This window comes from Roseovarius nitratireducens, assembly GCF_002925845.1.
GTDB lineage: Bacteria > Pseudomonadota > Alphaproteobacteria > Rhodobacterales > Rhodobacteraceae > Roseovarius > Roseovarius nitratireducens.
Window position 1 is genome coordinate 114,370 of record NZ_PDNI01000028.1, and the last position, 56,058, is coordinate 170,427.

At 66.0% G+C, this 56,058-nt stretch carries 54 protein-coding genes (2 of these 54 cut by a window edge); 16 read left to right on the forward strand and 38 right to left on the reverse strand.

Annotated features, from left to right (window positions below; all coding sequences use genetic code 11):
- The 3 genes from CRJ03_RS05310 to argE form a co-directional block, all read right to left on the reverse strand.
- Positions 1-356, reverse strand: the 5' portion of a protein-coding gene (locus CRJ03_RS05310) for an aspartate aminotransferase family protein (protein ID WP_104017864.1). The gene continues 1,021 nt to the left of window position 1, outside the view; 356 of the gene's 1,377 nt are visible here — the first part of the coding sequence; its start codon is at positions 354-356; the stop codon falls past the left edge of the window.
- A 17-nt stretch (positions 357-373) separates the two neighbouring features.
- Positions 374-1,213 carry a GNAT family N-acetyltransferase gene (locus CRJ03_RS05315; RefSeq protein ID WP_104017941.1) on the reverse strand — a complete coding sequence of 280 codons (840 nt, stop codon included), beginning with the start codon at positions 1,211-1,213 and terminating at the stop codon, positions 374-376.
- A 125-nt stretch (positions 1,214-1,338) separates the two neighbouring features.
- Positions 1,339-2,463: an acetylornithine deacetylase gene (gene argE, locus CRJ03_RS05320; protein WP_104017865.1), complete on the reverse strand. Its 1,125-nt coding sequence runs from the start codon at positions 2,461-2,463 to the stop codon at positions 1,339-1,341.
- Between the two features lie 217 nt (positions 2,464-2,680).
- On the opposite strand from argE, the gene CRJ03_RS05325 reads away from it, so the two are divergent.
- Together CRJ03_RS05325 and CRJ03_RS05330 are read left to right on the forward strand one after the other, a co-directional pair.
- Positions 2,681-3,346 carry a haloacid dehalogenase type II gene (locus CRJ03_RS05325; RefSeq protein WP_206018307.1) on the forward strand — a complete coding sequence of 222 codons (666 nt, stop codon included), beginning with the start codon at positions 2,681-2,683 and terminating at the stop codon, positions 3,344-3,346.
- Between the two features lie 17 nt (positions 3,347-3,363).
- Positions 3,364-4,653 (forward strand): NAD(P)/FAD-dependent oxidoreductase, encoded by a 1,290-nt coding sequence (locus CRJ03_RS05330; RefSeq protein WP_104017866.1) that lies wholly within the window; start codon positions 3,364-3,366, stop codon positions 4,651-4,653.
- A gap of 12 nt (positions 4,654-4,665) precedes the next feature.
- Here CRJ03_RS05330 and CRJ03_RS05335 read toward each other — a convergent pair whose 3' ends face one another.
- Positions 4,666-5,520, reverse strand: coding sequence for a GNAT family N-acetyltransferase (locus tag CRJ03_RS05335; RefSeq protein ID WP_129590248.1), 855 nt, complete (start codon positions 5,518-5,520; stop codon positions 4,666-4,668).
- A gap of 310 nt (positions 5,521-5,830) precedes the next feature.
- Between CRJ03_RS05335 and CRJ03_RS05340 the strand changes: the two genes are divergently transcribed.
- Positions 5,831-7,867, forward strand: a complete 2,037-nt coding sequence (locus tag CRJ03_RS05340; RefSeq protein ID WP_104017868.1) for an NADH:flavin oxidoreductase — start codon at positions 5,831-5,833, stop codon at positions 7,865-7,867.
- A 129-nt stretch (positions 7,868-7,996) separates the two neighbouring features.
- Here CRJ03_RS05340 and CRJ03_RS05345 read toward each other — a convergent pair whose 3' ends face one another.
- The 7 genes from CRJ03_RS05345 to CRJ03_RS05375 all read right to left on the reverse strand — a co-directional run bounded on the left by CRJ03_RS05345 (position 7,997) and on the right by CRJ03_RS05375 (position 18,434).
- A complete protein-coding gene (locus tag CRJ03_RS05345; protein WP_104017869.1) occupies positions 7,997-8,791 on the reverse strand; it encodes a peptidylprolyl isomerase in 795 nt (264 codons plus the stop codon).
- A 5-nt stretch (positions 8,792-8,796) separates the two neighbouring features.
- Entirely contained in the window at positions 8,797-9,582 is a 786-nt protein-coding gene (gene narI / locus CRJ03_RS05350; RefSeq protein WP_104017870.1) for a respiratory nitrate reductase subunit gamma, read from the reverse strand.
- 1 nt (position 9,583) lies between these two features.
- On the reverse strand, positions 9,584-10,282 hold the full coding sequence (gene narJ, locus CRJ03_RS05355; protein ID WP_104017943.1) for a nitrate reductase molybdenum cofactor assembly chaperone: 699 nt from the start codon (positions 10,280-10,282) through the stop codon (positions 9,584-9,586).
- 2 nt (positions 10,283-10,284) lie between these two features.
- Positions 10,285-11,811 (reverse strand): nitrate reductase subunit beta, encoded by a 1,527-nt coding sequence (narH, locus tag CRJ03_RS05360; RefSeq protein ID WP_104017871.1) that lies wholly within the window; start codon positions 11,809-11,811, stop codon positions 10,285-10,287.
- The gene (locus tag CRJ03_RS05365) at positions 11,808-15,566 is read right to left on the reverse strand and encodes a nitrate reductase subunit alpha (RefSeq protein ID WP_104017872.1); all 3,759 of its coding nucleotides are present in this window, start codon (positions 15,564-15,566) and stop codon (positions 11,808-11,810) included. Before CRJ03_RS05365 ends, narH begins: the two co-directional genes overlap by 4 nt.
- 12 nt (positions 15,567-15,578) lie before the next feature.
- Positions 15,579-17,003, reverse strand: coding sequence for a NarK family nitrate/nitrite MFS transporter (locus CRJ03_RS05370; protein WP_104017873.1), 1,425 nt, complete (start codon positions 17,001-17,003; stop codon positions 15,579-15,581).
- A gap of 63 nt (positions 17,004-17,066) precedes the next feature.
- Positions 17,067-18,434: an MFS transporter gene (locus CRJ03_RS05375; RefSeq protein WP_104017874.1), complete on the reverse strand. Its 1,368-nt coding sequence runs from the start codon at positions 18,432-18,434 to the stop codon at positions 17,067-17,069.
- A 253-nt stretch (positions 18,435-18,687) separates the two neighbouring features.
- Here CRJ03_RS05375 and CRJ03_RS05380 point away from each other — a divergent pair, with 253 nt between their 5' ends.
- Positions 18,688-19,392, forward strand: a complete 705-nt coding sequence (locus tag CRJ03_RS05380) for a cyclic nucleotide-binding domain-containing protein (protein WP_104017875.1) — start codon at positions 18,688-18,690, stop codon at positions 19,390-19,392.
- A 71-nt stretch (positions 19,393-19,463) separates the two neighbouring features.
- Here the strand turns inward: CRJ03_RS05380 and CRJ03_RS05385 are convergent, their stop codons facing one another.
- The 5 genes from CRJ03_RS05385 to CRJ03_RS05405 are packed head-to-tail and all read right to left on the reverse strand — an operon-like array spanning position 19,464 to position 23,817.
- Entirely contained in the window at positions 19,464-20,666 is a 1,203-nt protein-coding gene (locus CRJ03_RS05385) for an NnrS family protein (protein WP_240611564.1), read from the reverse strand.
- Positions 20,667-20,687: 21 nt separating this feature from the next.
- The gene (ubiV, locus tag CRJ03_RS05390; RefSeq protein WP_240611565.1) at positions 20,688-21,602 is read right to left on the reverse strand and encodes a ubiquinone anaerobic biosynthesis protein UbiV; all 915 of its coding nucleotides are present in this window, start codon (positions 21,600-21,602) and stop codon (positions 20,688-20,690) included.
- A 5-nt stretch (positions 21,603-21,607) separates the two neighbouring features.
- On the reverse strand, positions 21,608-22,606 hold the full coding sequence (gene ubiU, locus CRJ03_RS05395) for a ubiquinone anaerobic biosynthesis protein UbiU (protein ID WP_104017877.1): 999 nt from the start codon (positions 22,604-22,606) through the stop codon (positions 21,608-21,610).
- A gap of 6 nt (positions 22,607-22,612) precedes the next feature.
- A complete protein-coding gene (ubiT, locus tag CRJ03_RS05400; protein ID WP_104017878.1) occupies positions 22,613-23,134 on the reverse strand; it encodes a ubiquinone anaerobic biosynthesis accessory factor UbiT in 522 nt (173 codons plus the stop codon).
- A complete protein-coding gene (locus CRJ03_RS05405; RefSeq protein WP_240611566.1) occupies positions 23,131-23,817 on the reverse strand; it encodes a 5-formyltetrahydrofolate cyclo-ligase in 687 nt (228 codons plus the stop codon). Before CRJ03_RS05405 ends, ubiT begins: the two co-directional genes overlap by 4 nt.
- 211 nt (positions 23,818-24,028) lie before the next feature.
- On the opposite strand from CRJ03_RS05405, the gene CRJ03_RS05410 reads away from it, so the two are divergent.
- Complete coding sequence (locus tag CRJ03_RS05410) at positions 24,029-24,442, forward strand: RrF2 family transcriptional regulator (RefSeq protein WP_104017879.1); 414 nt, start codon at positions 24,029-24,031, stop codon at positions 24,440-24,442.
- Positions 24,443-24,450: 8 nt separating this feature from the next.
- Here the strand turns inward: CRJ03_RS05410 and CRJ03_RS05415 are convergent, their stop codons facing one another.
- Positions 24,451-25,170 carry an SDR family oxidoreductase gene (locus tag CRJ03_RS05415; protein ID WP_104017880.1) on the reverse strand — a complete coding sequence of 240 codons (720 nt, stop codon included), beginning with the start codon at positions 25,168-25,170 and terminating at the stop codon, positions 24,451-24,453.
- The gene (locus tag CRJ03_RS05420; RefSeq protein ID WP_104017881.1) at positions 25,167-26,696 is read right to left on the reverse strand and encodes an ATP-dependent DNA helicase; all 1,530 of its coding nucleotides are present in this window, start codon (positions 26,694-26,696) and stop codon (positions 25,167-25,169) included. Before CRJ03_RS05420 ends, CRJ03_RS05415 begins: the two co-directional genes overlap by 4 nt.
- Positions 26,697-26,832: 136 nt before the next feature.
- On the opposite strand from CRJ03_RS05420, the gene CRJ03_RS05425 reads away from it, so the two are divergent.
- Complete coding sequence (locus CRJ03_RS05425; protein WP_104017882.1) at positions 26,833-27,642, forward strand: division plane positioning ATPase MipZ; 810 nt, start codon at positions 26,833-26,835, stop codon at positions 27,640-27,642.
- Here CRJ03_RS05425 and CRJ03_RS05430 read toward each other — a convergent pair.
- Positions 27,639-28,328, reverse strand: coding sequence for a winged helix-turn-helix transcriptional regulator (locus tag CRJ03_RS05430; RefSeq protein ID WP_104017883.1), 690 nt, complete (start codon positions 28,326-28,328; stop codon positions 27,639-27,641). The genes CRJ03_RS05425 and CRJ03_RS05430 overlap by 4 nt on opposite strands.
- Before the next feature lie 167 nt (positions 28,329-28,495).
- Between CRJ03_RS05430 and CRJ03_RS05435 the strand changes: the two genes are divergently transcribed.
- A complete protein-coding gene (locus CRJ03_RS05435; protein WP_104017884.1) occupies positions 28,496-29,428 on the forward strand; it encodes a carbon-nitrogen hydrolase family protein in 933 nt (310 codons plus the stop codon).
- A gap of 47 nt (positions 29,429-29,475) precedes the next feature.
- Here the strand turns inward: CRJ03_RS05435 and CRJ03_RS05440 are convergent, their stop codons facing one another.
- Both CRJ03_RS05440 and CRJ03_RS05445 read right to left on the reverse strand, forming a co-directional pair.
- A complete protein-coding gene (locus tag CRJ03_RS05440; protein ID WP_104017885.1) occupies positions 29,476-30,375 on the reverse strand; it encodes a DMT family transporter in 900 nt (299 codons plus the stop codon).
- Positions 30,372-30,788 (reverse strand): VOC family protein, encoded by a 417-nt coding sequence (locus tag CRJ03_RS05445; protein ID WP_104017886.1) that lies wholly within the window; start codon positions 30,786-30,788, stop codon positions 30,372-30,374. The genes CRJ03_RS05440 and CRJ03_RS05445 overlap by 4 nt, the downstream gene beginning before the upstream one ends.
- A 119-nt stretch (positions 30,789-30,907) precedes the next feature.
- Between CRJ03_RS05445 and CRJ03_RS05450 the strand changes: the two genes are divergently transcribed.
- Together CRJ03_RS05450 and CRJ03_RS05455 are read left to right on the forward strand one after the other, a co-directional pair.
- Positions 30,908-31,678, forward strand: coding sequence for an HpcH/HpaI aldolase family protein (locus CRJ03_RS05450; protein WP_104017887.1), 771 nt, complete (start codon positions 30,908-30,910; stop codon positions 31,676-31,678).
- A complete protein-coding gene (locus tag CRJ03_RS05455) occupies positions 31,671-32,591 on the forward strand; it encodes a glucokinase (protein ID WP_104017888.1) in 921 nt (306 codons plus the stop codon). Before CRJ03_RS05450 ends, CRJ03_RS05455 begins: the two co-directional genes overlap by 8 nt.
- 56 nt (positions 32,592-32,647) lie before the next feature.
- Here the strand turns inward: CRJ03_RS05455 and katG are convergent, their stop codons facing one another.
- From katG to rpe, 4 genes are all read right to left on the reverse strand, one after another.
- Complete coding sequence (katG, locus tag CRJ03_RS05460; RefSeq protein ID WP_104017889.1) at positions 32,648-34,813, reverse strand: catalase/peroxidase HPI; 2,166 nt, start codon at positions 34,811-34,813, stop codon at positions 32,648-32,650.
- A 124-nt stretch (positions 34,814-34,937) separates the two neighbouring features.
- On the reverse strand, positions 34,938-35,900 hold the full coding sequence (locus CRJ03_RS05465; protein ID WP_104017890.1) for an NAD(P)H-dependent flavin oxidoreductase: 963 nt from the start codon (positions 35,898-35,900) through the stop codon (positions 34,938-34,940).
- Positions 35,897-36,553, reverse strand: coding sequence for a phosphoglycolate phosphatase (gph, locus tag CRJ03_RS05470; RefSeq protein WP_104017891.1), 657 nt, complete (start codon positions 36,551-36,553; stop codon positions 35,897-35,899). Before gph ends, CRJ03_RS05465 begins: the two co-directional genes overlap by 4 nt.
- A complete protein-coding gene (gene rpe, locus CRJ03_RS05475) occupies positions 36,550-37,251 on the reverse strand; it encodes a ribulose-phosphate 3-epimerase (RefSeq protein ID WP_104017892.1) in 702 nt (233 codons plus the stop codon). The genes gph and rpe overlap by 4 nt, the downstream gene beginning before the upstream one ends.
- Before the next feature lie 130 nt (positions 37,252-37,381).
- On the opposite strand from rpe, the gene CRJ03_RS05480 reads away from it, so the two are divergent.
- The 4 genes from CRJ03_RS05480 (at position 37,382) to CRJ03_RS05495 (ending at position 41,265) form a co-directional block, all read left to right on the forward strand.
- Positions 37,382-39,025 carry a long-chain fatty acid--CoA ligase gene (locus tag CRJ03_RS05480; protein ID WP_104017893.1) on the forward strand — a complete coding sequence of 548 codons (1,644 nt, stop codon included), beginning with the start codon at positions 37,382-37,384 and terminating at the stop codon, positions 39,023-39,025.
- Positions 39,022-40,047, forward strand: coding sequence for a phosphotransferase family protein (locus CRJ03_RS05485; RefSeq protein ID WP_104017894.1), 1,026 nt, complete (start codon positions 39,022-39,024; stop codon positions 40,045-40,047). The genes CRJ03_RS05480 and CRJ03_RS05485 overlap by 4 nt, the downstream gene beginning before the upstream one ends.
- Positions 40,044-40,442 (forward strand): PaaI family thioesterase, encoded by a 399-nt coding sequence (locus CRJ03_RS05490; protein ID WP_104017895.1) that lies wholly within the window; start codon positions 40,044-40,046, stop codon positions 40,440-40,442. Before CRJ03_RS05485 ends, CRJ03_RS05490 begins: the two co-directional genes overlap by 4 nt.
- A gap of 220 nt (positions 40,443-40,662) precedes the next feature.
- Entirely contained in the window at positions 40,663-41,265 is a 603-nt protein-coding gene (locus tag CRJ03_RS05495) for an O-methyltransferase (protein WP_104017946.1), read from the forward strand.
- A gap of 3 nt (positions 41,266-41,268) precedes the next feature.
- On the opposite strand, the gene CRJ03_RS20255 is transcribed toward CRJ03_RS05495, so the two are convergent.
- The 13 genes from CRJ03_RS20255 to CRJ03_RS05555 all read right to left on the reverse strand — a co-directional run bounded on the left by CRJ03_RS20255 (position 41,269) and on the right by CRJ03_RS05555 (position 52,961).
- Positions 41,269-41,472 (reverse strand): hypothetical protein, encoded by a 204-nt coding sequence (locus tag CRJ03_RS20255; protein WP_240611567.1) that lies wholly within the window; start codon positions 41,470-41,472, stop codon positions 41,269-41,271.
- A gap of 3 nt (positions 41,473-41,475) precedes the next feature.
- Positions 41,476-42,237 (reverse strand): glycosyltransferase family 2 protein, encoded by a 762-nt coding sequence (locus CRJ03_RS05500; protein WP_240611568.1) that lies wholly within the window; start codon positions 42,235-42,237, stop codon positions 41,476-41,478.
- A 21-nt stretch (positions 42,238-42,258) separates the two neighbouring features.
- Complete coding sequence (locus CRJ03_RS05505; protein ID WP_104017896.1) at positions 42,259-43,062, reverse strand: hypothetical protein; 804 nt, start codon at positions 43,060-43,062, stop codon at positions 42,259-42,261.
- 247 nt (positions 43,063-43,309) lie between these two features.
- The gene (locus CRJ03_RS05510; RefSeq protein WP_104017897.1) at positions 43,310-44,083 is read right to left on the reverse strand and encodes a LamB/YcsF family protein; all 774 of its coding nucleotides are present in this window, start codon (positions 44,081-44,083) and stop codon (positions 43,310-43,312) included.
- Between the two features lie 3 nt (positions 44,084-44,086).
- A complete protein-coding gene (locus CRJ03_RS05515; protein WP_104017898.1) occupies positions 44,087-45,100 on the reverse strand; it encodes a 5-oxoprolinase subunit C family protein in 1,014 nt (337 codons plus the stop codon).
- Positions 45,097-45,855: a 5-oxoprolinase subunit B family protein gene (locus tag CRJ03_RS05520; RefSeq protein WP_206018308.1), complete on the reverse strand. Its 759-nt coding sequence runs from the start codon at positions 45,853-45,855 to the stop codon at positions 45,097-45,099. The genes CRJ03_RS05515 and CRJ03_RS05520 overlap by 4 nt, the downstream gene beginning before the upstream one ends.
- A gap of 33 nt (positions 45,856-45,888) precedes the next feature.
- Positions 45,889-47,172: a TRAP transporter large permease gene (locus CRJ03_RS05525; protein WP_104017899.1), complete on the reverse strand. Its 1,284-nt coding sequence runs from the start codon at positions 47,170-47,172 to the stop codon at positions 45,889-45,891.
- The gene (locus CRJ03_RS05530; RefSeq protein WP_104017900.1) at positions 47,169-47,735 is read right to left on the reverse strand and encodes a TRAP transporter small permease subunit; all 567 of its coding nucleotides are present in this window, start codon (positions 47,733-47,735) and stop codon (positions 47,169-47,171) included. The genes CRJ03_RS05525 and CRJ03_RS05530 overlap by 4 nt, the downstream gene beginning before the upstream one ends.
- A 2-nt stretch (positions 47,736-47,737) precedes the next feature.
- Positions 47,738-48,775 (reverse strand): TRAP transporter substrate-binding protein, encoded by a 1,038-nt coding sequence (locus CRJ03_RS05535; protein WP_104017901.1) that lies wholly within the window; start codon positions 48,773-48,775, stop codon positions 47,738-47,740.
- 61 nt (positions 48,776-48,836) lie between these two features.
- On the reverse strand, positions 48,837-49,658 hold the full coding sequence (locus tag CRJ03_RS05540) for a putative hydro-lyase (protein ID WP_104017902.1): 822 nt from the start codon (positions 49,656-49,658) through the stop codon (positions 48,837-48,839).
- Between the two features lie 86 nt (positions 49,659-49,744).
- On the reverse strand, positions 49,745-50,659 hold the full coding sequence (locus CRJ03_RS05545; RefSeq protein ID WP_104017903.1) for a LysR family transcriptional regulator: 915 nt from the start codon (positions 50,657-50,659) through the stop codon (positions 49,745-49,747).
- Between the two features lie 221 nt (positions 50,660-50,880).
- Positions 50,881-51,594 (reverse strand): histidine utilization transcriptional repressor HutC, encoded by a 714-nt coding sequence (hutC, locus tag CRJ03_RS05550; RefSeq protein WP_104017904.1) that lies wholly within the window; start codon positions 51,592-51,594, stop codon positions 50,881-50,883.
- Positions 51,591-52,961, reverse strand: a complete 1,371-nt coding sequence (locus CRJ03_RS05555; RefSeq protein WP_104017905.1) for a formimidoylglutamate deiminase — start codon at positions 52,959-52,961, stop codon at positions 51,591-51,593. Before CRJ03_RS05555 ends, hutC begins: the two co-directional genes overlap by 4 nt.
- 72 nt (positions 52,962-53,033) lie before the next feature.
- Here CRJ03_RS05555 and hutI point away from each other — a divergent pair, with 72 nt between their 5' ends.
- The 3 genes in view from hutI to hutG are tightly spaced (each overlapping or abutting the next) and all read left to right on the forward strand, a layout consistent with a single transcriptional unit that may run on beyond the window.
- Positions 53,034-54,236, forward strand: coding sequence for an imidazolonepropionase (hutI, locus tag CRJ03_RS05560; RefSeq protein ID WP_104017906.1), 1,203 nt, complete (start codon positions 53,034-53,036; stop codon positions 54,234-54,236).
- Positions 54,233-55,759: a histidine ammonia-lyase gene (hutH, locus tag CRJ03_RS05565; RefSeq protein WP_104017907.1), complete on the forward strand. Its 1,527-nt coding sequence runs from the start codon at positions 54,233-54,235 to the stop codon at positions 55,757-55,759. The genes hutI and hutH overlap by 4 nt, the downstream gene beginning before the upstream one ends.
- Positions 55,756-56,058, forward strand: partial view of an N-formylglutamate deformylase gene (hutG, locus tag CRJ03_RS05570; protein ID WP_104017908.1) — the beginning only. The gene runs 480 nt beyond the window's last position; only the first 303 of its 783 coding nucleotides appear in the window; the start codon lies at positions 55,756-55,758; its stop codon lies off the right edge, out of view. Before hutH ends, hutG begins: the two co-directional genes overlap by 4 nt.

Below are 56,058 nucleotides of genomic sequence, written 5' to 3' on the forward strand. Positions count from 1 at the left end.
GCGTCCGACCCGCCAAGGCAGAAATACACGTGATCCAGATCACCGGGTGCGCGCTCGGCCAGTTCGGCGGCCAGACGAATCGGCGCCTCGGCGCCCAGATCGAAATAGCCGGTGGCATAGGGCAGGTCGCGCATCTGCGTCGCGGCGGCCTGAACCACGCTTTCATGCCCGTAACCCGCGTTGACGCACCACAGACCGGCAAAGCCGTCGATCAACTCGCGCCCTTCGCTGTCTGTCACGGTGGCCCCGTGCGCCGAGCGGAGCACGCGCACGCCGCGCGCCTCATGCCCTTGGAAGGAAGAGACCGGATGGACAAGGTGCCGACGGTCGAGTTCGACGAGGGAGTTTGTGAGCATGATCGTCTCCGGTGAAATTATCCGAGCGCCTGAGACACAAGGGCGAAGGTCTTGAATTCAGCCGCAGGGGCCACGCCGGGATCGCAGACCATCGCGGTGCCGCCCCCCACATGCGCCAGGCCCAGTGTCGTCACGAAATCCGACAGCCCCGCTGCCTCGGGCAGGTCGATGCGCAGGAACGTGCCTGCGTTGCGCAGCACTCCCTCGGCGATCAGCGAACGCGCGGTTGCCGCGTCACGCGCGACCACCGGGCCGATCACACGCCCGCGCCCGAAATCTCGCAAAAGCGCAAAGCCGCCCTCGGCCAGAAGCACCTCGCCCTGTGCCGCGATCCTTTCGAGCAGTGCGCGGCGGTCGAGACCGGACGCCGCATGGTCCATTTCCGCCAGCCGCACCACATCCTGCGCAGTGCCATCCCGCACCGGCAGTTCGGGGATCGCTGTCTGCGCGATACCCTGATGCTGGAAAATCCGGTGCGTGGCGCGAAAGCCCAGCTTTTCATACAGCGGCAACCCCTCGAGGGTGGCAACCAGCCGCATTCCCGATCCCCGCGCAAGCTCCATAGCCGCTGCCATTAGCCGCCGGCCAAGGCCGCGTCCGCGCATCGCCTCATCCACGATGATCATGTTGATGAGCGCGACCGCGCCGAAACGTGTGCAACACGCCGTCCCGACAACGCGCGCGCCATGCAGCGCCACGACCCCTTCAGAGACCGCGAGAGCCAATGCCCAATCATCTTGCGTGTGTGGCCAACCCACCTGTTGCGAGAGGTGCAACGCCTCGGCCACATGGTCGGGCGCAAAAGGGCGGATTTCCAGCCCCGATCCAAGCGTGGGTTGCGTGGAAGCGTCTGTCATGAACTCACTCGTCTTGTTGTCGCTTTCACGGTAGGGCGCGTGGATCGGCATGTTGCGCCTGAAGCGTGATCGGTGCGGCAGTTTTCTTTTGCGTCGCCCCGCCTGCGCCGCAGGAAATGCCGCCTCTACCCGGCACAGGCCCGACCGAGGGCCAATAGCATGTCATGGCAGGCCCGAAGCTCGGGCAGGGTCAGGTACTCCTCGGGCCGATGTGCGCGGGCGATGTCACCGGGGCCGCAGATGATTGCCGGAATACCCGCCTGCTGATAAAGCCCTGCCTCCGTCCCGAAACTCACGGCGGCGGTCGCGAGATGACCGGAAACCTCAGACATGAGGGCGGCCAGCGGATGCGCGGCATCGAGGGCAAGGGGCGGATAGCTGGAGAGCCACTCCGTATCCACACCGCTCTTTTCGGCGGCGGCCAGGACCGGGGCGAGCAGCGACCCGGGATCGGTCCCGGCGATGGCGCGGGCCTCGATCTCTGCCTCGGCCCGATCCGGAATGATATTGATTGCCTGCCCGCCTGTGACCGTGCCGACTTGCAGGCTGGACCATGGCGGCGCGAACCGGTCATCCCGTGGGCCACGTGCCTGCAACTCGCGCGCCTGTGCTTCGGCCGCGACCAGCGCAGGCAGCAGCGCGTGGATCGCGTTTCGCCCCAGATCAGGACGCGAGCTATGGCCCGCCACGCCCGTCGCGTGCAAACGCAGCGCCGCCTTGCCCTTGTGCGCGAGCACCGGCACCAGCCCCGTGGGCTCTCCGACGATGCAGCCAAGCGGCGCCGCGCACATCTCTGGCAGCTTGGCGATCAGGTGTGGCACACCTTTGCAGCCGGCCTCCTCGTCATATGAGAGCGCGATATGAATGGGGGTGCCCGGCGCCATCGCCGCCAGATCCGGTGCGACGGCAAGGACAGCGGCAATAAAGCCCTTCATGTCACACGCCCCGCGACCGATCAGCCGGTCGCCGGTCTGGCGCAGGGTGAACGGGTCGGCGTGCCACCCGGGTTCCTCGGCCGGGACGACATCGACATGACCCGACAGGATATAGCCGGGTCGCGTCGCGTCTCCGATCGTGGCAAAGAGGTTGGCACGGTCGCCTTCCGGCCCGACGAGGATGCGGCAGGAAATGCCGTGCCCGTCGAGCCAGTCCGCGACCGCCTCGATCAACGACAGGTTCGGACGCCCGACAACCGTGTCAAAGCCGACAAGCCGGGCGAGCATCTCATGGGGTGTGCGGGCAAAGGCCATGGTGGCTGTGTGTCCTTTTGTCAGATGGCGCGCAGGCATGGTTGATCCTGCACCGAAGCGAGACGGGAGGGGCGTTGCTTCGCGCGGGTCCAACGGCACCTTTTGCCGGATCCTGCCCGTACAACGCGATATCCTGCGGCAAGCCCGTCAAACGCGGCAATCCATTCCGCCGCCAAACGGCAAGGATGAAGGCATCGCAGACGCTTTGGAGACCATCATGACCTTCCGCCCCAAGTTCATCACTTTTGACTGCCACGGCACCATGATCTTTTACGACATGGCCGGTGCGACGCGCGATCACTACGGTGAGACGCTGTCGCCCGAGGCAATGGAGGTGTTCATCCGGGATTTCGCGGCCTACCGGCTCGATGAGGTTCTCGGGGCGTGGAAGCCCTATGCAGAGGTGGTGCACAATTCTCTGGAACGGACCTGCAAGCGCAACGGCGTGGCGTTCGATGCGGATATCGCGACGGCAATCTACCAGCGTGTGCCGACATGGGGGCCGCATGCGGACGTCCCGGCAGGCCTCGCCAAGATTGCGGACAAAATCCCGTTGGTGGCGCTGACCAATGCGATGAACAGCCAGATCCCGCACAACATCGCCAATCTCGGCGCGCCCATTGCCCATGTCTTCACCGCCGAGGATGCACAGGCGTACAAGCCGCAGATGCGCGCATTCGAGTATATGTTCGATCAACTCGGGTGCGGGCCGGAGGACGTGTTGCACGTATCGTCGAGCTTTCGCTACGATCTGATGACGGCGCACGATCTCGGCATCACCCACAAGGCATGGGTAAATCGTGGCCATGAACCGGCCAATCCGTATTACGGTTATACCGAGATCCCGGATATCTCCGGACTGCCCGCTCTGGTCGGGCTGTAGGCTAGGCAGAGACGATAATGAAATACACATCCTACTGGCACGATTCCGCCCCCGCCTTCGACGCCGGACACCAAGGCCCGGTCGAGGGCCGCTTTGACGTGGCGGTGATCGGCGGCGGCTTCACCGGGCTGAGCGCGGCGCGGCGGCTGGCGCGCGCGGGGGTATCGGTGGCGCTGCTCGAGGCAGAGCATGTCGGGGCTGGCGGGTCGGGCCGTAATGGTGGGCACCTCAACAACGGCATGGCGCACAGTTATGCCGCGGCCAAGGCGCATCTGGGGGCAGAGCGCGCCCACGCGCTCTATCAGGCTTATGATCGCTCGATCGACATGATCGAGGATACCATCGCCGAGGAACGAATTGCTTGCGACTTTCGCCGTTCGGGCAAGCTCAAGCTGGCGTCGAAGCCAAGCCACGTCGCATCGCTGCGCGCCAATTGCGCGTTGATCGCGCGTGAAGTCGATCCCGAGGCGCGTTGGCTGGAACCTGACACGCTGCGCGCCGAGATTGGATCGCGCGCATTCCACGGTGCCTGCCTGCAACCGAAATCGGCAATGATGCATATGGGGCGCTATGTGTCGGGGCTGGCGCGGGCGACGGCAGAGCACGGTGCGCTGATCTGGGAGAACGCACCGGTGACGGGGCGGCGCAAACAGGATGGCCTGTGGAGGCTCGACACCCCGCGCGGTCATCTGCACGCAGAGCGGATCATCGCCGCGACAGGCGCCTATGCCGGTGCGGTCAAGGGGGCGCCGCTCAAGCCCTTTTGCAGGCGTATCATATCGGTCGGCTCGTTCATCGTGGCGACGCGCCCGCTGACCGACGCAGAGGTCGCAGCGACCTTGCCCGGCAATCGCACTTGCGTAACCTCGATGAATATTGGCAATTATTTCCGCCTGTCGCCCGACAACCGCCTCATCTTTGGTGGTCGCGCACGGTTTTCAGCCAGTTCCGACCAACGCTCGGACGCGAAATCGGGCGAGATTCTGCGCGCCGGGATGGCGCGGATATTTCCGCACCTTGCAGATGTCGAGATCGACTATTGCTGGGGTGGCCTTGTCGGCATGACCAAGGACAGATTTCCCCGCGTCGGCGAATTGGACGGCATGATCTACGGCATGGGCTACTCCGGGCATGGCGCGCAAATGTCGACCCTGGTAGGTGCGTCGCTGGCGGACACGGCCATGGGGCACCCGGATGCCAACCCGCTGGCCGGTCTGGACTGGCCCACGGTACCGGGATATTCCGGGCGTCCGTGGTTCCTGCCATTGGTGGGGCTGTGGTTCTCGATGAAGGATCGGCTATCGTGATGCTACTGCCGGTCAGCCCAGTGAATGGGCGGCAAGCCCAAACATCCTCGGGCCGCTAAGCAGGCGGCGCTGGTTGCCCAGATACATCTCAGTGACCGTGTCGTGGATACCCATTCCGGCCGCTGACAGAAATGCACCGAACTCTTCACTTTCGGCAGGCGTATCAAGGCGGACGAAATCACCCTGACTGCGCTGAATGAGCGGCGCCGCAAGCATCATGGCCATGCTCTCGGTTTCGGCGACGAGCGGCCCTATGACCCATCCCCGGCCAAAGCGTCGGCGCAGCGCGAAGCCGCGTATCTCGTCCCCGGATTCGACCACCATCCCGTCGGACAGATGCAGCATCGCCGCCATCGTGTCATCACGCGCCGCTCCATAAGCATGCGTGTCCAGTGCGCGAATTTGCGTCGCATCAGCGGGTTCCACAGGGCGCAAAGCAAGGCCCGGCACAGGCGCGGGCAGGTGGATTGGCCGGGTCACGCCCTGATGCTGCCAGATCGTGCCGAGCGGAACAAAGCCCGCTTCCTTGTAGAGCCGGTACCCCTGACGCGTCGCGCTCAGCCGCAGATCCATGTCGGGACAGTCGTTCATCACCCGGCGCAACAACCAGCGCCCGGTGCCCATCGTCTGCAGGCGGGGCGCAGTGACCATCATGCCCAGCATGGCAAAATCGCTTCCCGCCCGAAAGCACATGGCAGACCCCATCGCGCGCCCGATTTCATCAATCGCCAGATAGCCTTCGCCAAGCGAGATGAGCATGTCGAGATCGCGACGACGGTGCGCCCAGAACACTCCAACCGTCAATTCGTGCAAAAGCGTGCGGTCGGCAGGGCTGATCCGGTGCGCCGTAGCGATGAACTTGTCCACGCGAAAGCTGTCGCGCAGGGTATTGTCCGCCTCCTGCGCGTTCTCGTCTTCCGTCGGTTCGCCGAATTGTCTCGCCATTAGTTCGCAAGCCTCTGTTTTTCCGTTGCTATGGCGCCTCAGGCCGGGCCGCGCAGCGTCTAATCACATCTCCTGCACAGTATCGACCATTCGTCACGGTTTTTTCTGCGGTTTCTAGCCCGGATACCACAGCATATGCGCTTTCATTCCTGTCAGGATCACACGCAAACGGGCGCCGGTCGGCCAACCCGAAAAAGGTGAACCCGAGCCACTGTAAAGGAGTTTCCGCGCCATGCGTGACGATCCGTTGTTGCAACCCTGCCAGGTCGGACATCTGACGTTGAAGAACCGTCTGCTGATCACCGGCCATGAACCCGGCTATGCCGAAGATGGGCTGCCCAAGGATCGCTACCGCGCCTATCACGTGGCGCGGGCGCGGGGTGGTGTGGCGCTGACCATGACCATGGGCTCTGCATCGGTTGCCCCTGACAGCGCGCCCTCTGGCGGGGGTATAGAGGCGTTTCGCGACGAGATCGTGCCCTGGATGAACGTGCTTGCACAGGAATGTCATGACGAGGGTTGTGCCGTGATGATCCAGCTGACCCATCATGGCCGACGCACACGCTGGGACCGCGGGGATTGGTTGCCCACCGTATCATCGAGCCATGAACGCGAAATCTCGCACCGTCACGCCGCCAAACTGGCCGAGGATTGGGATATCTCCCGGATCATCGAGGATTACGCCACCGCCGCCGCGCGCATGCACGAGGCCGGGCTCGACGGTGTCGAATTTCTCGCGACGGGGCATTTGCTGGATCAGTTCTGGTCACCGCGCTCCAATCATCTCGATGCGCCCTATGGCGGTTCGCTCGACAATCGCATGCGGCTGGCGATGGAGGTGCTGACAGAGACGCGCCGCAGGGTTGGGTCCGGCTTCTTGCTGGGGCTGCGCTATGCCGGGGACGAGATGTGCGCGGACGGGGTCGACGCAGAGGAAGGGCTCGAAATATCCCGCCGCCTGAAGGAAAGCGGGCTGGTGGATTTCGTCAATGTCACGCGAGGGCACATTGATACGGATGCGGGGCTTACCGACATGATCCCCGTGCACGGCATGCGAAGTGCGCCACATCTCGAAGCGGCGGCCCGGTTGCGCGAGGCGACAGGTATCCCCGTATTCCACGCCGCCAAGGTGGCGGATGTCGCCACCGCCCGCCACGCAATCGCAACCGGCATGGTGGACATGATCGGCATGACCCGCGCACATCTGGCCGATCCCGATATCGTCCGCCGGATCGAAGCCGGGCAAGAGGATCGTATTCGCCCGTGCGTGGGCGTCAATTTCTGCCTCGACCGGCGCTTTCAGGGGGCCGCCGCGCTATGTGCACACAACCCGTCCACGGGCCGGGAACAGGAACAGCCGCATTCCATAGCGCCCGCCGACGTTTCGCGCCGGGTGCTTGTGATCGGGGCCGGCCCCGGTGGGCTCGAGGCCGCCCGCGTGGCCGCCGAGCGTGGGCATGATGTCGAACTGCACGAGGCGGCCAACGACCCCGGCGGCCAGGTGCGGCTGATGGCCCAATCCGAGCGGCGGCGCGAAATCCTGTCCCTCATCGGCTGGCGCATGGCCGAATGCGAACGGCTGGGCGTTCGGTTTCACTTCAACAGTTTTGCGGAGCCTGAAACGGTGCTGGGCTCGGGTGCGGATCTGGTGATCGTCGCCACCGGCGGGCTGCCACATGACGTGCCGCTGCATGCCGGGCAGGATTTGCCCGTCTCAAGCTGGGATATCCTGTCAGGGGACGCACAGCCGGGCCAGAATGTGCTTGTCTTTGATAACGCGGGGGATGCGGCCGGCCTTCAGGCCGCCGAGATGATCGCTGCGACGGGCGCGCGGGTCGAGATCGTCAGCCCTGATCGCGCGCTATCGTCCGAGGTGATGCCCATGACGTTGACGCCATTCCTGCGCGAGGTGCAGGGCAAAGACGTGCATTTTACCGTCACCTGGCGTCTCAACGCGGTGCGGCGGGAGGGCAACAAGCTGTTGGCCGACCTTTGCAGCGATTACAGCACGGCGCGTATGACGCGCGAGGTCGATCAGGTCGTGGTCAACAATGGCACAGTGCCGCTCGACGATCTGTACTTTGCGTTGAAACCGCATTCGCGCAACCTTGGCGAGGTGGACCGGGACGCGTTGCTCGCGGGACAGGCCCAGACCATAACGCGCAATCCTGGGGCCGGGTTTGCACTGTTTCGTATCGGTGACGCGGTTGTCTCCCGCAACATCCATGCGGCGGTTTACGACAGTCTCAGGCTCATGCGGACCATGTGACTTATCTCACATCAGAATGCCCACGCGAGAACTGACGTTGGTCGTGCCCCACGGGGGCAAGGTGGGTGGCAAGACCGACCTCACCCCGTCCGTGATGCGAGCGTCGCATGACAGGTTCTCTCGCAAGGTTCAGATCGGAGCGAGGCTCGCCCCCTCGATGGTCGCCCCAGCCGCAAGCGTCTCGATGAAGTCCCGCGACGCGCGCGCCCAGGCCGCTTTTTCCAGCGCCTGCGCGATTTTCGGACGGACCGCTTCATAGGGCAACACCTGCCCCGGTGCGATGGCGTTCAGGCGGATGATGTGCCAGCCATGCCGCGACAACACCGGCGCGGGGCTCACGCCGCCCTCGTCCAGTTTGCGCAGCGCCGCCTCGAATTCCGGCACGGTGTCGCCGGGGCCAAGCTGGCCCAGGTGACCGCCCGAAGCCTTGGAACCGCAATCGCTCTCGCGGGCGGCCGCGGCAAAGCCCTTGGCGTCACCGTCGAGTTTTGCCAGCAGGGCAGTTGCCCTCGCTTCGGCGGCCGCACGCTCCTCATTATCGCGCGGATCGCAGGCGCACAGGATATGCGACACATCCCACAGCGGGGCCGAGCGGTAACGCGCCGGATCCTTTGCCCATTCGTCGCGCACCGTCTCTTCCGTGACAGGCGCGATGGTCAGCGCCTCGTCCAGAAGGGCGCGGATCAGCGCCTCCTCGTCGGTCTCGAAACGGCCCGGGGCCAGTTCCATCGGGTCGGGCACCAGCCCGCGCCGCCGCGCCTCCTGCAACAGAAGCGCCCGGATCGCCAGCGCCTGCGCGGCCTTGCGCCAGGCGATGCCGGGCTTGTCACGGGGGCCAGTGTGGTTCTGGGCCTCGGCGGCAACCGCCGCCGAGGGGATGGTTTCGCCGTTGACGACGACATCGGGGAAAAGCGCCACATTCATGACAGTCACTCCGCCGGGGTCGTCGCCGAGGGGCCGGCTTCACCCTGCACCTCGTCAAACGCGCGACGGCGCTCGTCGAGCGGACGGCGACGGCGCGAGCGCACGATCTGGTAGCCGGGCCGCGCCAGCAGGTAGCGGAACGGCGCTGCAAAACCCGACCAGATATGCACCAGCCGCGTGAACGGGAACAGGATCGTTATGATGAGCCCGAGGAAGATGTGCAGCTTGTAGAGCCAGTGCACATCGACAACCGTGACCCAGGCATTGATGTTCCAGGTCACCACGCTCTGCGACCAGGTCATGAAGCGGACCATTTCCGAGCCGTCCATATGCTGCAACGTCTGGGTGATGGTCAGAAGGCCGATCGCGAGCTGAAGCCAGATCAGCCCCATGATGATGATATCGGGCCAGGTAGAGGTCACACGGATACGCGGATCGGTGAGACGCCGGTGCAAGAGCATGGTCGAGCCGATCAGCGCGGCGATGCCCGCCGGGCCGCCGATCAGGACGGCCATCCACTGCTTGAGCCCGTAGGGAACACCAAGGGCATCCAGCACCCAGATCGGCGTGAAGAGGCCGATGAGGTGACCGAAGAATACCGTCAGAATACCGACGTGAAACAGAATGGACCCCCAGACCAGTTGCTTGCGCCGCAAGAGCTGGCTGGAAGAGCTTTTCCAGGTGAAGGGATCGCGCTCGTAGCGCGCGATGGAACCCACGAGGAACACCGTCAGCGCGACATAGGGCATGACCCCGAAGATGACGAAGTTGATATCGAAAGTGCCGAACATGTCATGCGCTCCTGTTCAGGGGTGTGGTGGGGACGTCCATGTCCGCCAGCATCTCGCGGACCTGCGGGCATCCCGCATTCGGGTCGGGGCCAAAGGTGACCTCGGTTTCCTCCCAGACCGCATCGAGAGCTTCCAAATCGGTCGGATCGTCATCGGGCTGCGCCAGCATTTCGGCCAGGGTTTCGGCATCGACCTGCGTTCCAGAAAGCTGCGACAGCGCCCTGAAAACGCAGGCATATCCGCTCTCGCGTCGCTCCAGCCTTGTGCCGAGCGCATCAAGGATATGTGCCGCGTCGGCGAGGATATCCTGTGCCTCCGCGCCGGGGCGCGTCGATAGGAATTCCAGCAGCACCGGCAGGTGATCGGGCAGTTCCGAGGTAGCGGGCTCGACCCCGCCCGCCCGGTAGGTCTCGATCAGGCTGACCATCGCGCCGCCGCGGTCCCGGCTTTCGCCATGGACATGCTCGAACAGGTTGAGCGAGAGCGTGCGCGAGCGGTCGAAGAGCATCACGTAGCCCTCCTGCAGGTCGTAGATATCGCCCTGCGCCAGCGCGTCTGTGAGCGTCTGCAACGCCGCGCGGGTGCCCGGGTCGATGCGCGTGTCGTTCGCCAGAACCGCCCCGATCACGGGCATGGCCTCCTGCAACTCCGTCGAGGGGTAGCTGAGCATCAGCGACAGGGCTTTCAATGTGCGGTCCATCATCAGAATGTCTCCTGCGGCAGGGCAAAGTTCTTCTTCTTGCCGCCGAAGAGCGTCGTCTTGCCCGTCTCGCCGGAAGAACAGCCATTGCCATCGGTGAAGCCACAGCCGCCACGGATGTCGGCCCCGTCTTCGTTCTGTTCACGGTGCGCCGTGGGGATCGCGAAACGGTCCTCGTAATCGGCGATAGCCATGATCTTGTACATGTCCTCGATCACCCGGCCCGACATGCCGACGCGGGCGGCGATGGCCTCGTCGCGCACGCCGTCCACGCTGAGCGCGCGCATGTAGAGCCGCATCGCCGACATGCGCTCCAGCGCATGCACGATGGGCTCCTCGTCGCCCGCGGTCAGCATGTTGGCGAGGTATTTCACCGGGATGCGCAAGGAGCGCACGTCGGGCATCTGGTCGCTCATCGCGATCTGACCGGCCTGCGCGGCGTTCTGGATGGGCGAAAGCGGCGGGATATACCACACCATCGGCAGGGTGCGGTATTCGGGATGCAGCGGGAAGGCCACTTTCCACTCCATCGCCATCTTCCACACCGGGCTGACCTTGGCCGCCTCGATCCAGTCTTCGGGGATTCCGTCGCGGCGAGCGGCGGCGATTACCTCGGGGTCGTTGGGGTCGAGGAACACGTCCAGTTGCGCACCATAAAGATCGGTTTCGCGCTCGGCGCTCGCCGCCGCCTCGATCTTGTCGGCATCATAAAGGATCACGCCCAGATATCGGATGCGGCCCACGCAGGTCTCCGAGCAGACGGTCGGCTGGCCGCTCTCGATGCGCGGATAGCAAAAGGTGCATTTCTCGGATTTGCCGCTTTCCCAGTTGTAGTAAATCTTCTTGTAGGGACAGCCCGAGATGCACATCCGCCAGCCCCGGCACTTCTCCTGGTCGATAAGGACAATGCCGTCTTCCTCGCGCTTGTAGATCGCGCCCGAGGGGCACGACGCCGAGCAGGTCGGGTTGAGGCAATGCTCGCACAGACGCGGCAGGTACATCATGAAGGTATTTTCATACTCTCCATAAATCTCCTTCTGCACATTCTCGAAGTTGTAGTCCTCGGACCGTTTGGAGAATTCGCCGCCCAGGATTTCCTCCCAGTTCGGGCCCTTCTCGATCTTTTCCATCCGCTCGCCTGTGATCTTGGACCGGGGCCGCGCGGTGGGAAAATGATCCATGTCGGGTGCGGATTTCAGGTGGTCATAGTCGAAATCGAACGGCTCGTAATAGTCGTCGATCTCGGGCATCGACGGGTTGGCAAAGATATTCGCCAGGATCCGCCACTTGGCCCCCTGCTTGGGTTGCAGCTTGCCGGAGGCCGAGCGCACCCAGCCCCCGTTCCAGCGTTTCTGGTTTTCCCAGTCGGTGGGATAGCCGGTGCCGGGCTTGGTCTCGACATTGTTAAACCACGCATATTCGACGCCCTCGCGCGTCGTCCACACGTTCTTGCAGGTGACCGAGCAGGTGTGACACCCGATGCATTTGTCGAGGTTCAGAACCTTGCCGATTTGCGCACGAACTCTCATTCCGCTGCCTCCACTTTTTCGGTTGCGGGCCCGGACGCAGGGGTGTCCAGCCAGTCGATCTTCTTCATCTTGCGCACGATCACGAACTCGTCGCGGTTGCTGCCCACGGTGCCGTAATAGTTGAACCCGTAGCTGAGCTGCGCGTAGCCGCCGATCATGTGCGTGGGCTTGAGCGTGGCGCGGGTGACCGAGTTGTGGATGCCGCCGCGATGGCCGGTCTTTTCCGATCCGGGCGTGTTCACGATCTTTTCCTGCGCGTGGTACATGAAGAGGGTGCCCTGCTTGATCCGCTGGGACACCACCACCCGCGCGGTCAGCGCGCCGTTGATGTTGTAGGCCTCGACCCAGTCGTTATCGACAAGGCCCGCCTTCTGCGCGTCCACCTCGGACATCCACACCACGGGGCCACCCCTGTTCAGCGTCAGCATCAGCAGGTTGTCGGTATAGGTGCTGTGGATACCCCATTTCTGGTGCGGCGTGATGAAGTTCAACACCACATGCGGGCTGCCCTCGGCGGCGTCATTGTTGACGGCCGCGGTGATGGTCTTGAGGTCCACCGGCGGGCGGTAGCTGACGAAGCCCTCGCCGAAGGCGCGCATCCACAGGTGATCCTGGTAGAGCTGTTGTCGGCCCGTCAGGGTCCGCCACGGGATCAGTTCGTGCACGTTGGTATAGCCCGCGTTGTAGCTGACCTTGTCGCTCTCGATCCCCGACCATGTGGGGCTTGAGATGATCTTGCGCGGTTGTGCCGCGATATCGCGAAAGCGGATCTTGTTGTGATGCTCGCCCTCGGCGAGGTGGGCATGGTGCCGCCCGGTGGGTTTCTCCAGCTCTTCCCACGCCTTGACCGCGACATTGCCGTTGGTCTCGGGGGCCAGCATCAGGATCATCTCGCAGGCGTCGATGGCCGTTTCCAGCCTCGCGTGGCCCTTGGACACACCCTCGTCCAGCACCACACCGTTGAGGTCGCACAAGGCTTGCACCTCCTCATCGGTGTTCCAGTTGATGCCCTTGCCGCCATTGCCCAAGCGTTCCAAAAGCGGCCCGATTGAGGTGAACTTCTTGTAGAGGTTGGGATAATCCCGCTCCACCGCGATGTAGTTGGGCGCGGTCTTGCCCGGGATCAGGTCGCATTCGCCCTTCTTCCAGTCCTTGACATGGGCCTGCGCCAACTCGCCCGGCGTGTCGTGCAGAAGCGGAAGCTGAACGATATCGGTCTCCACCCCCAGCACCTCGGGTGCCACCTCGGAAAACTTGGCGGCGATCGTCTTGAAGATGTCCCAGTCCGACTTGCTCTCATAGGCCGGATCCACCGCCGCCTGAAGCGGGTGGATGAACGGGTGCATGTCGGACGTGTTCATGTCGTCCTTCTCGTACCAGGAGGCCGTGGGCAGGACGATGTCGGAATACACGGCGGTGGTGGACATGCGAAAGTCGATGCAGACCAGCAGGTCGAGCTTGCCCTTCGGCGCCTCATCGTGCCAGACCGCCTCTTTCGGCATCACGCCGCCTTCCTCGCCCAGATCCTTGCCCATCACGCCGTGATCGGTGCCCAGAAGGTGCTTGAGGAAATACTCGTGCCCCTTGCCCGAAGACCCGAGCAGGTTCGAGCGCCAGACGAAGAGGTTGCGCGGCCAGTTCTCGGGCGCGTCGGGGTCCTGACAGGACATTTCCAGATCGCCGGATTTCAGCTTCTCGGCGACGTAATCCTTGATCTCCTTGCCCGCCGCCTTCGCCGCTTTCGACACCTCCAGCGGGTTGGTTTTCAACTGCGGGGCCGAAGGCAGCCAGCCCATCCGCTCGGCACGGATGTTGTAGTCGATGAGGCTCACGTCCCAATCGCCCTCGGGCGCCGTGGGCGACAGGATTTCCCCCGCGCGCAGCGTTTCGTAGCGCCATTGATCGGTATGGGCATACCAGGCCGAGGTCGAATTCATGTGCCGCGGCGGGCGGTTCCAGTCGAGCGCGAACGCGAGCGGTTGCCAGCCGGTTTGCGGGCGCAGTTTTTCCTGGCCCACGTAATGCGACCAGCCGCCGCCCTCCTGCCCGATGCAGCCGCACATCACCAGCATGTTGATGATGCCGCGATAGTTCATATCCATGTGGTACCAGTGGTTAAGACCGGCCCCGAGGATCACCATGGACTTGCCCCGCGTCTTCTCGGCATTGCCCGCGAATTCGCGTGCGACCGCGATGATCTTCTCACGCGCGACGCCAGTGATCTTTTCAGCCCAGGCGGGGGTATAGGGCAGGTCGTCGTCGAAATCCTTCGAGACCCAGTCACCCCCCAGCCCCCGGTCGAGGCCGTAATTGGCGCAGAAGAGATCGAACACGGTGGCGACCAGAACCTCCTCGCCCGCCGCCAGCGTGACGCGCCGCGCGGGGATGTTGCGCGTGAGCACGTCGGGATGGTCGCATTTCACGAAATCTCCGGTGGCGACCCCTCCGAAATAGGGGAAATCGACGTCCACGACCTCGTCGTGATGCTCTTCGAGGATCTGGCTCAGGCGCAGATTGGTCTCGGTGCCCTTGGCCCTCTCCTCAAGGTTCCACTTACCCTCTTCGCCCCAGCGAAAGCCGATCGAGCCGTTGGGTGCCACGATCTGGTTCGATGCCTCGTCATACGCGACGGTCTTCCAGTCGGGGTTGTTCTTCTCGCCCAGCTTCCCGTCGAAATCCTCGGCGCGCAGCATGCGGCCCGGCACGAGGTGGCCGTCCTTCTCGTCGAGCCGGACCAGCATCGGCATGTCGGTGTACTTGCGGGCATACTCCTCGAAATACTCGGCCTGCCGGTCAAGGTGGTATTCGCGCAGGATGACATGGCCCATGGCCATCGCGAGCGCCGCATCGGTGCCCGCCTGCGGGTTGAGCCAGATATCGCCGAACTTGGCGGCCTCGGAATAGTCGGGGCTGACCACCGCCGACTTGGTGCCGCGATAGCGCACCTCGGTGTAGAAATGCGCGTCTGGCGTCCGCGTCTGCGGCACGTTCGAGCCCCAGAGCATCAGGAAGCCTGCGTTGTACCAATCCGCCGATTCCGGCACGTCGGTCTGTTCGCCCCAGGTCTGCGGGCTGGCCGGCGGCAGGTCGCAATACCAGTCATAGAACGACATGCAGGTGCCGCCCAACAGGCTGAGATACCGCGAACCGGCGGCGTAGCTGACCATCGACATGGCGGGGATCGGTGAGAAGCCAAAGACGCGGTCGGGGCCGTAGGTCTTGGCCGTGTAGGCGTTGGCGGCAGCGACGATCTCGGTCGCTTCGTCCCAGCTTGCGCGCACGAACCCGCCCTTGCCGCGGGTCTTGGTGATCGAGGCGCGCAAGTCGGGATCGTTCTGGATTGCGGCCCAGGCGGCCACCGGCGTCATCGTGGAACGCATCCTGCGCCAGGCACGCATCAGGGCGCCGCGAATGAGCGGGTTCTTCACCCGGTTGGCCGAGTAGAGATACCAGCTATAGGAGGCGCCCCGCGCGCAACCGCGCGGCTCGTGGTTGGGCATGCCTGCGCGGGTACGCGGATAATCGGTTTGCTGCGTTTCCCAGGTGACGATGCCGGATTTGACGTAAATCTTCCAGGAACACGAACCGGTGCAGTTCACCCCATGGGTGGAGCGCACGATCTTGTCGTGCCGCCAGCGGTTGCGATAGGTGTCCTCCCAGTCGCGGTTCTCGCGGGTGGTCTGACCCCAACCGTCTGAGAATTGCTCCAGTTCCTTGCTCTGGAAAAAGTTCAGCTTGTCGAGCAGATGGCTCATGGCTCTCTCTCCTTAGTTGGCGGGCTGCGCGGGGGTGGCGCGGCCATGTTCGATGTCGTGAAGCAGGCCACCCTTGCGGGTGTAGACTGCGAAAGTGATCAGCGCGCAGAGCACGTAGAAGATCAGGAAGGTCCAGAGCGCCGCCGCCGGACCACCGGTCAGCGCGATCGAGGTGCCGTAGCTCTTGGGAATGAAGAAGGCACCGTAGGCGGCGATGGCCGAGGTAAAGGCGATGATCGACGAGGCCTCGCGCTCGGCCTGCTTGCGCGCCGCCTTCTCGTCCTGCCCGGGATTGAGGCGGGCCACTTCCTTGCGCATGATCACCGGGATCATCTGGAAGGTCGAGGCATTGCCCACGCCGGTCAGGAAGAACAGCGCCATGAAGCAGGCGAAGAAGCCCCAGAAATTGCCCGCGCTGCCACCCAGCGGCAGGAATTGCAGAACGCCCCAGACCGCGGCGATCATGCCGAGGAAGGTCCAGAAGGTCACGCGACCACCGCCCCACTTGTCCGAGATCCAGCCCGTGCCCGCACGGCTCAGCGCACCGACCAGCGGCCCGAGGAACGCCAGGTGCAGCATGTCGAGATCCGGAAACTGCAGTTTCATCAACAGCGGGAAACCCGCGGCATAGCCGATGAAGCTGCCAAACGTGCCGGTATAGAGAATGCACATGATCCAATTCTGCCGACGCTTGAGGATTTGGAGCTGATCCGACAGTGACGCCTTGGCATCGGCAATGTCATCCATCCCGAACCACGCGGCGATCGTGGCGATCACCAGGAACGGCACCCAGACGAATCCTGCGTTCTGCAACCAGATGCGCCCGCCATCCGAAAGCTCCTGCGGCGCACCGCCGACGGCGCCGAATACCCCCATGGTGATGACCACAGGCACGACGAACTGCATCACCGACACGCCCAGATTGCCGAGGCCGGCGTTGAGCGCCAGCGCGTTGCCCTTCTCCGCCTTCGGATAGAAGTAGGAGATGTTGGCCATCGACGAGGCGAAATTGCCCCCGCCAAAGCCGCACATCAGCGCGAGGACGAGGAACCAGGCATAGGACGTATCCGGGTTCTGCACGGCAAATCCGATGCCCACGGCGGGCAGCAGCAACGAGGCGGTCGACAACGTCGTCCAGAGCCGCCCGCCGAAGATCGGGATCATGAAGCTGTAAAAGATGCGCAGCGTCGCCCCCGAAAGCCCCGGAAGCGCTGCCAGCCAGAACAGCTGACCGGTGGTGAAGTCGAACCCGATGGCAGGCAGTTTCGCAACCACGACCGACCACACCATCCAGACCGAAAAGGCCAGAAGAAGCGCCGGGATCGAGATCCACAGGTTGCGCCGGGCGATACGGGCCCCGCTTTGCTGCCAGAAGCCCTCATCCTCGGGCTGCCAATCGGTCAGCAGGTGACCGGAATTCTTGGATTGGGACGTCATGTCGAATATGTCCTTATGTCTCGGATTGAGGTGCGGCCGCACCGGGCCGCACCGTTGTGTTCGTCATTCCGCGGGTTGCGATCCCGCGCCGCGAGGCGCACCGCCGGACCCGCCCACGGGCTTGGGCAGTGGCGCATCCGGCACGTCGGAGAGGTACTTCTCACCCTCGAGACCGGGGTGACGGCGGCGCTCCATCCGGCGGATCGCGAGGTGCATCCACACGGTCGAGACCAGCACCAGCACGAAAAGCAGCATGAACGGCGCGGTCCACACCCCCGTGAGATCGAGCAGCACCCCGAAGGCGATCGGCAGGAAGAACCCGCCAAGCCCGCCGATCATGCCGACCAACCCGCCGACAGACCCCACGTGATAGGGATAGTAGACCGGGATATGCTTGTAGACGGCGGCCTTGCCGAGGCTCATCAGAAAGCCGAGGATCACCGTTAGAGCGACGAACACGCCCACCGAAAGGCCGAAATCGAAGGTGATCGGCCCGTTGATGCCCTGCACGATATAGCCGGTCTGCGGATAGCTCATGACGAACAGGATCAGCAGCGACCCGATAAACGTCAGATACATCACGAACCGCGCTCCCCAGATGTCGGACATCCAGCCGCCGAGCGCGCGAAACACCGATCCCGGCAGGCTGTAAAGCCCGGCGAAGACACCCGCGGTCGTCAGTTCCAGACCGTAGGCCCCGGTGTAGTAGCGTGGCAGAAAGCTCGCGAGGGCCACGAAGGCACCGAAGACAAAGAAGTAATACGTGGCAAACCGCCAGACCTGCAGGTCGCGCAGCGGCTCCAGCATCGAGCCGGTCGAGGCGGGGCCTTCACCGGTGCGCTTACGCTCTGCCTGCACCGGGTCGGTCTTGGCCAGCAGGTAGAAGAGCACCGCGACCACGGCCAGCACGATGGCATAGACCCGCGCGGTCCCTTCCCAGCCGAGCGCGACAACCAGAAAGGGGGCCGCGAAATTGGTGACCGCGGCGCCCACGTTGCCCGCCCCGAAGATGCCAAGAGCCGTGCCCTGCCTGTCCTTCTCGAACCAGCGCGAGGTATAGGCCACGCCCACGATGAACGACCCGCCGGCGAGGCCCAGGCCGAGCGCGGCAAGCAGGAAGACCGGATAGGTCTGCACGCTCGTCAGCAACCACACCGCGACCGCCGTGATCAGCATCTGAAGCGGAAACATGATGCGACCGCCGAACTGCTCGGTCCAGACACCCAGAAAGATGCGGCTGACCGATCCGGTCAGAATCGGGGTGGCGACCAGCAGGCCGAACTGCGTGTCGCTCAGCCCCAGATCCTCCTTGATCTGAACGCCGATGATCGAGAAGATCGTCCAGACGGCAAAGCAGACGGTGAACGCAAACGTGCTGAGCCCCAAGGCCCGGTACTGATCCGAGCGTGAGACACCATCGAGTGTGTGCATGACCTTTTCCTCCGGCCTGTCGTTGCATCCTGCCCGCAACCGGGCTTCGGCCAGTCATGCGGGCAGAGCCGGGAGCAGAGATTTGATCTGGATCAGATATCTGGAAAAACGTTTGAAAATAAATGAGTTACTGAAATTCATCATGCCCACCACATGCTATGGTCAACCCGGTTGAATGCAATGAACAAGTGGCTTATTGACAATAATCAATCCGCGAGCCAGCAAGACGATCGAGAGAGTGATGCCAATACGAATGGGACTACCCGAGTCGGTGCATCGCGACATCCGGGAACTGCATCTCTTCCGGGATATGGCCGACGCACATTTCACCGACCTGATGCACGGGGCCTATGTGCAGAACTTTCCGCCACAGATCGAGCTGATCTCCGAGGGCGACACGAGCGATTTCCTGCACATCATCCTATCCGGATCGGTCGACCTGTTCTCGGCCTGGAACAAGCGCGAGACCAGCATGGCCACCGTGCGCCCGATCTCGACCTTCATCCTCGCCGCCACCATCCTCGACGCGCCCTATCTCATGTCCGCCCGCACGCTGACAAAGAGCCGGATCGCTCTGATCCCAAGCCAGGACGTGCGCGCCGTGTTCGATGCCGACAATGCCTTTGCCCGCGCCATCGTGGCAGAGCTCGCACAGTGCTACCGCTCGATGGTCAAGGCACAGAAGGACCTCAAGCTGCGGACCTCGCTGGAACGGCTGGCCAACTTCCTGCTGCGGCAGCGGATACAGTCAGGGGGCTCGGCGACATTCGAACTGGACTTCGAGAAACGCCACCTCGCCGCCGTACTGGGCATGACACCGGAAAATCTCAGCCGTGCCTTCAAGGGGCTACAGCCCTACGGCGTCGAGGTGGACGGTATGCAGATCACGATTACCGACCCCGGGGACCTGGCCAGCTTTGCGAAACCCAATCCTCTGATCGACGATCATTCCACCTGACGACGGGGCAAGGCCGTGCCAGTCGCCACCTCAGGCCCCGCCGCGACATGCCCGCGGCCCACACGCACCCTTCATCGCGCCTTGCCGACATGGGGCCGCAACATCACCGGCCCATACAGCCCCGCGAACCCGCCGAAACCCGCGATCCATGCCAGGCCCGACAGGCCATGCAGCCATGCCGCGTGCTCGGGCCAGATACCCGCGCCCACCCGGGCCAGCACGGCAAGGATGAGGGCCGCATAGATGGCGATCGTGCCCGCCCCCGCGCTCAGCGCCTGCCCGGTATGGCCCAGCGTCGCGCGCGTCATGACCGCCATCGTCATCAGCCCGACCGCGCCCGCCATCCACAGATGCTGCGCCCCGGCCATGCCCAGACCACCGGGCAGGAGAATTTCGGCACCGATCGCCAGTGCGCCAAGGGGAAGAAAGGCGTAAGCCACATGCAGCACCGTCACCAGCGGCTCGGCGAGGGTCCGGTGCCCCGCCCAACGCCCCAACCGCAACGCATGCAGCGCGCCGGTCAGCACGAGCGCTGCACCCGTTAACGGGTGCAATGGCTGCACGACCCACAGCACAAGCGCCCCCAGCATCACGACCAACGCCACCTTGTCAAAGCGTTGCATTGGTGGCACGGGCAAGACCGCGCTGCGACGTTTGACCAGCCAGTTGCGGGTAAAGGACGGCACGACGCGCCCACCGATCACGGCGATCATCATGATCGCCGCACCAAGGCCCAGCCGCAGGCCATGGCCTTGCGCGGCATAACCGCCGCGCGCCGCCTCCCAGTGAAAGAGCGCGTTTCCAAGAGTAAAGACCGCGAGCATTCCAAGCACGATCAGGTTGCGCCAATTCCGGCCGGCCACGATCTCGCGGGCGAGCACCGCCCCGAACACCACAGGAAAGGCCAGGTCTGCCGTGGCCACGAGGAGCGGCGGCAAGCCCGCCGAGACCGCCACCGTGACGCGCCCTGCCAGCCACAGCGCCACCAGCACGCCCAGCGGCCAGCCCACGATGGGCAGGCGTCCAGTCCAGTTCGGGACGGCCGTCAGCAGAAAACCCGCGACCACCGCGCCGAGATAGCCAAATAGAAACTCATGCGCGTGCCAGCTCACGGAATCGAAGGCCGTGGGCAGGGTGATGTGACCAGACAGCATCGGCACCCAGAGCGCCATGGCGACCGCGGCCCAGACCGACGCCCCGAGAAAGAGCGGACGAAACCCGTAGGTCAGGATCGCGGGACCGCGCCAGGCGCGCATCCGCTCAGCCGTCGTCATTCGAGGGCCTCCTTCTTGCCGTCACGTCCGTGCAGCCATGGCGATCCGGCGATAGCCCGCAGCACCATGATAGAAGCCGTTGCTCAGGTTCACAGCCCCGCTCAGAACACCAAGGCGGCCATCCGCCTCATCGACCGGCAACGCCCCGTCCAACACGTCGCGGAACACACCCGCCACCGCCACCATGTCCACATCCTGCGGCATGAGCCGAAGATGGGTCACACCGTCGGCCACCAACCGATCCGCCTCGGGTAGCAGATCGACATAGCTCTCGGACTGGGTCTGGATTCCGTTCACGCGCAGGATCGGCGCATCGTCGCGGGTGCGGAGCGGCATCCCGTCAGGATCGTCCTCGCAGACGAAGCGGCAATTGTCCTTGGTCCGCCCGTGCGCGCGGGCGTGGTAGCAGCGGGCCGAAACCGCCAGCGAGGCGCGCCCGAAGACCTGCACCTCGACCCCGAGCCCCTCATCTCGCGCGGCTGCGGCAGCCACGGCAATCGCCTCGGCGGGCAATTCGGTGGGCAGGCAGACATGGGTCGCCCCCTGCCCGGCCATCCACGCGATCGTGGCCTCGTTATAGGCGTTCATGAACGGGCCGATGCGGTGCGGCCGCCTGCCACGAGCATATAGCCCGGCGGCGTTGTTCACCTCGATCTCGGGGGTGTCCATCACCGCAAGATCATCCGTTGCCTTGCGCTCGCGCTTCAGCATCACCTCGGCCAGGGTCGAGACAATCACGGTCTTGCCCGCACGTTCCAACCGCTCGATGATCTCGGGCAGCTCGCCCTCGTGGAACGGCGCGCGCTTGGAACAGATCACCTCGCCCAGATAGACCTCGTCCACCGGGGCCTCGTCAGCGATCCGTGCGTAGAAGTCGCGGCGCCTCTCGGCGGGCCAGTGATAGGCAATCGGCCCGAGGGTCAGTTTCGTCGTCATCTCCGTCACCGCCATTTCTTGGTCTCGAACGCGCCCTGCGTCTGTTTTTGTCCCTCTGTCAGCGCGACCAGATCGGCCATGTTGGCCTCCCGCCCCGCCCGGATATCGTCCACCGCCGCGCGGAAGGCACGCACCACGCCCCGCACGTAGGATTTCGAGCGCTGCCGCCCCTCGATCTTGAAGGCGTGCACACCCGCGTCGATCAGTTCGGGCAAAAGCCGTGAAAGGTTCAGGCTCACCGGCTCCTCGAAGGCATAATACCCCTCTGGCCGGTGCGGCGCGGTGTAGCGGCCCTTGCAGATCGTGGGATACCCGGCCTTCTCCTCTGGACCGAACCGGTCGATGGTGAACCCCGCCAGTTGCGAGGACATCGACCCATCCTCATGCCGCGCATACTCAACGTCCGAAGCGGGCGAACACACGCCGTCCATGTTGGTGGATTGCCCGGTCAGGTAATTGGTCAGGCTGCACCGTCCCTCGACCATCAGCCCGTGATTGCCAAAGATGAAGGTCTCGATCTCACAGGGGATTTCACGCTTGATCTGACGGATTTCCGGGATGGTCAGGATACGCGGCAGCACCACGCGCCTGACCCCGAAATGCTCGCAATAGTAGCGGATCGCCTCGGGCGACGAGGCCGCCGCCTGCACCGACAGGTGCAGCCTGACGCCGGGATGCGTGCGCGCGATGTAATCGGCCACGCCCATGTCGGCGACGATAAAGGCATCCACCCCCAGCCGCGCGCCGGTATCCGCCGCCTGCCGCCAGAGATCCACCTTGCCCGCGGGCGGGTAGGTGTTGAGCGCCAGCAGCACCTTTGTCCCCCTGGCATGGGCATAGGTCACCGCCTCGGCCAGCTCATCGGGGGTAAAGTTCAGGCCCGGGAAATTGCGCGCGTTGGTCGCATCCTGAAACCCGCAATAGACCGCGTCGGCACCCGCATCGACGGCGGTGCGCAGGGCGGCAGGGGTGCCCGCGGGGCAGATCAGTTCGGCAAGGCTCATCTCGGATCAGGTCCTTTCCATCTCGGGGGTATAGGCGCGGCGCAACCGTGCCAGGACGGCCCGCCCGGGCGGGCCAAACATCGCCGCCGTCTCCTCGGCGATGGAGCCGTCCACGTCATCCAGCGCGTTGCGCAGCCGCACCACCGCCTCGGTGTCGCCGGTCACCTCCAGATCGCGAGAGAAGAAGGCGGCATCGCCATCCTCCTCGGAATCCACCAGTTCCAGCAGTAGCAGGAACCGCCCCCGGATCACCGCGCCCGCCTGCGGCACGGCATCGCGCGGCACGGCGCGAAACAACAGCGCGCCGGGGTCGGGGCGCAGGTGCAGGGCAAAGGGCAGATCGACCGGGTCGATCAGGAAATCGGTGCCCTGATGCGGGCCCAGGCGGGCAAAGAGCGACGGGTGCCGTGCCGCGATCCGCCGCACGACGCGCGACAGGATCGGCTGCACCACACCACAGGCCAGACGCGAGACTACGCCACCTCCGGGCAATCGGGCCGGAGAGACAGTGTGAACTCCAGTGCTCATGACGTGGCCGTCCTTTCTGCCGACACCCCCTCCTCGGTCACGATCAGATCGAGCGGGATATCGTGGGGCTGCGGATAGATCGTGGTCAGGTTCGCGGCACCGAGCGCGATGCCGATGGCCACGGGGCGCGGGTCGAGCGACGCCAGCGTGCGGTCGAAATACCCCCCGCCCCAGCCCAGCCGATAGCATCCCTCGGACCAGCCAAGGCAGGGCGCCAGCGTGATGTCGGGGATCAGCGGGTCGGCCTCGGGTGGCGGAACGGGGATGTTCCAGTCGCCGCGGACCATCTTGGTATCAGGTGTCCAGCGCCGAAAGATCAGCGGGGCCGCGCGGGTTTCCACAATCGGCAGGGCTATGGTAACGCCCGCACGATGTAGCCCTTTCAGAACCGGGCGCAGATCGGATTCGCCCTTGATCGGCCAGTAGCCGGCGAGGACGGTCCCTTGTCCTACACCGCGTTCCTCCAGCACACGCGACAGGTGCTGGCCGATTTGGCCAGAGACCCGGGCACGCCCCGCCTGGCCCAGTTCCTCCCTCAGCCTGGCCAGCCGTATCCGTTCCGCCCGCCGCCAGCGCGCCACGTCGCGCGCTTGATCTGGATCGACGCCCACCGGATCGAAATAGGCGGGATCGACCTCCGAGGCCATGCAGGGCGGCGAGGCATATGTCTTGCGCTGGGTCATGCAGCAGGCCCTGGCCCGGTGACGAACATACAGTTTTCCAGCGTGTTTTGACCAATCAGGTCGCCCATCTCATACGATCTTGCGATGGCGGCATCTTGTTGCATGCACAGCCCTTTCACCCGCGATTCGCCCGAGCCGAACGCATTGGTATTTGATTTACTCGTTACCGCGCTATAATACGCATTGCAAATACCAATTCAGGAGCGCGACCTTGCGCCTCACCTCCTTTACCGATTACGGGCTGCGCGTGCTCATGCGCATGGCGGGCGATCCGGCCCGCGCCTTTACCGCCGCCGATCTCGCCACTGAACTCCGGGTCTCACGCAACCACCTGGCCAAGGTGATCTCGGCACTGGCCGCGGCAGGCCTGCTGGAAACCCGGCGCGGCGGTGGTGGTGGCGCTATGCTGGCCCGCCCCCCCGAGGATATCCGCCTTGGCGATGTGGTGGCCGTGCTCGAGGCCGACCAGGCGCTGGTGGAATGTTTCGCGACCGGCAGCAACGCCTGCATCCTGTCCCCGAAGTGCCAGCTGAAATCCCGGCTGGCCCATGCCGAGGCCGCGTTCGTCGCGGACCTTAACCGCAGCACCCTGGCCGATTGCGTCTATCGCCCGGAAGATGCCTGACACGCGATCTACCCGCGTCCGATATAGGGCATCTTGGTGGCCATCAGCGTCATGAACTGCACGTTGGCCTCGGGCGGCAATTCGGCCATCGACAGGACCGCGTTGCCCACGTGGTCCACCTCCATCACCGGCGGCGGAGAGTCGGGGTTGGCCGCGATGATTCCTTCCAGCAATTCAGTGCGAGCATTGCCGATGTCGATCTGGCCGCAGGCAATGTCAAAGGCGCGCCCATCAAGGCTGAGCGTCTTGGTCAGCCCGGTGATCGCGTGCTTGGTGGTGGTATAGGCGACCGAGCCCGCGCGCGGGGAATGAGCCGAGATCGAGCCGTTGTTGATGATCCGCCCGCCTTGGGGCGATTGCCGCCGCATCTGGCCGAACGCCGCCTGCGCGCAGAGAAACATGCCATGCAGGTTCACATCCACCACCTGCCGCCACTCGTCATAACCCAACTCGTCGATCATCGCCGCGCGGCCGAAGCTGCCGGCGTTGTTGAAAAGAACGTCGAGCCGGCCCGCCTTGGCCACGAAATCGTCGAAGCAGCGCGCTACATCCTGCGGATCAGTCACGTCGCCGGGCAGGATCACGGCATTGCCATGCCCCCCGGCCACCGCCTCCAGCGCCTCTGCGCGACGCGCCATCAGCCCAGCCTTCCAGCCCGCTTCCAGAAAGGCCCGCGCGCAGGCGGCCCCAATCCCGGCGCTCGCGCCGGTAATCAGCACGGATTTCATGCTTCGTCCTCCCGTTCCAGTTCCAGCGGCACCGGCTTCGCGCGCAGGTCGTCCACGCTCAGCGGCGCGGTGGGTTTCGACAGCCGGTTGCGCACCACCCAGTGCAGCCGTTCCTCGGCGCGGGTGATCGCCACATAGGCCAGCCGCTTCCACAGCGGCTGCCCGGCTTCCGACCGGCCCATCCGCGCGGCGGCATAGATGTCAGGGGCAAAGACCTGCACATCGCGCCATTGCGATCCTTGCGCCTTGTGGATCGTAACCGCCGAACCGTGCAGGAACACCGCACCCATATTGGCGGCGTAGGGGATGAACGGTTCTTCCTCGCCGGGTTTCTCGATCTTGACGATCGAGGCCGCCGAGAGGCGCGGATCCTCGGCCCCGATGACATGCAGCCGCGAGAATCCCGCCCGCTTGCCAGGGCCCAGATAGATCACCTGCGCCCCCTTGATGAGACCGCGCGCCTCCAAGTCCAGCCGCTTCTTGCGGTGCTTGAGCGGCAACTCGATCCCGTCGCAGATCAGCGGCTCGCCTTCCAGGAGCGCTGTCTCGGGAGCGCCATGCACCGCGCGGAACGCGTTGATGAGGCGGATGCGCGTGGCGTTGCGCCACACGAGGACCGGCGAGCGCGCCATCAGGTCCACCTCGACCCGCTCGGCCCATCTCACCCGCTCGTCGCGGCGGGCGGCGTCCTCGATCATCCGCTCGAAATGATGAAATTCCAGCGCCGGGTCGGCCAGCGCATGCGCAAGATCGAGGATCGGGTTGTCGGCGTCCTGCCGGTGGATGCGACTGAGTGTAAGGCGCGCGGGTGCGGGCAGGCTGTCGAACACCATGCCGCCGGTGGATTTGACGGGGGGCAACTGCGCCGGATCGCCGAACAGGACGAGCGTGGGGAAAATTTCCTGCAGATCGTCAAACTGCTGCGCGTCGAGCATGCTCGCCTCATCGACGAGGCCGATATCGAGCGGCTCCTCGCGGCGCGTCCAGCCGGTGATGAAATCCGAGCCGCGCAGCCCCGCCGCCGCCAGCGCGCCGGGGATCGACTTGTGATTCTGGTAAAACGCAAGCGCCCGGTCGAGCGCCTGCTCGGTCAGCCCCTCGATCTCCGGCTTCGCGCCCTGCCCTGCCAGCCATTCGGCGATCTTCGCGTATTCCGGGTCATAAACCGGGGTATAGAGAATGCGGTGAATGGTCGTCGCGGGCACGCCGCGCATCCGCAGCACGCTCGCCGCCTTGTTGGTGGGCGCGAGAATGGCCAGCGTGCGCCGGTCGCGGCGGCGCCGCCCCTCCCAATCGCCCGAGACCACATCGACGCCCGCCTCCTCGAGCGCACGGTAAAGCGCGGCCAGAAGCAGCGTCTTGCCCGACCCGGCCTTGCCGACGACGGCCATCACCGCGCGTCCGCCTTCACGCGGCGGCATGAGCGTTCCCTCGACGATATCAACCCCCACGCCGCGCAGCGCCTCGGCAATGCGGTCATGGGCCTCGGCCTGGTCGGGAGAATAGGTAAGCGCGGTCTCGGTCATGTGCGCGACCCTAGCCGTGGCATCGGCGAGGTGCCAGCGAAAGCCACGCGAAGCGGCTTGACCCTGCGCCGCGCTTCCCCGATTGAGAACCAGAGGGTAGGATCGGCGGAAAAACGCCGCTGGGGAAAGGCAAGGCATGGCGCATATCATCGTGGTCGGCAACGAGAAAGGCGGAGCTGGCAAATCCACCGTCTCGATGCACGTGGCAACCGCGCTCGCCCGCATGGGCCACCGCACAAGCGCGCTCGACCTCGACCTGCGGCAGCGCAGCTTCGGGCGCTACGCCGAGAACCGGACCCGGTTCCTTGAAAAGGAGGGGCTCGACCTGCCAAGCGCCCGGCTCGTCGAGTTACCCGAGGTCGCCGAGGCCGATCTCAAGCCCGGCGAGAACCTCTATGACCGCCGCCTCGCCGCGGCAATGGCGGCCGCCGAACCCGAGAGCGATTTCATCGTGATCGACTGCCCCGGCTCGCATACCCGCCTCAGCCAGGTCGCCCACAGCCTCGCCGATACGCTGATCACGCCGCTCAACGACAGCTTCATAGATTTCGACCTCCTGGCACGGACCGATGCCGACGGGCAGACGATCCTCGGGCCATCGGTCTATTCCGAGATGGTGTGGAACGCGCGGCAATTGCGCGCGCAGGCGGGATTGCGGGCGATCGACTGGGTGGTGCTGCGCAACCGGGTGGGCGCACAGGCGATGGTCAACAAGGAAAAGATGGGCCGCGCGCTCGATGCACTGGCGCGCCGGATCGGCTTTCGCGTGGCGCCGGGCTTCAACGAGCGGGTGATCTTCCGCGAACTGTTCCCGCGCGGGCTCACGCTGCTCGATTTGCGCGATATCGGGGTAAAGGGGCTCAACATCTCCAACATCGCGGCACGGCAGGAACTGCGCGACCTCGTCAAGGCGCTGAACCTGCCGGGCGTGACGGTCAATTTCTAGCCGACCATCCGCTCTTGTTGGGCGAACGGGCTGAGGCCCAGCCATTCCTGCATTCTGGCGGCGATTTCGCGTGGACCGTTCAAATTCAGCCTGCCATCCTTTACCGCTTTCTGGACGGTATCCAGACCCATCCAGATCGCCGTCATGGTGCGCAGGCTCGATTCGGAAAACAGGTCAACCTCGTAACCCGGATCAGAATAGCAGGCCTCGACGCCGGATTGCGGATCGACGAGCAACCAGTAATTCTGTCGCGTTACGGGCAAGTCGCCAAACACGAACTGAAGGCACACCCGGCGCTCCGGCAGCGGATCAATATTCAGGCCGCGATGCATATCCCATATCAGCAATTGGGGATCGAGATTGTTGAGGGAAATCTCGCTTTCCACCCATCGCTGCCCCCACGCCCCGATCCCCATCACAAGTGGGCGAAGCTCTTCGCCGGCCTGTGTCAGGCGGTACTCCTTGACGCCGTGAGCGCCTTTGACGGAATGGATGACCCCGGCCGTCTCCAGCTCTCCCAAGCGCTTCGACAATAGCGATGGCGACATCCGTGGCAGGCCCCGCCGCAAATCGTTGAACCGCGTGCTTCCGCACAGGAGTTCTCGCAGCAAAAGCGGCGTCCAGCGTGCGCACAGGACCTCCGAGGCCATCGAGATCGGACAAAACTGACCGTAGCTGCCACTCATGAGATGTCTCCTTTTCCTGCGAAACCAGGATCGATCGAGCCTAGGGGTTCGGACCGCCCCGATCCAGTACAGTTTCAGGACTATCACGGCAGGGACATAGCAACGACATTGACAGCGGATCTTGACGCCAATCATCGGCGACAGGCTGATCAATAGGAGAAACCGCCATGAAGATCGCAATCGTTCAACAGCCGCCAGTCTATCTCGACCTCGCTGCCAGCATGGATCGCGCGGTCGAATTGGTCGCGCAAGCCGCCAGCGAGGGGGCGCGGCTGCTGGTCTTTCCCGAAGCCTGGTTTCCAGGGTATCCGACGTTCTGCTGGCGCCTTTCACCGGGCGCCGACATGGGCAAGACGGACGAGCTATTCGCCCTGTTGCAGGCCAATTCAGTCGATTTGAGCCGCAACGGCATGGCTCCTTTGCAGGAGGCGGCGGCAGAGCACGAGATGGTCATCGTGGCCGGGTACCAGGAACTCGACGGTGCCGTGTCAGGCTCAACCCTCTATAACTCATGCATCATCATCGACGCCGACGGCACCATCGCCAACAACCACCGCAAGCTGATGCCGACCAACCCGGAACGCATGATCTGGGGCTTCGGCGACGGGGCGGGCCTCAACGTGGTCGATACCGCGGTGGGGCGGATCGGCGCGCTGCTATGCTGGGAAAACTACATGCCAATGGCGCGCGCCGCGCTCTATGCCCAGAACATCGACATCTATGTCGCGCCGACCTGGGACAGTGGCGACACCTGGCTGGCCACGATGCAGCATATCGCCCGCGAAGGCGGCTGTTGGGTGATCGGATGCGCCACCGCATTGGAGGCGTCGGACATTCCCACAAACATCCCGCATTACGACACCCTGTTTCCCAACAAGGATGAATGGGTGAACCCCGGCGATGCCGTGGTCTACAAACCCTTCGGCGGGGTCGCCGCCGGGCTGATGCACCGCGAAAAGGGCTTGCTCATGGCCGATATCAACGTCGCCGATGCCCGCGCCTCACGCCGGAAATTCGACGCCAGCGGCCACTACTCCCGCCCTGACGTGTTTTCGCTGACGGTCGACAGAAGCCCGAAGCGCCCGGTCAATTTCGTCTGAGCGGCACCGCGCCGCCAAGCCCACTCCTAGATAAAGAGCCGCCTGTCTCAGAGCGGCGGCCCGGTGCGCGGCTGCGGTCGAATGCGCATCCGGCGGCTCATCCTGAGCGCCCAGATATTCGACAAGGCCAGCACCGAGATCACCACCGCCCCGCCAATGAGCGCCCAACGTCCCGGGTCCTCGCCGATCACCGCCCAGGCGAGCAGCGGTGCCAACACCGATTCCAGCAGAATCAGCAGCGCCACCTCCGCCGCGGTGATATAGCGCGGCCCCAGCGTCATCAGCGAGGTCGCCACGCTGATGAACGCCCCGTGCGCCAGCAGGAGCGGCCAGCTTGCCTGCCACGCCTCCAGCGGTGACGCCAGCGGCCAGACCAGCAGCGAGGCCCCGATCATCGCCACCGGAATGGTCGGCACGAGCGACACCGCCCGCAGCCGCCGCGCCGTGGTCATCGCGGCCGCATATGTCGCCGAGACGCCGAGCGCCACGAGGTCGCCGCTCCAATGCGCTCCCGCCGTCTCGTGCGAGCCGCGCAGGATGAGCGCCAGCCCGGCGAACACCCCGATCATCGTCAGCACCATCCGCAGGCTGATCGTCTCGCCCAGGAAAATGCGGCTGAAGAGCGCGGCAAAGACCGGCATGGAGGCGAGGATGAGCACCACGTTGGCCACGCTCGTCCAGCTCACCGCCAGCACGAAGCCCGACAGGGACATGCCCAGCAGCACCGTATAGAGCGCGCCGCGCCCCCCCGTCGCCGCCACCTCGCGAAAGCCTTTCGGCCCACCGGTGAGCAGCACGCCGATCAGGATCACGCTGCCCGCGGTGATCCCGCGCCAGAAGGTGATCGACGCGGCGTCGCCCTCGATCAGCCGCACGAAGAGCGAGTCCGGCACGATGAACAACACGCCGGTCGCGGTGATGAGAAGGCCCTTGAGATGATCGGTCACGGCGCACCGTCCGCTTTCTGGTGGACCTCGATCACGTTGCCGTCCGGATCGTAGAAGAATATCTGGAGCCACCCCGCCACCGCCCGGTTGCCCCAGTCCGAATAGGGAATGCCGTGCGCCTCGAGATGCGCGCGAAAGGTGGCGAGATCGTCGGTGCGGTACGCGATATGGCCGCTCGCCACCGGGTTGACGATCTGCCCGGCGCGGAACCCGGCCTGCGGGTCGCGACGCGCGAGATGGGTCTGAATGCGCCCATCGGTGACAAAGGCCACGTCACCGGAATAGCCCCGCTCCTTTTCCAGCACCGGAACGTCGCTCTCGGGCACCTCGAGGCCAAGCACATCGCGGTAGAAACCGGCCATTTCCCCGACCCGGTCCGTGGCGAGATTGACGTGGTGCAGCGTGAGTTTCATGGCTCCCTCCCTGACGTGGAGAGACCGAAGCACGCACACACCGGATTGTCCATGCACCCCCTCGCCAGCCACGGCCACCGCGGTCTATGCTGGCCCCGACCACCTGAGAGGAGAGAACCATGCCCGCCCCCGAAAACCGCCTGAAATCCGCGCTTGCGCGCGGCGAGACACTCTATGGCTGCTGGGCTGGCTTTGCCGCGCCCTATCCCACCGAGGTGCTGGCCGAGGCCGGCTTCGACTGGCTGGTGATCGACGCCGAGCACGCGCCCAACGACCTGCGCTCGATCTCGGCACAGCTTGGTGTGCTGCGCGGCGCGGAAACGCAGCCGGTTGTGCGCCTGCCCATGGGCGAGACATGGGCAATCAAGCAGGTGCTGGACGCGGGCGCGCAGACCCTGCTCATCCCGATGGTCGAGAGCGCGGCGCAGGCGGAGGGCCTCGTGCGCGCCATGCGCTACCCGCCCGAGGGCGTGCGCGGATCGGGCGCGGCATTGGCGCGCGCCTCACGGTTCTCCGGCATTCCCGATTACATCCGCACGGCCAATGCGCAGACATGCCTGATGGTGCAGGTCGAGACGCGCGCAGGGCTCGCCGCACTTGACGAGATCCTCGCCGTCGAGGGGGTGGACGTGGTCTTTATCGGCCCCTCGGATCTTGCCGCCGACATGGGCCATCTCGGCGACGCCTCGGTCCCCGAGGTGCAGGAGGCGATCAAGGACGCGCTGGGGCGGATCGCGGCGGCAGGGTGCGCGCCCGGCATCCTCGCGCTCGACCCGGAAACGGCGACGCGCTACCGCGACTGGGGGGCGCGCTTCCTCGCCGTGGGGATCGACGTGGTCCTGCTGGCCGAGGCGGCGCGGGCGCTGGCCGCGCGCTGGCGCGATGGCTGAGTGGCTGCTTGCCGACATGGGCGCAACCCACACGCGACTGGCACTGGCCACCGGGGACGGCCTGCGCCCCGAGACGGCGCAGCGGCTGGCGAATACCGATTTCGCCGCGCCAGAGGCGCTGATCGCGGCCTATCTGGGCAGCGCGCAGGTCTCGGCGGCCTGTGCAGGTGTCGCCGGGCCGGTGCGCGGGCAGGCCGCGCAACTGACCAACCTCGACTGGCGGATCGAGAGTGCGTCGCTCGCCCGCCTCACCGGCGCGGCGCGCGTCCACCTGATGAACGATCTTCAGGCACAGGCGATGGCGCTCGACGATCTCGACCCGGGCTGTCTCACCCCAATCTTGCCCGGCACGCCCGACCCCGACGGCGCGCGCATGGTGCTGGGCCTCGGCACCGGCAGCAACATCGCGGTGGCGTACCGCGTGGGCGACCGCCTCTTCGTGCCGCCCGCCGAGGCGGGGCATTCCGGCCTGCCGCATCTGGATGAGGCCGCGAATGCCGTGATCGCGGCCCTGGGCCGCGAGGTGGCGCACAAGCCCTACGAGGCGCTTCTCTCGGGGCCGGGGTTGGCGCGGCTGCACCGGCTGCGTACCGGCGAGACGCGCGACGCACCCGCGATCGTCGCGGCGGCGGGCGACGGTGGCCCGGCGCGCGACACGCTGGCGCTCTTCGCGCGGCTTCTGGGCGCGGTGGCGGGCAACCTCGCGCTCACCCACATGGCCACCGGTGGTGTGTACCTCATCGGCGGCACCGCGCGGGCGGTCGCCCCACACCTGACCGGGACGGATTTCGCCTCGACCTTCACCGCGCGCGGTCCCTATGCCGGGATCATGCAGGCAATGCCGGTCACGCTCATCACCGACGACATGGCCGCGCTCCGCGGCTGCTGGCGGACGCTGCGGCAGCGCATGTGAAAAGGGCGGCACCGGATCGCTCCGACGCCGCCCCTTGTCATTCGTCCACTATGCGATCAGCCCAGATCGAAGCGGTCCGCCTCCATCACCTTGGTCCAGGCAGAGACAAAGTCGTAGACGAAACGCTCTGCCGCGTCGTCCTGTGCGTAGACTTCCGCATAGGCGCGAAGGATCGAGTTCGAGCCGAACACCAGGTCTACGCGCGTCGCGGTGTGGCGGGTCTCGCCGGTCTTGCGGTCCACGATGTTGTAGAGACCTCCGCCCGCGGGCTTCCACTTCAGGCCCATATCGGTGAGCGTGGTGAAGAAATCGGTCGTCAGCGCACCGGGACGGTCGGTAAAGACGCCATGCGCCGTGCCGCCGTGATTGGCACCCATCGCCCGCATCCCCCCGATCAGGCAGGTCATCTCGGGCCCGGTGAGACCCATGAGCTGCGCCCTGTCGAGGAGCATCTCCTCGGAGGTGACGATGTAGTCCTTCTTCATCCAGTTGCGGAAGCCGTCGGCGAGCGGCTCCAGCACGGCGAACGAATCCGCGTCGGTCATCTCGTCGGTGGCATCCCCGCGACCGGGCGCGAACGGCACCTCGATGTCGAACCCGGCGGCCCTGGCGGCCTGCTCGACACCCACGTTACCCGCCAGCACGATGATGTCGGCCACGCTCGCGCCGACCTCGTCCGCGATCGGCTCCAGCACACCCAGCACGCGCGCCAGACGGTCGGGCTCGTTGCCCTCCCAGTCCTTCTGCGGGGCGAGGCGGATGCGCGCGCCGTTGGCGCCGCCGCGGAAATCCGACTGCCGGAAGGTGCGCGCCGAATCCCACGCGGTGGCGACCGTGTCCGACACCGACAGCCCGCTTTCCGCGATCAGGCGCTTGGCCTTGCCGATATCGTAATCGACGGTGCCCGCCGGGACCGGATCCTGCCAGATCAGCTCTTCGTCGGGCGCATCGGGGCCGATATAGCGCGTCTGCGGCCCGAGATCGCGGTGGGTCAGCTTGAACCATGCCCGCGCGAAGGTATCGGCGAAATACGCCTCGTCCTGCATGAACTTCTCGCAGATGGCGCGATAGGTCGGGTCCATCTTCATCGCCATGTCGGCATCGGTCATGACCGGCATGGCGCGCTTGGAGGAATCGGTTGGATCGACCGGCATGTCCTCTTCACGGATGTCAACCGGCTGCCACTGGTTGGCACCCGCAGGGGATTTGGTCAGCTCCCATTCATAACCGAAGAGCAGCTTGAAATAGCCCATGTCCCACTGCGTCGGGTTGGTCGTCCACGCCCCCTCGACGCCCGAGGTGACGGCGTTGGTGGCCGCACCCTTCAGGTTGGGATTGATCCAGCCAAGGCCCTGCGTCTCGACATCCGCGCCCTCAGGCTCGGGCCCAAGCGCCTCGGCATCGCCGTTGCCGTGGCATTTGCCGACGGTGTGCCCGCCACAGGTCAGCGCCGCGGTCTCCTCGTCGTCCATCGCCATCCGGGCAAAGGTCTCGCGCACCTGGCCGGCGGTCTTGAGCGGGTCGGGCTGGCCGTTGACGCCCTCGGGGTTGACGTAGATGAGACCCATCTGCACGGCGGCGAGCGGGTTCTCCATCGTGTCGGGCTTGCCCACATCCTCGTAGCGGCTGTCCGACGGTGCGAGCCACTCGCGCTCGGCGCCCCAGTAGGTGTCCTTCTCCGGGTGCCAGATATCCTCGCGTCCGAAGGAAAAGCCGAACGTCTTCAGCCCCATCGATTCATAAGCCATGTTGCCCGCGAGAATGATGAGGTCGGCCCAGCTCAGCCTGTTGCCGTATTTCTTCTTGATCGGCCACAGGATGCGGCGTGCCTTGTCGAGGTTGCCGTTGTCGGGCCACGAGTTGAGCGGCGCGAAACGAATGTTGCCGGTGCCCGCGCCGCCGCGCCCGTCGGCGAGGCGATAGCTGCCCGCCGCGTGCCATGCCAGCCGGATCATCAGACCGCCGTAATGGCCCCAATCGGCCGGCCACCACTCCTGGCTGTCGGTCATCAGCGCCTTGAGGTCATCCTTGACCGCCTCGACATCGAGGCCACGAACCGCGTCACGATAGTCGAACTCCTGGCCCAGCGGATCGGTCTTGGTGTCATGCTGGTGCAGGATGTCGAGGTTGAGCATCTTGGGCCACCAATCGGTGACGCTCTTGCCGCTCTCGGTCTGTCCGCCATGCATCACGGGGCATTTGCCTATGTCGTTGCCGTCCATCTTGTCCTCCGGTTCGGTTTGCGTCTCTCGCACGCCGCGCAGATTGCGCGGCGCGAATCTAGAATGGTTCTAACAAATCAATAGAATTAGGTAAAATTCTCTTTTCAGATCATTTCAATAGCTTTTAATTATTCGTCGCACCCTGCCGCAGCAACGCCTCCGCCTCGGCAGTCATGCGCGTGATGATATCGGCCACCGGCGGGCGGTCATGGATGAGGCCCGCGGCCTCGCCCACGAAGGTGTTGGCGCGCGCGGGATCGCCCTCCGCCCAGCCCGCGACCCACTCCGCCTGCGCCGCCCCGTCGGCGCGCAGGCCCTCGGGGTCATCGTGCCACCGCTCGGTCACGGGGTTGCGCAGCACCCGCGCGGTATAGCGCGCGGGCCAACGCAGGCCGCGCGCGGCATCCATCACGGTCGAGCGGATGGTCTCGTCGCCGGTGGCGGCGATGGCGGCATCGGTCATCGCGTCGCTGACCTGCGCCTCGCGCGCGGCCCAGAGCCGCGAGCCAATGAGCACGCCATCCGCCCCCAGCATCAGCGCAGCGGCAAGACCCCGCCCATCGGCGATCCCGCCCGCCGCGAGCAGCAGCACGTCGGGCGCATGGCCCGCCAGCCAATCGGCCACCTCGGGCACCAGCGTGATCGTGCCGCGCCGCTCGCCATGCCCCCCGGCCTCGGACCCTTGCGCCACGATCACCCGGGCGCCGCACTCGGCGGCGCGCTGCGCATCGCGAAGCGTTTGCACCTGACAGATCAAAGGCACACCCGCATCATGGATGCGCGGCGCGAACGGGGCCGGATCGCCGAACGACAGGCACAGCGCTGCCGGATCACGCGCCAGCACCTGGCCCAGCACCGCCGGGTTCTCCGCCATCTTCCAGGTGATAAAGCCGCAGCCCACCCGCGCGTTCCCCGCCTCGGCAAAGGCGCCCTCGATCCAGCCTGCATCGCCATAGCCTCCGCCGATCAGGCCCAGCCCCCCGGCATGGCTCACAGCCGCCGCCAGCCTGCCACCAGCGGCCATAGCCATCGGAGCCGACACGATGGGATGCTCAAGGTCAAATGCGTCGGTAAGCCGCGTCCTCATGACAGAATCTCCGCCACGATCCCCGGCAGATCGGCGAAATCGGCGAATGCGCGGGCATGGGGCATGTCCGCCACCGCGCCCTTGCGATACCCCTCGGTGTAGAGCGCGAAGGGCAGTCCCGCGCGCGCCGCCGTCTCGGCATCCACCTCGCTGTCGCCGACAAAGACCGCGTCCCGCGCGCCCAGACCGGCCACCGCCGCTTGCAACGGCGCGGGATCAGGCTTGCGCGTGGTCAGGCTGTCGCCGCCGATCACCACCGGGAAATGCGCGTCGAGCCCCAGATGTGCCAGCACCGCGCGGGCAGGTATGACGGGCTTGTTGGTGCACAGGCCAAGCGCATATGGCCCGGAGACGAGCGCCGTCAGCGCCTCGGCCGCGCCGGGATAGACCCGCGTCAGCGTCACCGCCGTCTCGTAAAGCTCGATGAATTCCGCGATCATCTGAGCGCGCAGCGCCGCGTTGCCGGCCTCTCCCCGCGCGCGCAGGCAGCAGGTTATGAAATGCGGCACACCGCTGCCGATAAAGCTGCGCGTTTCCTCAGGGGGGAACGGCGCCAACCCATGCCGGTCCATCAGGCGATTGGCGGCGGCGTGGATGTCGGGCGCGCTGTCGATGAGCGTCCCGTCGAGATCGAAAATGACCGCGCGGCTCATGCCATGGCGCCGGTCGCGGCCTCTGCCGCCCGGCGGATGGCGCGGATGTTGTCACCATAAGGCGCGGGGTTGGCGACGCTGCCGCCCTTGAACACCGCCGACCCGGCGACCAGCACATCGGCCCCCGCGGCGGCCATGAGCGGCGCGGTCTCGGGCGTGATGCCGCCGTCGATCTCGATATGAATGGGCCGGTCACCGATCATGGCGCGCAGGCGCTTCACCTTGTCGATCTGGCTGTGGATGAACTTCTGACCGCCAAATCCGGGATTGACCGTCATCACGCAGACGAGGTCGATCATATCGAGCAGGTTCTCGACGCCATCGAGCCCGGTGCCGGGGTTGAGCGCCAGCCCCGCCTTGCAGCCGGCGCCGCGAATGGCCTGCAGCGTGCGGTGGATATGCGGGCCGGCCTCCATGTGCGCGGTGAGCACATCGGCCCCGGCCTGCGCGAAGGCGTCGATATAGGGATCGACCGGCGCGATCATCAGGTGCACGTCCATCACCGTCTTGATATGCGGGCGAATGGCGGCACAGAGCGGCGGGCCGAAGGTCAGGTTCGGCACGAAATGCCCATCCATCACATCGACATGCACCCAATCGCAACCCTGGTCCTCGATGGCCCTGATCTCGGCACCGAAATTGGCGAAATCGGCCGACAGGATCGACGGGGCGATCTTGATGGAACGGTCGTGGGGCATGGCAGCTCTCCTGCGGCGGGGATGCGATGGAAATGCGCGCTCGGGCCGCGAAGGTCAAGCCCCGCGCGCCGCGATTGATCCCCCCGGTCATTCGTGTAACCGTCTGGTCAAAACCGAAGGGAGGAGCGCGATGCAGGGTCTCATGATGCACCGTGACCTGCGGATCATCGACATCCTGCGCCATGCCGCCGAGGCGCATGGGGACGCGGGGATCGTCTCGGCGCGGGTGGAGGGCGACCTGCACCGCCAGAGCTATCCGCAGACGCTTGGCCGCGTGGCGCAGCTTGCCCATGCGCTGACTGGCCTCGACGTGAAGACCGGCGACCGGGTGGCAACCCTGGCGTGGAACGGGCACCGGCATTTCGAGCTTTACTACGCCGTCGCCGGGATCGGGGCGGTGTGCCACACGCTCAACCCGCGCCTCGCGCGCGAGCAACTGCTCTACATCATCGCCCACGCGGGCGACCGGCTGCTGTTCGTCGATGCCGATCTCGTGCCTCTGGTCGAGGACCTGCTGCCCGACCTGCCCGAGGGCCTGCGCCTCGTCGTTCTCACCGACCGCGCGCGCATGCCCGAAACCCCGCACGGGGCACTCTGCTACGAGGAGTTGATCGCAGGACAGCCCGCCACCTATGACTGGCCCGACCTTCCCGAGGACACGGCATCGGGCCTCTGTTACACCTCTGGCACCACCGGGCACCCCAAGGGCGCCCTCTACTCGCACCGCTCTACCGTGCTGCACGCGATGCAAGTGCCACTGTGCCAGACCAGCAGTTTCCGCGCCGGGCACTGCGTGCTGCCGGTGGTGCCGATGTTCCATGTCAACGCGTGGGGTCTGCCCTACACCGCGCCGCTCACGGGCATGACGCTGGTCATGCCGGGGCCAAACCTCGACGGGCCGAGCCTGTTCCGCTTGATGGATGGCGAGGGCGTCTGGTCGGCCTGGGGCGTGCCCACGGTCTGGGCCGGGCTTCTCTCGGAGATCGACGCGCAGGGACGGATCCCGCAGGGCTTCGGCGATCTGGTGGTCGGCGGGTCCGCCGCCCCGCGCGTCATGATCGAGGCCTACGAGGCGCGCGGCGTCAACGTGGCACAGGCCTGGGGCATGACCGAGATGAGCCCCATCGGCAGCCATGGCGTGCTGCCGCCACGCTATGACGGCGCGGACGACGAGGACCGCATCACCGCCAAGTGCTGTGCCGGGCGGCGTATTTTCGGGCTGGATTTCAAGATCGTGGACGATGACGGCACCCGCCTGCCCCATGACGGCAACGCCACGGGCGAGCTGTACGTGCGCGGCAACACCGTGATCTCGGGCTATTTCGAGAACGCGGACGCGACGCGCGCGGCGATGGATGCCGAGGGATGGTTCGGCACCGGCGATGTCGCCTCGGTGGATACCGAAGGGCGGCTGTTGATCCGCGACCGCGCCAAGGACCTCGTGAAATCGGGGGGCGAATGGATCAGTTCGATTGATCTGGAAAACGCCGCGCTCTCGCATCCTGCCATCGCCGCCTGCGCCGTGGTGGCGATGCCGCACCCGAAATGGGACGAGCGCCCCGTGCTGGTCGCGGTGGCGTCGGGCACGGAGCGGCCTGCCCTCGAGGAGATACACGCCCACATGACCGACCATTTCGCGCACTGGCAACTGCCCGACGATCTGGTCTGGGTGGAGGAATTGCCGCTCACGGCAACGGGCAAGATATCCAAGCTCACCCTACGACAGCGTATGGCCAATTACGTGCTGCCCGAGCTGCGCGGGGGCGCGGCATGAGCGGGCTGGATACTGCCGCGCTGGCGACATGGTTGGAAGATCACATGCCGGGGGTCACCGGGCCGGTGGAGGCCGAGAAATTCAGCGGCGGGCAGTCCAACCCAACCTACAGGTTGAGCACGCCAACCGGGAGGTTCGTGCTGCGCCGCAAGCCACCCGGCGTGCTGCTCAAATCCGCCCACGCCGTCGAGCGCGAGTTCCGCGTGCAGCGCGCGCTTGCCGGAACGGACGTGCCGGTGGCAAAGGTCCACGTCCTGTGCGAGGACGAGACCGTGATCGGCACCCCCTTCTACATCATGGAGGAAATCACTGGCCGCATCTTCGACGCGCCCGCCATGCCCGGCCTCGCGCCGCCCGAGCGCGGCGCCATCATCGACGCGATGAACCGGGTGCTGGCGGCGATCCACGATGTCGACCTGGCGGCAGCGGGGCTCGACGATTACGGCCCCGGCGGCAATTACTATGCCCGCCAATGCGATCGCTGGACCGCGCAATACCGCGCCACCGCCACCGATGACCTGCCCGAGATGGAGCAACTCACACATTGGCTAACCAGCAACTTGCCCGAAGACGACGGGCAACGCTGTCTGGTGCATGGCGACTACCGTCTCGACAACCTGATCTTTGCCCCCGATGCCCCGGAGATCCGCGCGGTGATCGACTGGGAGCTCTCGACAACCGGGCACCCGTATGCCGATCTCGCTGCCGTGCTGATGCAATGGGCCATGCCCGCCACCACCGAGGGGCGCGGGCTGGCGGGCGTGGACCGCGCGGCGCTTGGGCTGTGGTCCGACGAGGCATTCGTCGCACGCTATTGCGAACGGCGGGGCATCGCGCCGATCGCGGATTTCGGCTTTTACCTCGCCTTTGCCCATTTCCGCATGGCGGCAATCCTTCAAGGGGTGAAGAAACGCGCGATGGACGGAAACGCCGCGGACCCTGCGCGCGGGCTGCGGCTGGGTGAATACGTGCCCGAGTTCGCGCGGGCCGGGCTGGCGGTCGTGGAGGAGGGGCGGGCATGACCGGCTGGCAGGAACCGCCCTCGGGTCTTCAGACGCACCTGGGATATGAACTGACCGCGTGGGAGCGCGATTTCGCACGGGTGGAATTGCCCCTCGCACCGCACGTGATGAATCGGCAGGGGCTGCCGCATGGCGGCATCCACGCAACGCTGCTGGACACGGCGATGGGGTTCGCCGGGTGCTACACCGGCGATCCTGACCGACGGCAGATGGCGCTGACGCTGTCACTCACGGTCAACTTTCTGGGGCAAGCACAAGGCGCCCGGCTCATTGCCGAGGCGCACCGGACAGGGGGCGGCAAGAGCACCTATTTCGCCGAAGCCACGGTGCGTGACGAAACCGGCACGGCCGTCGCCACCGGCACCGGGGTGTTCCGCTATCGCCGGAGCGGCTGACGGTGAAGAACCCTGCCCATCGCGCCGCCCCTGTGCTAGCCACCGGGAAACCGGATCAACCAAGCCCGACGCAGGAGCCGCGCCATGGCTGTCAACGCGAACGCAGCCCGGACCGTAACCGACAGGCAGGCGGTGGCGAAGATAGATGCCGTATGAGACCGACACGCGGCTCGACATTGCCGTGAAGCGATTTGGGGCGAAAATTGCCGGAGATAAAGACATGAGCATGGATCAGGAGAGCATTGCGAAACCGGAACTGACATTTTCGCCCGAGGTGGCCGACCTTGTCCGCGATACCTATGCCAGGGCGCGCGTCATCCTCGAATATGGCAGCGGCGGCTCGACGGTGCTCGCCTCGGAGATGCCGGGCAAGACGGTGTTCTCTGTGGAGAGCGACAAGCAGTGGACGCGAAACCTGCAAGCCTATCTCGATCAGGCGGGGACAGCCTCCGAGGTGCATCTGCACCACAGCGCGATCGGCAAGACCGGGAAATGGGGGCGTCCGGTGGATCATTCGGGCTATCGCCGCTATCACCGCTATCCGCTCGAGGTCTGGGACCGGCCCGATTTCATTGCTCCCGATACCGTGCTGATCGACGGTCGCTTTCGTGAGGCGTGTTTTTACGCGGTGATGCTGCGCAGCACCCGCAAGACCGTGGTGCTGTTCGACGACTACGGCGACCGACCGAGTTATCACGCGGTGGAACGTTTTGCAGAGCCGGTCGAGATGCGCGGACGCATGGCGAAATTCGTGCTGAGAAAACGTGCCCTGCCGCGCGAGGCGCTTACGCAGATCGTCGGCGCATTCACCAACGCATTCTGAGCTTCACGCGGCCTCGGGCAGGAGCGCCCGCATCAGGGCATCGAAATCGGGGCGCGCGCGTAGTTCCGCGATCATCTCGCGGTGGCGGGAGCAGCACGCCTCGTGCAGGCGGCGCAGCTCAGGATCGGCGAGCAAATCCTCGAAGATTTCCGCCTTGCGCGGACGGATCGCGTCGATGCTGCGATCTTCGATCCGGTTGTGATTCATCTTTTACCAGTAGTCGAGGCCAAGCGCCTCGCCACCGTGATGGGCGCGTCCGCGCGCCTTTTTCACGAGATAGGATTCGCAGGATTTTAGAGCATAGTGGTTGAGTTGCACGAGGTCGTAGCCAAGCGAGTCGGGCCCCGAACGCCAACTGCCCTCCATGTAGCGGTCGGGCATCGGCTGGCCCGAGCCGTTATACCAATGCGTTTCGGCAAATGTCTCGACGGTGGGCCGCTTGGGCCGGTGCACGCCGATATGACCCCAAAGACCGCGATGGAACATGGTCTTGAGCCCCCACGCCTGCGGTGGACGGCGGGTCATGTCGGCCGCGGCCATGCGGAACTGATCGGTGAGGAACCCCTCGTCATAAGCGGTGACCCCGGCATTGCCGAAGAGACGCCAGGTCATCGAGAGGGTGCGTGCCTCCGGCACGGCATCGGTCAGCGCGCACAGGGTGTGATCACCGGTCTTGACGTTGATGAACTCGTCGGCGTCGATGGGAATGACCCAGTCGTCGGGCCCGGCGAGGTCCATCTTGAGAAACCGGCGATAGGCGCGGCGCTGCGGCGCGGGGCGGCGTGAGGAATTGTCGAAATGGCGGATCTTGCCCATCACATCGAGCCGGTCGAGCAGCTCATCCGAGCCGTCGGTGCAGTCGTTGGAAAAGACCGCGATCACATCCGCCCCGATGGCGAGGTTGTGGGCCACCCATTCAAGGATGAACGGCCCCTCGTTCTTCATCGGCGTGACAATGACAAAGCGTTCCATGCGCCCCTTTCCTTCCCGGCCTCAGGCGGCCACCCCGTGCCGCTCTGCCAGTTCGGCCAGCACCGATCCCGGTGGCGGCACCCCGTCATGCACGAGCCGGAGCCGCGCCCGGCAGCGTCGACCGTAGAAATGAATCGACACGGTATCCTCGCGGACCCGGTTCCACGTCATCGTGGCATTGCGGAAATAAAGCCGCCGGTCCCTGAACGACACCGGGTAGAGCACATGCGGCGGCAGGGCGTGGCGAAACTCGTCATGCTCCTTGAGAAAATGCGACAGCGCGCGCGGCCCCCACACACCCCACGGCATTTCCGAGACATGCATCGGATCAGACTCCGCAGCGCGGCGCTCGATCTCGGCAAGATGCCTCTGACCCATCCAAACGGGAATAGCGTATTCGTCATCACAAAACGCGATGAGAGATTTCAGGGTGGGCGAGGCGGCGGGCAGTGCCAGCACGCCGTTGGCGACCACCGCGTCGTTCTCTCGACCGAAGAAATAGCCCGCGCGCGGCTCGAACGGACGCAAACAGTACGCATCCGTATCTGACCAGATGATGCCGTCATGTCGCGCCAGAAGGTGATAGCGAAACTTGTCGCTATAGGGTGCGGGACTGCCGGTGCGCGCGTGGCGGATCATGGTTTTCGGGTTGGGCAGGATATCGGTGGCCGGCGCCGGCTCGACCCCGGCGGGCAGACCCTCAACCGGGCCGTATGAGAACATCACGACCGGGTGACCCGCATCCACGAAGGATTGCACGCAGAGCCGCTCGATAAAGCCGAGCGGCGGGCCGTCCCAGAACATGGCGATGGTGGCAAGTGACATGCGCGTCTCCTTTTTCCTATGGGCCGGGCTGGTCTGGCTGCTATTCAGATGCGGATCCTTGTCCGGGGACGGTAAGCCAAACGGTGTGTTCATGCATCGGGATGTAGATTGTCATTTCCCCGGCAATAGACCACAGCTGGCGGTTCCGCGCCAAGGGCGTAATGCGGAGGTTTGCGGTTAACGATGGAGTGTTGCCGCACGGAAACCTCGCGCAGGGCACGCGCGCGAGCCGTTGCATTCCTGACACCTACCCGCGCGCGCCCTCGAACCGGGCGATGCGCACCCCTGCCGCCTCTAGACCTTCGCGCAGCGCGCGGGCGATGGCCACCGCCTCGGGCGTGTCGCCATGCAGGCAGATGGTGTCGATGCGCGTGGGGATATGCGTGCCGTCCTCGGCAATGATCGCGCCTGCGCGCAGCATCTCCAGGATGCGGGCGGCGGCGCGGTCGGCGTCGTGGATCACCGCGCCGGGCTGTCGCCGGTCCACGAGCGTGCAATCGGCATTGTAGGCGCGGTCGGCGAATATCTCGCAGGCCATGCGCGCGCCGAGGGAGCGCGCCGCCGCCTCCTGCGCGGTGCCCGCGAGCACCATGATGATGATATCGGGATCGACCGACAGCGCTGCCTCGTAACACGCGCGGGCGAGGTTTTCGTTCTCGGACGCCATGTTGGCCAATGCCCCGTGGAGTTTCAGATGCCGCACAGCGCCGCCCGCCGCGCGGGCCATGCCTTGCGCCGCGCCCACCTGGTAGCGGACCTGATTGGCGAGCGTGGCATGGGGCACGTCCATGCGGCGGCGGCCAAAGCCCTGAAGATCGCGGAAGCCGGGATGCGCGCCGATGCCGACATCATTGGCCACCGCGCGCGCTATCGTCGCGGCCATCACGTCGGCGTCGCCCGCGTGAAAGCCGCAGGCGATATTGGCGGAGCTGACCACGTCCAGAAGCGCGGCATCGTCGCCCATCTTCCACGGCCCGAAGCTTTCGCCCATGTCGGCATTGAGATCGATACTTTCCTGCATGGCTCATTCCTCCTCGTTTCCGGCGATGACGCCGCTGATGAGTTGATAGGACAAAAGATCGCGGATGTCGTGGGGGTCGCGCGTGAGGTGCGTGAGGCGGCGGCGCAGCCCGTCGCGCGCCTCTGCCGCGCGGCGCTCGGCGGCCAATGCCTCGTCCGAGGGGACGAAGCGCAGACGCAGCGCCGTGCCGGGGGCTGCCTGCGCCACGCGCGGCAGGTCACAGGGCAGCACCGCCCCTATCCGCGGATAGCCACCCGTCGTCTGGCACTCGGACATCAGCACGAAGGGCGCGCCGTCGCCGGTGACCTGGATATCGCCCGGAACGATGGCCTCGGACAGCACCGTGAGGCCCGCGCGGCTGGCAAACCCGTCGCCATCGGGGGCGAGGCGCACGCCCATGCGGTTGCCGCGCGCGTCGCGGGTGAAGCGCGTCTCCTCGAACCGCGCCACCTCCTCGTCGGGAAACATCCCGGTCTGATAGCCCGCCACCACGCGGACCTCGCCGCCCGAAAACCGGTCGTCTGCGTCGAGGACAAGGCCGGTTTCTCTGCCCCGGTCCGGCCCCACGGGCAGGGTATCGCCTGCTGCAAGCGCCGCGCCGATCCCGGCGGCGAGATGGGCGGAGCGTGCGCCGAGAATTTCCGGGGTGGCGATACCACCGCCCACATGCAGATAGCCATAGACCCCGGCGGTGGCCGGGCCAATGGTGAGCCGGGCACCGGCGTGCAGCGGATGAGAGGCGTTCCACGCCAAGGCCGCGCCGTCGATGCTCGCGCGCATGGGCGCGCCGGTGAGGGCGATGCGAATGTCCTCGGTCGCCTCGAACGTGCCGCCCATCCCCGCCATTTCCAGCGCGGCGCTGTCAACCGCCTGCCCCAGAAGCGCCGCGCCCTCGTAAAGCGCCAACCGGTCCGCAGCGCCGCCGCGCGAGAGGCCATAGGCCAGGTATCCCGGTCGCCCGAGATCCTGAACGGTGACGCCTGGCCCGGCCTGATGCACGATCAGCGCGCGGCTCATCGGATCGCCTCGCAGGTGGCGCCGCCATCGGGGCCCGCGTCGCACAGGCGGTTATATGCCTCGCGCTCCACCGAATCAAAAATCACTTCGTCGCCGGGGCGCAGCACGAAGGGCTCTTCTGCCTCGGGGCGAAACAGGCGAAACCCCGTCTGCCCGATGTGCCGCCAGCCGGTCGGCGTCGAGACCGAAAACAGCACAAGCTGCCGGATCGCCAGCACCAGTGCGCCCACCGGAACCCGCTCTGTCAGCGCCTGCTGGCGCGGGATGTTCCAATGTTCCGGTAGCTCGCCCAGATAGGGCTGTCCGGGGGCGAAGCCGATGGTCTGCACCCGCACGCGCGTGCCCGCGATCTCGCGCGCGGCGGTCTCGGGCGAGAGGCCCGCCTCCTCCGCCGCCTCCTCCAGTTGTGGCGCGAGATCGGTGCCGTAGATCGTGGGGATGCGCCAGAGGCGGCGACCCTGCGGCAGATCGGCGCTGTACCAATCGCGGCTGTCGAGAAGCGCCTGCATCTCGCGCGCCACGGCGTCCGGATCGGCGTGCAGCGCATCGAGGCGCAGGAAGGTGGAGACGAGGGATGTAGAAGTCTCCGCCACACCCTCGGGGCTTTCCCGCTCCACCGCCGCGCGAAAGGCAAGCGCCGCGCGGTTGCCCGCCTCGCTCAGCCGGTCACCAAAGGAGACGAGCAGCCCGTCCAGCCCCACGCTCCCGATGCGGGGGAAGGTCACGTTGCCTGCGGAGCGGTCCGTATCGGTCACGTCAATCCTGTCCTTGCCTTGTCGCGCCTTGGTCTACTGCACCGCGTTCGGCAAAAACAGGGCGATCTGCGGAAAGGCGATCAGCAGCCCCGCCATCACCAGCATGGTCAGTGCGTAGGGTGCCGCGCCCACCATCACCTCTGACATGCGCCCGCCCTGCCGCGCGCCCTGCACCACGTAGAGGTTTAGGCCGACGGGCGGGGTGATGAGCGCCATCTCGATCAGCACGATCATCAGGATACCGAACCAGATCGGGTCGAACCCCTGCGCGACGACGAGCGGCACGACGATGGGGATGGTGACGACCATGAGCGACAGCGTCTCGATGAAGAAGCCGAGCACGATGTAGATGCCGACGATGACGAGGATCGTGCCCAGGGGCGAGAGGCCGAGATTGCCCAGCATGGATTGGAGTTCGTTGCCCAGCCCGGCGGCGGCGAGGGTGAAGTTCAGGAAAGACGCGCCGATGACCACGAGCATGATCATGGCGGTGATCTTGACGGTGCCCAAGAGGCTCTGGCCCAGCACGTCGCGGTTGAGGGTGCCGAAGAGCGCGGCAATGAGCAGCGCGCCGGCGACGCCCACCGAGGCCGCCTCGGTCGGCGTCGCCCAGCCCTTGTAGATCGAGCCGATGATCGCGGCGAAGAGCAGGATGATCGGGATCAGTTGGACGAGCGCGCGCAGCATCTCGGCCAGCGGAAAGATACGCCGCGTGCCGCCCAGCGACGGGCGCACGATGCAGATGAGCACGGTGACCACCATGAAGGCGAGCGCGAGGCCCACACCGGGGACGAGCCCCGCGAGAAACAGCTTGGGGATCGAGCTTTGGGTGAGGAAGCCGTAGACGATGAGGTTGATCGAGGGTGGGATCATGATGCCGAGCGTGCCGCCCGCCGCGATCGCGCCGGAGAACAGCCGCGGGTCGTAGCCCAGCTTTTCCGCCTGCGGCATGGCGACGGTGGCGACGGTAGCGGCGGTGGCAACCGAGCTGCCGGAGGTGGCCGAGAACATGGTCGCCGTGGCCACGTTGGCATGGACGAGGCCGCCGGGCAGCCAGCTCACCCAGCGGTCGAGCGCGGCGTAGGTGCGCGTGGCGATGCCGGAGCGCACGAGGATTTCGCCCAGGAGCACGAAGAAGGGGATAGCGATGAGCGTGGGGTTGTTGGAGGTGGACCAGACGAGATTGCCGAGGCCCCGGATCAGCGGGAAGGGCGTGAAGAAGATGTCGAGGCCAAAGCCCAGCAGGAAGAGCACGATGCCCACCGGGATCGAAAGGCTGAGCAGGCCAAGAAGGCCGAAGGTGGCATAGGCGATCATTGCGGGGCCTCCCCCTCACCCACCACGCCGATGGCGCGGTCGGCGGCATCGAAGCGGCCTTGCAGCACCAGAACGAGCGCCGCGGCGAATGTGAGCCACGCCATCAGAGCGAACCAGATCCAGCCCGCGAACCACGGCAGTTGCACCAGTGCGAGCGGCGTCTCCAGCGGGGTGTTGGCGCGCGAGGAATTGGCGAGCGAGCGTTCCACCACCGGCCACGCCTTGATCGCCACGAGGCTCACCGTGCCCGCCAGCACCAGCGCCGAAAAGAGGTCGAACATCGCCCGCACGCCCGCGCCGCCGCGCGTGCGCAGGATGTCGATGCGTACATGGCCCAGCTCTGTCAGCGCATAGCCCATGCCCCAGGCGGTGGCGATTGCCATGACATAGCCGCTGATCTCGTCGGTGCCGCCAAAGGATGCGTGAACCCGGCGCAGCGCGATGTCCGCCAGCACCAGCGCGGCGCAGGCCATGAGGCCCGCCCCCACCAGCACCGCGACCGCGCGGTTGATCCGGCGCAGCGCACCGAGGAGGGCCTCTGCCCTTGCCGCTGCGCCGGTCATGCTTAGTTCACCCCGGGGATGGTGACGCCGACGGTTTCGCCCACGCTGGCATTCCAGCGCTGCGCCCATTCGTCACCGGCGCGCTCGGCCCAGTCGGGCAGCACGGTATTCACCAGCACCTCGCGGGCGCGGTCGAAATCGGCGTCGGAGACCTCGACAAGGGTCATGTCGCGGGCCTCGCCCGAGGGGCACTCGCCATTGCCGGTGAGGCAGGCGATATCGTTGACCAGCGCATCCTGCGCCGTGGCCCAGGCGGGATCCTCGAACTCGGTCTCGATCTGCGATTCGATCAGCGATTGCGTCTCGGAATCGAGGCTGTTCCAGCGGTCAAGATTCATCGCCGTCACCACGCTGTCCCAGCCGCCAAGGGGGATGGGCAGCAGGTGGGTGGAGACCTCCCACCAGCCGGCGCTGTAGCCCGAGCCGGCCCCGGTGACGGCGCAATCCACCACGCCGTTCTGCAGCGCGCCGGGCACTTCGCCGAAGCTGACGTTGATGCCCTCGGCGCCCAGCGCCTCGAGGAATTGCGCGGTCATCCGGCCCGAGGCGCGGACCTTGAGACCCTCCAGATCGGCCAGTTCGGTGACGGGCGCGTTGCAGAACACCACCTGCGGCGGGTAGGGCGCGATGGCGAGAACGTGGGAGTTGAACCGGTCGTTGAAGATGTCCTCGACCATCGGGCGCGCGGCATCGACCATCGCGCGCGCCTCCTCGGCCGTCAGAGCCAGCAGCGGCACGTCGAGCCCTTCAAGCTCGGGCGCGTCGGCCACGGCGTAATCGGCCACGGTCATGCCCACGTCATAAACGCCCTGGCCCAGCAGGCGGAACACGTCGCCCACGCCGAGATTCATCTGGTTGTGGGTGGTGAGCGAGACGCTGATCTCACCGTTCGAGGCCTCGGGCAACGTCTCGGTCCAGAACGGCGCCTCGTATTGCTTGTGGAGCGGCAGGCTCGACCAGCTTCCGACCACTGACAATTCCTGGGCCGCTAGCGGCGTGGCGAGGATGGTGGTGGCGGTGAGGATTGCGGTGAATTTCATGGTCTCTCTCCTTGTCGGTTTATTGTCGGTATTCCGTCGGTTTTCCGTCGGGTCTTTCGGGTTACGCGGCCTGCGGTGCCAGCACGGGCACTTCGGCCTCTTCGGGAATGTCGGTGATCAGCATGTGGCCGGGGCGGTGGGTGATGCAGAGCGGCGGCGCGGCGGCCTCGATCGCCACTTGCGGCGTCACCCCGCAGGCCCAGTACACCGGCACATGATCGCCCTTGACCGGCGCGGGATCGCCCCAATCGGGGCGCGTGATGTCGATGATACCGATTTCCGCCGGGTCGCCCACATGCACCGGCGCGCCATGTGCGAGCGGGTAGCGGCGCGACAGTGCCACTGCCTCGTCCACGCGATCAGGCGGCAGGGCGCGCATGCTGACCACCATCCGCGCCGAGAACGGCCCGGCGGGCACGCAAGCGCGGTCGGTGCGGAACATCGGCACCGTGGTGTCATTCTCGACATGCCAGAGCGGGATGCCCGCCTGCATCAGCGCGTGCTCGAAGGTAAAGGAACAGCCAAGCGCGAAGGCCACCATGTCGTCGCTCCACAGATCGGTGATGTCGGTCACCGAGCGCTCAAGCCGCCCATGGCGATAGATGTTGTAGGCGGGTACTTCGCTGCGGATGTCGATATCGCGACCCAGCGTGCGCATCATCGCATCACCGGTATCCGACACGCCCACCAGTGGGCAAGGCTTGGGGTTGCGCTGGCAGAACCGCATGAAATCGAGCGCCATGTCGGCGGGGAGGATCACGAGGTTGGCCTGCAGATACCCGCGCCCGAGCCCGGCGGTGTGCCCGGCATAGCGCCCGGTGCGAATCGCGCCGCGCAGGGCGGGCAGATCGGTCCGTCTCAGATGATCGAAATCGGTGGTCACAGGGGCGCCTCCTTGAGCGACCCCGCCACCGTGACCGCGTCGAAGTATAAAATCAAATCGAATAAATTTGTCGGATGATATAGAAATTATCTATCGTTCATCCTGTCATCGAGCGTCGCGCGATACTCCTGTGCCACGTCGCGTGCCGCGTGCGCCGCGAATTCGACCATGTGGCTACGCGGCTCGGCCAGCCATGAGGCGGTAAAGCGCAAGGGCGGCGGCACCCAGCCGGGATGAAACTCGCGGATGCGCCCCGCCGCGACGTAATCCGCGCCCAGCGCGCGCGGCAGGGCGGCGATGCCCAGATCGGCCTCGACCAGCCGGAAACAGGCCGAGAGCGACGAGGAGGGAAAGATCGACACGTCGGGGCCGACATGCTCGTAGAGCAGTTCACGCAGCTCGCGGTAGGGGCGGGTGTTGCGCGCATAGGTCAGCACCGGACGGGTGAGATAGGCGCCCGGGTCTGCCTCGACCGGTGCCGAGGTGGCGACATACCATGCGAGATCGAAGCCCGGCAGCTCGATATTGTCTACCGTGTACTCGGAAATCGGCCCCAGCAGGATCGCCAGGTCGATCTCGCGGCCCAACAGGCGCTCGCGCAGGTCGAGCGAGATATCCACGTTGAACTCGATCTCCAGCCGGGGAAACCGGCGGTGCAGCCGGGCGATGAGATCGGGCAGCCAGCATTGCGCGATGGTTTCTGACACGCCGATCCGCAGATGCCGCTCCAGCGCCTCGGGGTCGATCACGTCCTTCTCGATCATCTCCTGCAATCGCTCGAACTTTTCGGCATAGACCAGCAGCCGCTCGCCCTGCTTGGTCAGCGTCATGCCACCGGCCTCGCGGTCGAACAGCGTGCCTTGCAGGCTGTCCTCGAGATTGCGGATGCGGGCGGTCACGGCGGGTTGCGTGAGGTTCAGGCTCACCGCCGCGCGCCGAACGCCCCCGGTCCGGACGACGGCAAGAAACGTGTGCAGATGGGCAAGGTTGAGCGGGGTCATACGCGGTGTCCTGTGCTGTCGCGTGGCCACCTGGGGTCGAAACTCAATCACCACGCACCACCGGTTTCAGCATAAAATCCGCCAGCGCAAGGCAATTCTGCGTAGGAAGGGTGGCCCCCTTTCAAGCAGAATTAACGTAGCGATGGCGGATTTTTGCGAAATCCCAAGGGGACGCGGCGCATTTTGGCCCTGGCCCCTGCGCGCGCGCCATGCCACGGCTCTCACGCCTCGGTGGAGAGCGCGTAGCCCGGGGGGGCGAGCGCGGTGACGCAGGTGATCGGCGCGCTGCCCAGCCAGGTGCCGCGCTCGATGACGAAGAGCGCATCGCCCGCCCGCGTACCCAGCAATTCGGCCTGTGCATCGGTGGCGTTCGCCGCCGAGAACCGCAGCGTGCAGCGGCTATAGGGACGGTGCGCGAGCAGCCATTCATTGGCGCTCTCACGGGTGAGATCCACGTCCACGATTTCGGGCACGGTGGCGAGACTGATCCAGCGGTCCTCGTACATGAAGGGCCGCCGGTCGGCGAGGTGCAGCGCCTGCGCGCGCAGCATCCGCTCTGGTGCTGCCAGGCCCATCGCGGCGGCGACCGAATGCGGCGTCTGCGTGATGTCGCGCGCCACGAGCTGATAGCCATATGCGCGCCCGGTCGCCTCGACCTCTTCGCGCGCAACGGGGATGTCAAAGGTGGCGCGGGTGACGGGCCGCGCCAGTACCCGGCTCCCGCCCTTGCGCTTGCGCTCTATCAGCCCGTCGTCGGCCAGTGCGCGCATGGCGCGCTGCACGGTGGCGCGGGCGCAGCCCAGTTGCTCTGCCAGGTCGGCGTCGCGCGGCAGCCGCGCACCGGGCGGATAGGCCCCCGACAGGATGCGCTCGTGGATGATCTCGCGCAGCGCGCGCCAGCCCTGCCGGTCGCTGCCTTTATCCGGGGCGCTCATGCCCGGGCCTCCAATTCCGCCATGACCACACGGAAGCGCGCACGGATCGTGTCGCGCCTGATGTGGCGGCCGTCGCGCACGACGTGGCGCCCGCCGCTCCACACATCCGTGACGCAGGCCGCACCGTGGCCTCCGAAGATGGCGGTGTCGAGCGCGGTGTCGCCGGTGCGGTTGCAGAGCCATTCGTTGTCGGTGGTGAGCGCCACGAGGTCGGCCAACGCCCCCGGTGCGATCCGCCCCGCGTTGCGCCCGCCCGCCTGCGCCCCACCCGCGAGCGCCGTGTCATAGAGCCGCCGACCGGTGGACACACCTTGCATGGCAAGCGCGGCGCGGCTGCGGTCACGCAGGCGTTGCGAATATTCCAGCGTGCGCAGTTCGTCGAAGAGCGCGATATGGACGTTCGAATCCGAACCGATCCCGGCGTGCCCCCCTGCCCCAAGGTGGCGCACCCCGTCGAAAATCCCGTCGCCGAGATTGGATTCGGTGATCGGGCAGAGCCCGGCGACCGCGCCGGTGGCGGCAAGGCGGGTCGTCTCTTCGGGCGTCATCTGCGTGCAATGAATGAGGCACCAGCGCGCGTCCACCGCGTGATTGTCGAGCAGCCATGTCACGGGTCTTGCGCCCCGGTGGGCCTGCACCTCTTCCACCTCGGCGACCTGCTCGGCCAGGTGCATGTGGACGGGGCCGCCGCCTGCCAGCGCCAGCGCCGCCGCCATGCCATCGGCATCCACCGCGCGCAGCGAATGCGGGGCCACGCCGATCCGGTCATCGGCATGGCCATGCGCCGCGACGTGCCGCGCCGCGCCCGCGTGGAGCCGTGCGAAGTGGTCCGGGTCGTTGCCGAACCTGCGCTGCCCGCCCGCGAGCGGGCGCGCGTCGCAGCCGCCCCATTGGTAGAGCACCGGCAGGAGCGTGAGACCGATCTCGGCCTGCTGCGCCGCCGCGACGATCCGCGCCGACATCTCGGCGGGGTCGGCGTGAGGCTGCCCCCCGGGGGCGTGGTGGAGGTAGTGAAACTCGGCCACCGCGCCATAGCCCGCCTCGAGCATCTCCATGAAAACCATCGCCGCGATGGCCTCCACCCGGTCGGGATCGAGCCCGCCCAGAAAGCGGTACATCTGCTGCCGCCATGTCCAGAACGTGTCCGCCGGATCGGGGCCGCGCGCCTCGGTCAGCCCCGAGATCGCCCGCTGAAACGCATGGCTGTGCAGGTTGAGCGGCGCGGGCAGGAGCAGGTCGAGGTGATGCGTGGCGCGGGCGGTCATGGGGCCAACGGACTCGATTCGCCCATCGTCACCGACCCGGATTTCGATGTCCCGCTGCCAGCCCTCCGGCATAAGGGCCTGACTTGCCGTGAGAATTTGCATGGCGCGACTCCGTTGACAAAATATGTGCATACATATTACTGTTAAATACGCTGATAATCAAGGACAGGTGTCATGACCGCGCCCCTTCTGCTCACCGATCTTCGCGCCGCCACCCTGTCGCCGGGCGGTGCCGCCTACGGCCTGATCGACGAGGCGGCCATCGCCATCGACGGCGGCGCGATCCGCTGGGTGGGGCCCGCCCAAGACCTTCCCGCCGGCATGGCAGGCTGGCCCACGCGCAGCCTTGGAGGTCGGCTGGTCACGCCCGCGCTGATCGATTGTCACACCCATATCGTGCATGGCGGCAACCGCGCCCGCGAGTTCGAGATGCGGCTGGAGGGGGCGAGCTATGAAGAGATCGCGCGCGCGGGGGGCGGTATCGTCTCTACGGTGAGTGCCACGCGGGATGCGGATGAGGCGACGTTGTTCGCCGAGGCGCTGACCCGCGTCGATGCGTTGATCGCCGAGGGCGTGGCGACGGTCGAGATCAAGTCGGGCTATGGACTTGATCGCGAGACGGAACTCCGGATGCTGCGCGTGGCGCGGCGGATCGGCGAGATGCGACCCGTGACCGTGGTCACGAGCTTTCTGGGCGCGCACGCGGTGCCCGCCGGGGAGGATGCCGACCGCTATATCGACGAGGTGTGCGTGCCCGCGCTGGACGCGGCGCATGCCGAGGGCCTCGTCGATGCGGTGGACGGGTTCTGCGAGGGGATCGCGTTTGACGCGACGCAGATCGCGCGGGTGTTTGATCGCGCGACGGCGCTGGGCCTGCCGGTCAAGCTCCATGCCGAGCAGTTGAGCCACATGGGCGGCACCGCGCTCGCCGCGCGCTACGGCGCGCTCTCAGTCGATCACGTGGAATACGCGACGGCGGCGGATGCCGAGGCGCTGGCGCGGGCGGGGTCGGTCGCTGTGCTGTTGCCCGGCGCGTTCTATACGCTGCGCGAGACGCAAATCCCGCCGGTGCAGGCATTCCGCGAGGCGGGGGTGGCGATGGCGGTGGCCACCGATCTCAATCCCGGATCGTCGCCTCTGGGTTCACTGCTGCTGGCGATGAACATGGCCTGCACCCTCTTTCGCCTGACGCCGGAGGAGGCGCTCGCCGGTGCCACGCGGCACGCGGCCCGCGCACTCGGGTTGCACGACCGGGGCGAAATCCGCGCCGGGCTGCGGGCCGATCTGGCGGTGTGGAACGTGGAGACGCCTGCGGAACTCTCCTACCGGATCGGCACCAATCCCCTGCACACCCGCATCGTCGGAGGACAATCGTGACCGAAACGCTCACTCCCGGGGCCACCACGTTGGCGCAACTGGAAATACTTTGGCGTGACGGGGATGCCGCGCGGCTAGACCCGGCGGCGCGCGAGGGGATCGGACGCGCGGCGGCGCTGGTCGAACGGGCGGCGCAGGGGGAGGCGGCGGTCTATGGCGTCAATACCGGCTTCGGCAAACTCGCCTCGGTCAAGATCGCGCCCGGGGACACCACGCAGCTTCAGCGTAACCTGATCCTGTCGCATTGCTGCGGCGTTGGTGAGGCGCTGGATGCCCCGACCACGCGGCTGATGATGGCGCTGAAGCTATTGTCATTGGGGCGTGGCGCGTCCGGTGTGCGGTGGGACATATGCGCGCTGATCGAGGGGATGCTGGCCGCCGGTGTCGTACCGGTTATCCCGGCGCAAGGCTCGGTCGGCGCATCGGGCGATCTGGCCCCGCTCGCGCATATGGCGGCGGTCATGATCGGCGAAGGCGAGGCGGTATACGAGGGCGAGACGCTGCCGGGCGGCGTGGCGCTGTCGCGGGCGGGGCTCGCCCCCGTGGTGCTCGGCCCCAAGGAGGGGCTGGCGCTGATCAACGGCACGCAGTTTTCCACAGCCTGCGCGCTGGGCGGGCTGTTTGAGGCGATGACGCTCACGCGCGGGGCGGTGGTGACCTCGGCGCTCTCGACCGACGCGATCATGGGCTCGACCGCGCCGCTGCACCCGATGATCCACGATCTGCGCGGGCACCAAGGGCAGATCGACGTGGCCGCTGCGATGGCCACGCTGATGGAAGGCAGCGTCATTCGCGAGAGCCACCGCGAGGGTGACACCCGGGTGCAGGACCCCTATTGCATCCGCTGTCAGCCGCAGGTGACGGGTGCGGCGCTCGACCTCATGCGCTGGGCCGCGCGCACGCTGGAGGTGGAGGCCAACGCGGTGACGGATAATCCGCTGGTGCTGACCGATGACGGCGCGATCCTGTCGGGCGGGAATTTCCATGCTGAACCGGTGGGATTCGCCGCCGATACGATGGCGATGGCGATTTCCGAGGTGGGGGCCATCGCGCAGCGGCGCGTGGCGCTGATGGTCGATCCGACGTTGTCTTTCGACCTGCCGCCGTTCCTCACGCCCGATCCGGGGCTGAATTCGGGCCTGATGATCGCCGAGGTGACGACCGCTGCGCTGATGAGCGAGAACAAGCACCTGGCGCATCCCTGCACCATCGACAGCACGCCCACATCCGCCAACCAAGAGGACCACGTGAGCATGGCCGCACATGCGGCCTACCGCCTGCGGCGGATGACGCGGAACCTGTCAGTGATCCTCGGTGTCGAGGCGATCTGTGCCGCCCAAGGCATCGAGGCGCGCGCGCCGTTGGTGACGTCAGAGCCGTTGCGGGATGCGGTGGCCTGCCTGCGCGAGCGGGTGCCGAGCCTTGGGGTGGATCGCTACATGGCCCCCGATCTGGAGTCCGCCGCCGCGCTGATGCGCGAGGGCGCGCTGGTGCGGGCCGCGGGGCTGGAGTTGGCGGTATGATCGAGGTGGTGCGGGGCCATGGTTCGCTGGTGCTGGGCCTGCCACATACGGGGGTGTATGTGCCGCCGGAGATAGAGGCGCGGCTGAACGAGACGGGCCGGGCGCTGGCCGATACCGATTGGCATATCGAGCGGCTTTACGATGGGCTGGTCGAGGGCGTGACGACGGTGCGCACGCGCGCGCATCGCTACGTGATCGACGTGAACCGCGCGCCCGACGGCGAGACCCTCTATCCCGGGCAGAACACAACGGGGCTGGTGCCGCTGACCGATTTTGATGGCCTGCCGATCTGGCAGGAT

What these genes read in the sequence shown, in the direction of transcription:
- CRJ03_RS05315 (WP_104017941.1), bottom strand. Translation starts at nt 1,213, where the DNA reads ATGACAGACGCTTCCACGCAACCCACGCTTGGATCGGGGCTGGAAATC.
- argE (WP_104017865.1), bottom strand. Translation starts at nt 2,463, where the DNA reads ATGGCCTTTGCCCGCACACCCCATGAGATGCTCGCCCGGCTTGTCGGC.
- CRJ03_RS05325 (WP_206018307.1), top strand. Translation starts at nt 2,681, where the DNA reads ATGACCTTCCGCCCCAAGTTCATCACTTTTGACTGCCACGGCACCATG.
- CRJ03_RS05330 (WP_104017866.1), top strand. Translation starts at nt 3,364, where the DNA reads ATGAAATACACATCCTACTGGCACGATTCCGCCCCCGCCTTCGACGCC.
- CRJ03_RS05340 (WP_104017868.1), top strand. Translation starts at nt 5,831, where the DNA reads ATGCGTGACGATCCGTTGTTGCAACCCTGCCAGGTCGGACATCTGACG.
- CRJ03_RS05345 (WP_104017869.1), bottom strand. Translation starts at nt 8,791, where the DNA reads ATGAATGTGGCGCTTTTCCCCGATGTCGTCGTCAACGGCGAAACCATC.
- narI (WP_104017870.1), bottom strand. Translation starts at nt 9,582, where the DNA reads ATGTTCGGCACTTTCGATATCAACTTCGTCATCTTCGGGGTCATGCCC.
- narJ (WP_104017943.1), bottom strand. Translation starts at nt 10,282, where the DNA reads ATGGACCGCACATTGAAAGCCCTGTCGCTGATGCTCAGCTACCCCTCG.
- narH (WP_104017871.1), bottom strand. Translation starts at nt 11,811, where the DNA reads ATGAGAGTTCGTGCGCAAATCGGCAAGGTTCTGAACCTCGACAAATGC.
- CRJ03_RS05365 (WP_104017872.1), bottom strand. Translation starts at nt 15,566, where the DNA reads ATGAGCCATCTGCTCGACAAGCTGAACTTTTTCCAGAGCAAGGAACTG.
- CRJ03_RS05370 (WP_104017873.1), bottom strand. Translation starts at nt 17,003, where the DNA reads ATGACGTCCCAATCCAAGAATTCCGGTCACCTGCTGACCGATTGGCAG.
- CRJ03_RS05375 (WP_104017874.1), bottom strand. Translation starts at nt 18,434, where the DNA reads ATGCACACACTCGATGGTGTCTCACGCTCGGATCAGTACCGGGCCTTG.
- CRJ03_RS05380 (WP_104017875.1), top strand. Translation starts at nt 18,688, where the DNA reads ATGGGACTACCCGAGTCGGTGCATCGCGACATCCGGGAACTGCATCTC.
- CRJ03_RS05385 (WP_240611564.1), bottom strand. Translation starts at nt 20,666, where the DNA reads ATGACGACGGCTGAGCGGATGCGCGCCTGGCGCGGTCCCGCGATCCTG.
- ubiV (WP_240611565.1), bottom strand. Translation starts at nt 21,602, where the DNA reads ATGACGACGAAACTGACCCTCGGGCCGATTGCCTATCACTGGCCCGCC.
- ubiU (WP_104017877.1), bottom strand. Translation starts at nt 22,606, where the DNA reads ATGAGCCTTGCCGAACTGATCTGCCCCGCGGGCACCCCTGCCGCCCTG.
- ubiT (WP_104017878.1), bottom strand. Translation starts at nt 23,134, where the DNA reads ATGAGCACTGGAGTTCACACTGTCTCTCCGGCCCGATTGCCCGGAGGT.
- CRJ03_RS05405 (WP_240611566.1), bottom strand. Translation starts at nt 23,817, where the DNA reads ATGACCCAGCGCAAGACATATGCCTCGCCGCCCTGCATGGCCTCGGAG.
- CRJ03_RS05415 (WP_104017880.1), bottom strand. Translation starts at nt 25,170, where the DNA reads ATGAAATCCGTGCTGATTACCGGCGCGAGCGCCGGGATTGGGGCCGCC.
- CRJ03_RS05420 (WP_104017881.1), bottom strand. Translation starts at nt 26,696, where the DNA reads ATGACCGAGACCGCGCTTACCTATTCTCCCGACCAGGCCGAGGCCCAT.
- CRJ03_RS05425 (WP_104017882.1), top strand. Translation starts at nt 26,833, where the DNA reads ATGGCGCATATCATCGTGGTCGGCAACGAGAAAGGCGGAGCTGGCAAA.
- CRJ03_RS05430 (WP_104017883.1), bottom strand. Translation starts at nt 28,328, where the DNA reads ATGAGTGGCAGCTACGGTCAGTTTTGTCCGATCTCGATGGCCTCGGAG.
- CRJ03_RS05435 (WP_104017884.1), top strand. Translation starts at nt 28,496, where the DNA reads ATGAAGATCGCAATCGTTCAACAGCCGCCAGTCTATCTCGACCTCGCT.
- CRJ03_RS05445 (WP_104017886.1), bottom strand. Translation starts at nt 30,788, where the DNA reads ATGAAACTCACGCTGCACCACGTCAATCTCGCCACGGACCGGGTCGGG.
- CRJ03_RS05450 (WP_104017887.1), top strand. Translation starts at nt 30,908, where the DNA reads ATGCCCGCCCCCGAAAACCGCCTGAAATCCGCGCTTGCGCGCGGCGAG.
- CRJ03_RS05455 (WP_104017888.1), top strand. Translation starts at nt 31,671, where the DNA reads ATGGCTGAGTGGCTGCTTGCCGACATGGGCGCAACCCACACGCGACTG.
- katG (WP_104017889.1), bottom strand. Translation starts at nt 34,813, where the DNA reads ATGGACGGCAACGACATAGGCAAATGCCCCGTGATGCATGGCGGACAG.
- CRJ03_RS05465 (WP_104017890.1), bottom strand. Translation starts at nt 35,900, where the DNA reads ATGAGGACGCGGCTTACCGACGCATTTGACCTTGAGCATCCCATCGTG.
- gph (WP_104017891.1), bottom strand. Translation starts at nt 36,553, where the DNA reads ATGAGCCGCGCGGTCATTTTCGATCTCGACGGGACGCTCATCGACAGC.
- rpe (WP_104017892.1), bottom strand. Translation starts at nt 37,251, where the DNA reads ATGCCCCACGACCGTTCCATCAAGATCGCCCCGTCGATCCTGTCGGCC.
- CRJ03_RS05480 (WP_104017893.1), top strand. Translation starts at nt 37,382, where the DNA reads ATGCAGGGTCTCATGATGCACCGTGACCTGCGGATCATCGACATCCTG.
- CRJ03_RS05485 (WP_104017894.1), top strand. Translation starts at nt 39,022, where the DNA reads ATGAGCGGGCTGGATACTGCCGCGCTGGCGACATGGTTGGAAGATCAC.
- CRJ03_RS05490 (WP_104017895.1), top strand. Translation starts at nt 40,044, where the DNA reads ATGACCGGCTGGCAGGAACCGCCCTCGGGTCTTCAGACGCACCTGGGA.
- CRJ03_RS05495 (WP_104017946.1), top strand. Translation starts at nt 40,663, where the DNA reads ATGAGCATGGATCAGGAGAGCATTGCGAAACCGGAACTGACATTTTCG.
- CRJ03_RS20255 (WP_240611567.1), bottom strand. Translation starts at nt 41,472, where the DNA reads ATGAATCACAACCGGATCGAAGATCGCAGCATCGACGCGATCCGTCCG.
- CRJ03_RS05500 (WP_240611568.1), bottom strand. Translation starts at nt 42,237, where the DNA reads ATGGAACGCTTTGTCATTGTCACGCCGATGAAGAACGAGGGGCCGTTC.
- CRJ03_RS05505 (WP_104017896.1), bottom strand. Translation starts at nt 43,062, where the DNA reads ATGTCACTTGCCACCATCGCCATGTTCTGGGACGGCCCGCCGCTCGGC.
- CRJ03_RS05510 (WP_104017897.1), bottom strand. Translation starts at nt 44,083, where the DNA reads ATGCAGGAAAGTATCGATCTCAATGCCGACATGGGCGAAAGCTTCGGG.
- CRJ03_RS05515 (WP_104017898.1), bottom strand. Translation starts at nt 45,100, where the DNA reads ATGAGCCGCGCGCTGATCGTGCATCAGGCCGGGCCAGGCGTCACCGTT.
- CRJ03_RS05525 (WP_104017899.1), bottom strand. Translation starts at nt 47,172, where the DNA reads ATGATCGCCTATGCCACCTTCGGCCTTCTTGGCCTGCTCAGCCTTTCG.
- CRJ03_RS05530 (WP_104017900.1), bottom strand. Translation starts at nt 47,735, where the DNA reads ATGACCGGCGCAGCGGCAAGGGCAGAGGCCCTCCTCGGTGCGCTGCGC.
- CRJ03_RS05535 (WP_104017901.1), bottom strand. Translation starts at nt 48,775, where the DNA reads ATGAAATTCACCGCAATCCTCACCGCCACCACCATCCTCGCCACGCCG.
- CRJ03_RS05545 (WP_104017903.1), bottom strand. Translation starts at nt 50,659, where the DNA reads ATGACCCCGCTCAACCTTGCCCATCTGCACACGTTTCTTGCCGTCGTC.
- hutC (WP_104017904.1), bottom strand. Translation starts at nt 51,594, where the DNA reads ATGAGCGCCCCGGATAAAGGCAGCGACCGGCAGGGCTGGCGCGCGCTG.
- CRJ03_RS05555 (WP_104017905.1), bottom strand. Translation starts at nt 52,961, where the DNA reads ATGCAAATTCTCACGGCAAGTCAGGCCCTTATGCCGGAGGGCTGGCAG.
- hutI (WP_104017906.1), top strand. Translation starts at nt 53,034, where the DNA reads ATGACCGCGCCCCTTCTGCTCACCGATCTTCGCGCCGCCACCCTGTCG.